54 protein-coding genes and 3 pseudogenes (1 of these 57 only partly in view) are annotated in these 57,671 nt (G+C 36.1%); 51 read left to right on the top strand and 6 right to left on the bottom strand.

The annotated features are described in order from the left end of the window. Nucleotides 1-227 carry the 5' end (the start) of a 30S ribosomal protein S4 gene (gene rpsD, locus JCM1039_RS01800; RefSeq protein ID WP_025014413.1) on the bottom strand. The gene continues 385 nt to the left of window position 1, outside the view, so only the first 227 of its 612 coding nucleotides appear in the window; the start codon lies at nt 225-227; its stop codon lies off the left edge, out of view. Between the two features lie 282 nt (nt 228-509). Between rpsD and ezrA the strand changes: the two genes are divergently transcribed. The 23 genes and pseudogenes from ezrA (at nt 510) to mreD (ending at nt 24,466) form a co-directional block, all read left to right on the top strand. Further along, entirely contained in the window at nt 510-2,219 is a 1,710-nt protein-coding gene (gene ezrA / locus JCM1039_RS01795; protein WP_025014412.1) for a septation ring formation regulator EzrA, read from the top strand. Nucleotides 2,220-2,309: 90 nt separating this feature from the next. Continuing rightward, complete coding sequence (locus JCM1039_RS01790; RefSeq protein WP_025014411.1) at nt 2,310-3,470, top strand: cysteine desulfurase family protein; 1,161 nt, start codon at nt 2,310-2,312, stop codon at nt 3,468-3,470. Continuing rightward, nucleotides 3,470-4,687, top strand: a complete 1,218-nt coding sequence (gene thiI, locus JCM1039_RS01785) for a tRNA uracil 4-sulfurtransferase ThiI (protein ID WP_025014410.1) — start codon at nt 3,470-3,472, stop codon at nt 4,685-4,687. The genes JCM1039_RS01790 and thiI overlap by 1 nt, the downstream gene beginning before the upstream one ends. A gap of 46 nt (nt 4,688-4,733) precedes the next feature. Beyond that, nucleotides 4,734-5,444, top strand: a complete 711-nt coding sequence (locus JCM1039_RS01780; protein ID WP_025014409.1) for a pseudouridine synthase — start codon at nt 4,734-4,736, stop codon at nt 5,442-5,444. Between the two features lie 138 nt (nt 5,445-5,582). Then, the gene (locus tag JCM1039_RS01775; protein WP_025014408.1) at nt 5,583-6,392 is read left to right on the top strand and encodes a helix-turn-helix domain-containing protein; all 810 of its coding nucleotides are present in this window, start codon (nt 5,583-5,585) and stop codon (nt 6,390-6,392) included. Beyond that, the gene (locus JCM1039_RS01770) at nt 6,389-7,138 is read left to right on the top strand and encodes a helix-turn-helix domain-containing protein (protein WP_025014407.1); all 750 of its coding nucleotides are present in this window, start codon (nt 6,389-6,391) and stop codon (nt 7,136-7,138) included. Before JCM1039_RS01775 ends, JCM1039_RS01770 begins: the two co-directional genes overlap by 4 nt. A 188-nt stretch (nt 7,139-7,326) precedes the next feature. Continuing rightward, nucleotides 7,327-8,151, top strand: a complete 825-nt coding sequence (locus tag JCM1039_RS01765) for a helix-turn-helix domain-containing protein (RefSeq protein ID WP_025014406.1) — start codon at nt 7,327-7,329, stop codon at nt 8,149-8,151. 85 nt (nt 8,152-8,236) lie between these two features. Further along, nucleotides 8,237-8,764: a hypothetical protein gene (locus tag JCM1039_RS01760; RefSeq protein WP_025014405.1), complete on the top strand. Its 528-nt coding sequence runs from the start codon at nt 8,237-8,239 to the stop codon at nt 8,762-8,764. 123 nt (nt 8,765-8,887) lie between these two features. Further along, nucleotides 8,888-9,805, top strand: coding sequence for an SLAP domain-containing protein (locus tag JCM1039_RS01755; protein WP_025014404.1), 918 nt, complete (start codon nt 8,888-8,890; stop codon nt 9,803-9,805). A gap of 292 nt (nt 9,806-10,097) precedes the next feature. After that, complete coding sequence (locus tag JCM1039_RS01750; RefSeq protein ID WP_025014403.1) at nt 10,098-11,027, top strand: glycosyltransferase family 2 protein; 930 nt, start codon at nt 10,098-10,100, stop codon at nt 11,025-11,027. Between the two features lies 1 nt (nt 11,028). After that, a complete protein-coding gene (locus tag JCM1039_RS01745) occupies nt 11,029-12,723 on the top strand; it encodes a hypothetical protein (RefSeq protein WP_025014402.1) in 1,695 nt (564 codons plus the stop codon). Between the two features lie 59 nt (nt 12,724-12,782). Beyond that, on the top strand, nt 12,783-13,193 hold the full coding sequence (locus JCM1039_RS01740) for a GtrA family protein (protein ID WP_025014401.1): 411 nt from the start codon (nt 12,783-12,785) through the stop codon (nt 13,191-13,193). Then, nucleotides 13,190-13,996 carry a helix-turn-helix domain-containing protein gene (locus JCM1039_RS01735; RefSeq protein WP_025014400.1) on the top strand — a complete coding sequence of 269 codons (807 nt, stop codon included), beginning with the start codon at nt 13,190-13,192 and terminating at the stop codon, nt 13,994-13,996. Before JCM1039_RS01740 ends, JCM1039_RS01735 begins: the two co-directional genes overlap by 4 nt. Nucleotides 13,997-14,107: 111 nt before the next feature. Then, nucleotides 14,108-14,887, top strand: coding sequence for a helix-turn-helix domain-containing protein (locus tag JCM1039_RS01730; RefSeq protein ID WP_034532878.1), 780 nt, complete (start codon nt 14,108-14,110; stop codon nt 14,885-14,887). Nucleotides 14,888-14,891: 4 nt separating this feature from the next. Beyond that, nucleotides 14,892-15,659, top strand: coding sequence for a helix-turn-helix domain-containing protein (locus tag JCM1039_RS01725; RefSeq protein WP_025014398.1), 768 nt, complete (start codon nt 14,892-14,894; stop codon nt 15,657-15,659). 193 nt (nt 15,660-15,852) lie between these two features. Next, nucleotides 15,853-16,371 carry a hypothetical protein gene (locus JCM1039_RS01720; protein ID WP_025014397.1) on the top strand — a complete coding sequence of 173 codons (519 nt, stop codon included), beginning with the start codon at nt 15,853-15,855 and terminating at the stop codon, nt 16,369-16,371. A gap of 320 nt (nt 16,372-16,691) precedes the next feature. Continuing rightward, complete coding sequence (locus JCM1039_RS01715; RefSeq protein WP_025014396.1) at nt 16,692-19,331, top strand: valine--tRNA ligase; 2,640 nt, start codon at nt 16,692-16,694, stop codon at nt 19,329-19,331. Beyond that, nucleotides 19,332-20,603 carry a bifunctional folylpolyglutamate synthase/dihydrofolate synthase gene (locus JCM1039_RS01710; protein WP_025014395.1) on the top strand — a complete coding sequence of 424 codons (1,272 nt, stop codon included), beginning with the start codon at nt 19,332-19,334 and terminating at the stop codon, nt 20,601-20,603. Next, complete coding sequence (locus tag JCM1039_RS01705) at nt 20,593-21,270, top strand: HAD family hydrolase (RefSeq protein WP_025014394.1); 678 nt, start codon at nt 20,593-20,595, stop codon at nt 21,268-21,270. Before JCM1039_RS01710 ends, JCM1039_RS01705 begins: the two co-directional genes overlap by 11 nt. Before the next feature lie 37 nt (nt 21,271-21,307). Beyond that, nucleotides 21,308-21,931, top strand: a complete 624-nt coding sequence (locus JCM1039_RS01700) for a JAB domain-containing protein (RefSeq protein WP_025014393.1) — start codon at nt 21,308-21,310, stop codon at nt 21,929-21,931. 96 nt (nt 21,932-22,027) lie between these two features. Further along, a pseudogene (locus JCM1039_RS10250) lies at nt 22,028-23,031 on the top strand (rod shape-determining protein). Between the two features lie 44 nt (nt 23,032-23,075). Further along, the gene (mreC, locus tag JCM1039_RS01690; RefSeq protein ID WP_025014392.1) at nt 23,076-23,927 is read left to right on the top strand and encodes a rod shape-determining protein MreC; all 852 of its coding nucleotides are present in this window, start codon (nt 23,076-23,078) and stop codon (nt 23,925-23,927) included. Further along, nucleotides 23,927-24,466: a rod shape-determining protein MreD gene (gene mreD, locus JCM1039_RS01685; RefSeq protein ID WP_025014391.1), complete on the top strand. Its 540-nt coding sequence runs from the start codon at nt 23,927-23,929 to the stop codon at nt 24,464-24,466. The genes mreC and mreD overlap by 1 nt, the downstream gene beginning before the upstream one ends. A gap of 34 nt (nt 24,467-24,500) precedes the next feature. On the opposite strand, the gene JCM1039_RS11835 is transcribed toward mreD, so the two are convergent. Next, nucleotides 24,501-24,635: a DUF4044 domain-containing protein gene (locus tag JCM1039_RS11835; RefSeq protein WP_013437618.1), complete on the bottom strand. Its 135-nt coding sequence runs from the start codon at nt 24,633-24,635 to the stop codon at nt 24,501-24,503. A gap of 92 nt (nt 24,636-24,727) precedes the next feature. On the opposite strand from JCM1039_RS11835, the gene JCM1039_RS01675 reads away from it, so the two are divergent. The 27 genes and pseudogenes from JCM1039_RS01675 (at nt 24,728) to JCM1039_RS01545 (ending at nt 51,667) form a co-directional block, all read left to right on the top strand. Further along, nucleotides 24,728-25,057 carry a DUF3397 domain-containing protein gene (locus JCM1039_RS01675; RefSeq protein ID WP_025014390.1) on the top strand — a complete coding sequence of 110 codons (330 nt, stop codon included), beginning with the start codon at nt 24,728-24,730 and terminating at the stop codon, nt 25,055-25,057. A 172-nt stretch (nt 25,058-25,229) separates the two neighbouring features. Then, entirely contained in the window at nt 25,230-25,661 is a 432-nt protein-coding gene (gene mraZ, locus JCM1039_RS12290; protein ID WP_013437620.1) for a division/cell wall cluster transcriptional repressor MraZ, read from the top strand. 3 nt (nt 25,662-25,664) lie between these two features. After that, complete coding sequence (rsmH, locus tag JCM1039_RS01665) at nt 25,665-26,612, top strand: 16S rRNA (cytosine(1402)-N(4))-methyltransferase RsmH (protein ID WP_025014389.1); 948 nt, start codon at nt 25,665-25,667, stop codon at nt 26,610-26,612. A gap of 13 nt (nt 26,613-26,625) precedes the next feature. Further along, nucleotides 26,626-26,988, top strand: a complete 363-nt coding sequence (gene ftsL / locus JCM1039_RS01660; RefSeq protein WP_025014388.1) for a cell division protein FtsL — start codon at nt 26,626-26,628, stop codon at nt 26,986-26,988. Beyond that, complete coding sequence (locus JCM1039_RS01655; RefSeq protein ID WP_025014387.1) at nt 26,988-29,150, top strand: PASTA domain-containing penicillin-binding protein; 2,163 nt, start codon at nt 26,988-26,990, stop codon at nt 29,148-29,150. Before ftsL ends, JCM1039_RS01655 begins: the two co-directional genes overlap by 1 nt. 6 nt (nt 29,151-29,156) lie before the next feature. Further along, nucleotides 29,157-30,125 (top strand): phospho-N-acetylmuramoyl-pentapeptide-transferase, encoded by a 969-nt coding sequence (gene mraY, locus JCM1039_RS01650; RefSeq protein ID WP_013641725.1) that lies wholly within the window; start codon nt 29,157-29,159, stop codon nt 30,123-30,125. Between the two features lie 3 nt (nt 30,126-30,128). Next, nucleotides 30,129-31,508: a UDP-N-acetylmuramoyl-L-alanine--D-glutamate ligase gene (gene murD, locus JCM1039_RS01645; RefSeq protein WP_025014386.1), complete on the top strand. Its 1,380-nt coding sequence runs from the start codon at nt 30,129-30,131 to the stop codon at nt 31,506-31,508. 2 nt (nt 31,509-31,510) lie between these two features. Further along, nucleotides 31,511-32,617 carry an undecaprenyldiphospho-muramoylpentapeptide beta-N-acetylglucosaminyltransferase gene (murG, locus tag JCM1039_RS01640; protein WP_025014385.1) on the top strand — a complete coding sequence of 369 codons (1,107 nt, stop codon included), beginning with the start codon at nt 31,511-31,513 and terminating at the stop codon, nt 32,615-32,617. A 16-nt stretch (nt 32,618-32,633) separates the two neighbouring features. Beyond that, nucleotides 32,634-33,491 carry a cell division protein FtsQ/DivIB gene (locus JCM1039_RS01635; RefSeq protein ID WP_025014384.1) on the top strand — a complete coding sequence of 286 codons (858 nt, stop codon included), beginning with the start codon at nt 32,634-32,636 and terminating at the stop codon, nt 33,489-33,491. Nucleotides 33,492-33,553: 62 nt separating this feature from the next. Next, nucleotides 33,554-34,909 carry a cell division protein FtsA gene (ftsA, locus tag JCM1039_RS01630; RefSeq protein WP_025014383.1) on the top strand — a complete coding sequence of 452 codons (1,356 nt, stop codon included), beginning with the start codon at nt 33,554-33,556 and terminating at the stop codon, nt 34,907-34,909. A gap of 15 nt (nt 34,910-34,924) precedes the next feature. Continuing rightward, nucleotides 34,925-36,283 carry a cell division protein FtsZ gene (gene ftsZ, locus JCM1039_RS01625; RefSeq protein WP_025014382.1) on the top strand — a complete coding sequence of 453 codons (1,359 nt, stop codon included), beginning with the start codon at nt 34,925-34,927 and terminating at the stop codon, nt 36,281-36,283. Between the two features lie 19 nt (nt 36,284-36,302). After that, nucleotides 36,303-36,740 carry a cell division protein SepF gene (locus JCM1039_RS01620; RefSeq protein WP_025014381.1) on the top strand — a complete coding sequence of 146 codons (438 nt, stop codon included), beginning with the start codon at nt 36,303-36,305 and terminating at the stop codon, nt 36,738-36,740. Beyond that, complete coding sequence (locus tag JCM1039_RS01615) at nt 36,740-37,042, top strand: YggT family protein (protein ID WP_025014380.1); 303 nt, start codon at nt 36,740-36,742, stop codon at nt 37,040-37,042. The genes JCM1039_RS01620 and JCM1039_RS01615 overlap by 1 nt, the downstream gene beginning before the upstream one ends. Further along, nucleotides 37,042-37,842, top strand: coding sequence for a YlmH family RNA-binding protein (locus tag JCM1039_RS01610; protein ID WP_025014379.1), 801 nt, complete (start codon nt 37,042-37,044; stop codon nt 37,840-37,842). The genes JCM1039_RS01615 and JCM1039_RS01610 overlap by 1 nt, the downstream gene beginning before the upstream one ends. Beyond that, nucleotides 37,818-38,654, top strand: a complete 837-nt coding sequence (locus JCM1039_RS01605; RefSeq protein WP_025014378.1) for a DivIVA domain-containing protein — start codon at nt 37,818-37,820, stop codon at nt 38,652-38,654. Before JCM1039_RS01610 ends, JCM1039_RS01605 begins: the two co-directional genes overlap by 25 nt. A 220-nt stretch (nt 38,655-38,874) precedes the next feature. Next, complete coding sequence (gene ileS, locus JCM1039_RS01600; protein ID WP_025014377.1) at nt 38,875-41,658, top strand: isoleucine--tRNA ligase; 2,784 nt, start codon at nt 38,875-38,877, stop codon at nt 41,656-41,658. Further along, nucleotides 41,658-41,861, top strand: a complete 204-nt coding sequence (locus JCM1039_RS01595; RefSeq protein WP_013437635.1) for a cold-shock protein — start codon at nt 41,658-41,660, stop codon at nt 41,859-41,861. The genes ileS and JCM1039_RS01595 overlap by 1 nt, the downstream gene beginning before the upstream one ends. Before the next feature lie 18 nt (nt 41,862-41,879). Then, a pseudogene (locus JCM1039_RS10245) lies at nt 41,880-42,448 on the top strand (NUDIX hydrolase). Between the two features lie 2 nt (nt 42,449-42,450). Continuing rightward, nucleotides 42,451-42,765: a hypothetical protein gene (locus JCM1039_RS01585; RefSeq protein ID WP_025014376.1), complete on the top strand. Its 315-nt coding sequence runs from the start codon at nt 42,451-42,453 to the stop codon at nt 42,763-42,765. A 19-nt stretch (nt 42,766-42,784) separates the two neighbouring features. Then, on the top strand, nt 42,785-43,480 hold the full coding sequence (locus tag JCM1039_RS01580) for a 5'-methylthioadenosine/adenosylhomocysteine nucleosidase (RefSeq protein WP_025014375.1): 696 nt from the start codon (nt 42,785-42,787) through the stop codon (nt 43,478-43,480). Between the two features lie 3 nt (nt 43,481-43,483). Beyond that, nucleotides 43,484-44,641: a cysteine desulfurase family protein gene (locus JCM1039_RS01575; RefSeq protein ID WP_025014374.1), complete on the top strand. Its 1,158-nt coding sequence runs from the start codon at nt 43,484-43,486 to the stop codon at nt 44,639-44,641. A 47-nt stretch (nt 44,642-44,688) separates the two neighbouring features. Further along, a complete protein-coding gene (locus JCM1039_RS01570; protein WP_025014373.1) occupies nt 44,689-45,030 on the top strand; it encodes a DUF1831 domain-containing protein in 342 nt (113 codons plus the stop codon). 7 nt (nt 45,031-45,037) lie between these two features. Then, nucleotides 45,038-46,165, top strand: coding sequence for a tRNA 2-thiouridine(34) synthase MnmA (gene mnmA, locus JCM1039_RS01565; protein WP_025014372.1), 1,128 nt, complete (start codon nt 45,038-45,040; stop codon nt 46,163-46,165). Nucleotides 46,166-46,261: 96 nt separating this feature from the next. Continuing rightward, entirely contained in the window at nt 46,262-46,921 is a 660-nt protein-coding gene (locus JCM1039_RS01560; protein WP_025014371.1) for a histidine phosphatase family protein, read from the top strand. A gap of 2 nt (nt 46,922-46,923) precedes the next feature. Next, nucleotides 46,924-47,568, top strand: a complete 645-nt coding sequence (locus JCM1039_RS01555) for a tetratricopeptide repeat protein (RefSeq protein WP_025014370.1) — start codon at nt 46,924-46,926, stop codon at nt 47,566-47,568. Continuing rightward, complete coding sequence (recD2, locus tag JCM1039_RS01550; protein ID WP_025014369.1) at nt 47,568-49,913, top strand: SF1B family DNA helicase RecD2; 2,346 nt, start codon at nt 47,568-47,570, stop codon at nt 49,911-49,913. The genes JCM1039_RS01555 and recD2 overlap by 1 nt, the downstream gene beginning before the upstream one ends. A 197-nt stretch (nt 49,914-50,110) precedes the next feature. Further along, nucleotides 50,111-51,667 carry a nuclease-related domain-containing protein gene (locus tag JCM1039_RS01545; protein ID WP_034532874.1) on the top strand — a complete coding sequence of 519 codons (1,557 nt, stop codon included), beginning with the start codon at nt 50,111-50,113 and terminating at the stop codon, nt 51,665-51,667. A 24-nt stretch (nt 51,668-51,691) separates the two neighbouring features. On the opposite strand, the pseudogene JCM1039_RS10240 reads toward JCM1039_RS01545, so the two are convergent. The 4 genes and pseudogenes from JCM1039_RS10240 to def form a co-directional block, all read right to left on the bottom strand. Next, a pseudogene (locus tag JCM1039_RS10240) lies at nt 51,692-52,638 on the bottom strand (diacylglycerol/lipid kinase family protein). Nucleotides 52,639-52,690: 52 nt separating this feature from the next. Beyond that, a complete protein-coding gene (rnjA, locus tag JCM1039_RS01535; protein WP_025014367.1) occupies nt 52,691-54,370 on the bottom strand; it encodes a ribonuclease J1 in 1,680 nt (559 codons plus the stop codon). A 6-nt stretch (nt 54,371-54,376) separates the two neighbouring features. After that, nucleotides 54,377-54,598 carry a DNA-dependent RNA polymerase subunit epsilon gene (locus tag JCM1039_RS01530; RefSeq protein WP_025014366.1) on the bottom strand — a complete coding sequence of 74 codons (222 nt, stop codon included), beginning with the start codon at nt 54,596-54,598 and terminating at the stop codon, nt 54,377-54,379. 342 nt (nt 54,599-54,940) lie between these two features. Beyond that, nucleotides 54,941-55,495, bottom strand: a complete 555-nt coding sequence (gene def / locus JCM1039_RS01525) for a peptide deformylase (protein ID WP_025014365.1) — start codon at nt 55,493-55,495, stop codon at nt 54,941-54,943. Nucleotides 55,496-55,747: 252 nt separating this feature from the next. Here def and typA point away from each other — a divergent pair, with 252 nt between their 5' ends. Continuing rightward, nucleotides 55,748-57,592, top strand: coding sequence for a translational GTPase TypA (gene typA, locus JCM1039_RS01520; protein WP_025014364.1), 1,845 nt, complete (start codon nt 55,748-55,750; stop codon nt 57,590-57,592). The last annotated feature ends 79 nt before the right edge of the window (nt 57,593-57,671 follow it).

Raw genomic sequence — 57,671 nt, 5'->3', positions numbered from 1 at the left:
CCAGCGCGGGCAAACAAAGTTCTAAATTGACGTTCGTTTAAGCCGTACATCCAACGTAACTTTTGCTTTTCGTGCAATTGTTGACCGTATTCTGACAAACGACCACGACTGTTAGGACCGTGTTGACCTGGAGCGTAGTTACGACGAGCGATTTCCTTACCAGTACCTGAAAGAGAAATACCTAATCTTCTTGAACGTTTCCAACTTGGACCTGTATATCTTGACATAAAAATCCTCCATAAAATTTATAATGATAATTTTTGGAGTAAAATATTACGAATAAGTTCAACATTCGTGCATCTTGGATTTACATTTTCGCCCAATGCAGCGCGGGTTACTCGTTCACTAAAGCGTTTCAAGATGTTGACGTTCTTGTCACTTATTGCTGCAAATATTTTACACGATTAGTATTATATAGGCTTCAGAATAATAAATCAAGAAATAGGGCAGCTTTTTCACATCTTCAGAGTATGTTTTGTTATAATTATAGTAGTTTTGGAGGATAAACGATGTCATCAATTCAAACTATTATCATAATTGCCGTTGTCATCCTTATTATAGTCGTCATCGCACTCATGCTTTTGGTCAATCGTAGGCAGTTGCGTGCGATTGAAGTAATTGATGCAGCAGTCAATGAAATTGAAAAAATGCATCTTGAAGAAGATATTACGCGACTAGATAAAATGGATTTGGCCGGTGAAAGTCTAACTACATTAAATACTTGGCGCAAAAGCTATACTGAAACTTCAACTAAGAAACTACCTCGCGTGCAGAAACTAGTTGATGAAGCAGCCCAGGAGAATACTACTTATAAGCTATTTAAAGCTAGAAAAAATATCAAAGAAGCTCAAGAAATAATCAAGCCAACTTTAGAAGATGCTCGCAATACTAAAGCTGTTTTTACAGAGCTGCTTGAATCAAATAAAGAAAATCAAATGCAATATGATGCTTTGATTAAGGTTTATCGCGAACTTAGAAAGAGCGTTTTGGCTGGTTCCTTTGAATATGGTGATGCTATTGATCAAATAGAAGATCAACTTGCATCAATGGAAAGTGATTTTGAAGAAGCTAAGAATCTTTCTTCTCAAGGTGATCATGTTGAAGCAAAGCGTGTATTGTCTAAGATCAGAATGGCTTTGGGCGCATTGCAAAAACGTCTGCCTAAGATAAAAGAAGGTAATCATCAACTGGAAGTTGTCTTTCAAGATCAATTGCGTGAATTATCTGATGCTTATAAGAAGATGGTTTCAGAGAAATACTACATTACAGATATAGATGTATTGAAGCGTATTAAAGATATTCATGGTGAAATTGATGATGCCCGCAAATTGCTCGCAGAGACTAAGGTCGATGAATTAGCTAAAGAAAATAAAAAGATTTTTGGTGAAATTGATGAACTTTATACTGCTTTAGCTAAGGAATACAAAGCTCGTCCATTCGTTGAGAAGAACCAAAATAAGATGTTGACTTTGATTGCACATCAGCAAGCTGCTTCAAAGAAGTTAGTTGAAAAACTGCAACATATTGATGAGAGCTATGAATTAACTCATGGCGAACTTGAAAAGAGTAAAGAGCTCGAAAAAGAAGTCAACAATATGAATCGTCAATACACTGTTGATACACAAAATATTGCAGATGGTAAAGGTGTTTATTCTGCAATTCAGGATTCATGGCTTCAAATGCTAGATCGTTTGCGCGAAATCGATCAAGAACAAGCTAAGATGTCAACTGATGTTGATGGTTTGTATGATTCAGAAAATGTTGCTAATGATTCTATTAAACGATTTAAACAAGAAGTGTCATTAGTATACCGTCGTCTTGAAAGACGAAACTTACCAGGTAATCCAGACAGTTTTGTTCAAATGTATACTTTGGTAGTTAATGAAATCGGTCATGTCAGCGATGAATTAAGTCAAGTTAGAATTAATATGGAAAAGATTTCTAACGAATTAATCCAAATTTCCGATGATGTCGAAAGACTTAAGCGTGAAGCTGATGATATTATTAATTCTGCTAACTTGGTTGAATTAACAACGCAATATGCTAATAAGTACGCTGATAAAGATACAATTAAGCAGGCCCAAAAGCTCGCAATGCAGCTGTACAATGAATATAACTACAAAGATGCATTAGATAGCATTGCTACTGCACTTGAAAAAGTAGAACCAGGCAGCTACCAACGTCTTGAAAATGCATATTATTCAGAACAAAGAGAGTAAATAATTGAAGCTTTTAATTATTTGGGCTAAAATTTAGAAGTCATTAAACGGTCAAGCAATTGGCCGTTTTTTAATGAAGGGGTAATATTTGTGATTTATTTTGATAACAGTGCAACAACCAAGATAGATCCTCAAGTATTGGATACCTATGATAAGGTAGCAACCAATATTTGGGGCAATCCTTCCAGTTTGCATAAAATGGGGGACCGTGCTCACCAATTGCTTGAAGCATCTCGCAAGCAAATTGCTGGATTATTAGGTGTAAAACAACATGAAATTTTCTTTACCTCAGGTGGTACAGAATCAAATAATACAGCAATCAAGGGAACTGCTATTCAAAAGCGCGAATTTGGTAAGCATATTATTACTTCTAGTGTTGAACATGCTTCAGTTGCCAACAGCTTCACTGCTTTAGAAAACTTGGGCTGGCGTGTAACTCGACTTCCAGTAGATAAGGAAGGTAGAGTTAACGTTAATGACCTAAGAAATGCAATTGATTCAGATACAACGCTAGTTTCAATCATGGGTGTCAATAACGAGATTGGTACCATTCAACCAATCGATGAAATTAGTGATTTGCTTGAAAATTATCCAACGATTCAATTCCACGTTGATAACGTTCAAGCACTTGGCAAGAATATTTGGGATAAGGTCTTTACACCAAGAGTAGACTTATCTAGCTTATCTGCTCACAAGTTCCATGCACCTCGTGGTATTGGTATTCTTTATAAAAAAGAAGGCAAGATGCTTAGTCCGCTTCATGATGGTGGCGGCCAAGAAAAGGGCCTTCGTTCAGGTACCGAAAACTTACCAGCAATTGCAGGGATGGCAAAAGCAATTCGTCTTTTACTTGAAGATGAACCTGAAAAGGCTGCTAGAGAAGCTGCAATTAAGGCAAAGATTGTTGATTATTTGAGGCAAAAGCCAGGTATTGATATCTTTTCACCAGTTCAAGACAACTTTGCGCCACACATTCTTTGCTTTGCCTTAGAAGGCATTCGTGGAGAAACTTTGGTGCATACGCTTGAAGATCAAGATATTTATACTTCAACTACTTCTGCTTGTGCTTCAAAGACAGCAGATGAAGCAAGCACCTTGGTTTCTATGCATATTGATGATAAGATTGCTACTAGTGCAATTCGTTTAAGTTTTGATGAAACGAATACGCTTGAAGAGGCAGATGAGTTTATCAAGGTCTTTGATAAGATCTATAATCATTTTGCTAAAATTAATCATTTGGGAGAAAATTAATGGAATATACAGAAGTTATGGTCCGTTACGGGGAGCTCTCAACTAAGGGAAAGAACAGAAAGGACTTTATCAATCGTTTGGCAACCAACGTTGAAAGAGTCTTGAAGGATTTCCCTCAAATTGAATTCCACCCACGTCACGATCGCATGCACATCATTTTAAACGGTGCGTCATTTGCTGAAGTTGATAAACGCCTGAAGAAGGTGTTTGGTATTCAAACCTACTCACCAGCAATTAAGATTCCTAAAACCTTGGAAGATATCGAAAAAACTTCTTTGGAATTAATGAATGAAACTTTTAAGCCTGGCATGACTTTTAAGGTAAATACTAAGCGTAGTGATCACAAGTTTGAATACGACACTAATCAACTTAACAATTTAGTTGGTGATTATTTATTTGATCATATTGATCACTTAAAGGCTGAAATGAAGCACCCTGATCTAGTACTTAGAATTGAAGTACGCCAAGACGCTGTTTACATTTCAAATCAATTGCTTCATGGTGTCGGTGGGATGCCTGTAGGTACTGCCGGCAAGGCTGTCATGATGCTTTCAGGTGGTATTGATTCACCAGTTGCTTCATGGCTTGCTTTAAAGCGTGGTGTAGATATTGAAATGGTTCACTTCTTTAGTCCTCCTTACACTACCGAAAAGGCTTTGGCTAAGGCTAAGGAATTGACAGGAATCTTGGCAAATTATGCCGGCAAGATTAACTTTATTGCCGTGCCATTTGCTGAAATTCAGGAAACAATCAAGGAAAAGTTGCCAGAAGGTTACTTGATGACTGTTCAACGTCGTTTTATGTTACAACTTGCAGATCGTATCCGTGCAATGCGCGGCGGTTTGGCAATTTTCAACGGTGAATCAGTAGGTCAAGTTGCTTCACAAACTTTACAATCAATGGTCGCAATTAACGACGTAACTACTACACCGGTTATTAGACCAGTAGCTACAATGGATAAGACTGAAATTATTGCTAAGGCTGAAAAAATTGGTACTTTTGATCTTTCAATTCAACCATTTGAAGATTGTTGTACTATTTTTGCCCCACCACGTCCTAAGACTAAGCCAAAGCTTGAAAAGGCTCGCGAATATGAAGCTCGTCTTGATGTGGAAGGACTTATCCAAAGAGCTTTGGATGGTATTGAAGTAACGCCAATTTATCCAAATGAAAAGTTCTTGGATGATAAGGCTCAAGAAGACGCAGACTTATTGTAAAAATTTAGCTAGAAGTCAAACTTCTAGCTTTTTTTATAGGTGAAATATGAGAATTGATAAATATTTAGCCAATATGAATGTTGGTTCAAGAAAAGAAGTTCATCAATTAATAAAAAAAGGTGTAGTAGCTGTTAATGGTAAAACTGTTAAAACACCAAAAGAAAAGATCAATGAAAATGATGTTGTTACAGTTAACGGCGAAGAAATAGCTTATCAAAAATACCATTACTTTTTACTGAATAAACCCAAGGGCGTCCTTTCTGCTACAGAGGATCGTAGTCAAAAGACAGTTATCTCATTGCTTGATTCGCAAGATCAGTATCAAGGAATTGTGCCGGTAGGCAGGCTTGATAAAGATACTACTGGTCTGCTTTTATTAACAAATGATGGTCAATTAAACCATGAATTGTTAGCACCAAATAAGCATGTTGCCAAAGTTTATCGGGCACAAATTGCTGGTGTAGCAGATGAGGAGACCGCTAAAACTTTCGCGTCTGGCATGACGTTAGGTGATGGAACTAAATTAAAGCCTGCTAAGCTGAAGATTTTAAAGCAAGATAGAGAAAATGCTACTTCTGAGATTGAAATTGAAATCAGTGAAGGTAAGTATCACCAAATTAAGAGGATGTTTGGTGCGGTAGGGATGACAGTTACTGCGCTAGATAGAAGATCAATGGGCAATTTGCATTTACCACCCGATTTGAAGCGCGGAAAATATGTGGAGCTTAGTTTGGATGAAGTTAAGAATATAAAATAATTTGGCATTTAGGCATTAAACTAAATGCTTTTTTGTTACAAAATGTGCAAATAGTTCATAAAATCTTCCATATAGAAGATTCTATGACTTTTTCCTCCCATTTAAATAACATTATCTATGAAAGTGTGGAGGAATAAGATGACAATTGGACAACAGTTAAAAAAGTTTAGATTGTTATTAGGTCTGTCTCAAGCCGATATGGCTGCAGGAATAGTGACAGCGTCTTTTTATTCAAAAGTAGAACGTGATCAAAGTGAAATTGTTATTGATAAATTGGTCGAAATTCTGAATACACATAATATATCTCTTTATGACTTTTTTGAGGCTTTTGATAAAGAAAATTTGCCAAATTTAAATTTAGAGAAAAAGGTTTATTCATATTTTGATAATCGTGATTTGGGTAAATTAATTGCTCTAAAAAAAGAGGTTAAAGATAGGGATACATTAATTTACTTAAAATTGAAATTAATAATTGCGGACCTTGAGGGAAGAGTCCATGAAATGCCTCAAAATTCGCAAGAAGAATTAAGAAAAATTTGCTTGGAAGAAGATACGAATGCACAGAAGGATTTCTGGGATATAGCTATTTCAACTCCACTATACAATTTTGCTGAATTAAAAGGTTTGATTACCTATATTTTTAATAATCAAAACCAATACGACTTAACTAATGATCAGCTGCTAATTTCGTTGATGAATTTATTGATTAGGTACCTTGATCGTTGTTATAAAGAAAACCATTTTGCTGAAGCAGAAGAAGTAGGAAAATTTGTAAATGCGATGCCTAGCAATTTTTCGATTATATTTCACAAATTAGTAGTTAAGTATTATTTAGCTTTGTTTAATAATGACTCTGAATTAGTTAACGAAATAATTGGATTAATAAATCAAAGCGGGTTTCAACATTATGCTAAAACATTGCCACAGATTAAAGGTGAAAAAATATGATGATCGGTGAACATTTTAAACGAGTACGAAACTCTAAAAATCTAACTCAAGAACAAATGGCTGCAGGCATTGTTAATCGATCATTCTATTCTCGTGTTGAAAATGGTAGCAGTTCGATTACTGCTGATAATTTGATGAAAATTCTGTATAAGCATGGGCTAGCAATGACTGAGTTTTTGCGTGACTTTGATACTAGTGAATCAAATATAGAAACTTATCAGGACAAAATTACTGTGGCATATATTAATAAAGATATTCTCGCGCTTGAGGACATCTACCTTCATTTTAAATATGAGGATGTTCGAACAAAAAGACTACTTAAATTTCTTATTGCTGAATTGAATGGTACTGCTACCAGAAAACAGTTTAAGAAATTAAGCTACATCTTCTTTAAACAAAATAAGTGGGATGAAGAAACTCTGTGGCTGATCTTTCATATTATGGATTGGTATGAAATGAGCGATCTGCGGGATCTAATTGATTCAGTGATTAAGAAATTCAATTATAAAAATTCTACAGAACGAATGAAACAATTAATGATTAGGATAGCTATTAGATATTTAGCCATTTGTTTTAAAAGAGATAAGGATGATAGCAAAGCTAAAGATATAATTAATTGTTTAAAATCTCTTCCGAACACTGCTGATATGAGAATGTATAAAATAATTACAGTCTATTATGATAAATTGTTTAGTCATAAATATGATGAGGCAAGTGACATTGCCAATATTTTGAATAATATATAGAAAAATAATTCGTGCAAATATGACAATTTCATTGCAAGTTATGGATTAGACTGCATACTTAATATGGATAGTGGATTATTACTACCATATTTAAATAATTTAATGTACCTAAAAGAGATTTCCTATGTAGGGAATCTTTTTTTATTTAAAATATAGACGGTACAGATATAGTTAAAACAGAGGTAAAAATGACAATTGGTGAAGCTTTAAAGCAATTACGCCTGCATGCAGGACTAACGCAGAATCAAATGGCAGCCGGGCTCATGTCTGAATCTTTTTATTCTAAAGTTGAGCGGGACGTTCATGAGATAGATGCCAATTTATTAATTGAACTCTTAACGGCGCATCATTTTGATGTTGTAAGTTTTTTTGCTAGGGTTAGCAATCAAGATCTTAGAACAGAGCCTAACTTTGACTTGATGAATCAAATTAGCTTTGCTCAAAATAGAAAAGATTTGAAGATTTTAGATAAGATAGCATCAGAAATTAAAGAAGGAAAAGTAAAGTCAGATTTCTGGTTACAATTTAGATTAGAAAATGCATATGCTTGGGTTCTTCATTCTAACAAGATGATCAGTCCAGAACTAAAGAACAAAGTAAAATCTATTATTGTAGATGAGAACTGGAATAGAACAGCATATCACTATTTGAGTCAAGCAGTGATCTTCCTGGATATTGATGAAGCTTATCAATTGGTTGATTCCGCTTTTCGCGCATATGAAAAGAAGCCGGAGACAGATACGTTTACTTTGCAGTTTGTGGCAATGATTGCGGTGAATTTTTTGAATTGCTGTTATCATCAGAGGGATGCAATTCAAAAGAAATATGTTGACCGTGCAGTGAACTTTTTGCATGAACTTCCTAAAGATGGTGCAATCGGTATCAACAGTGTCTTGGGTACATATTATGAAGCGGTATTTTCTGGTGATAAGGATATGGCTGAAATGGTAATCAAGGTTTTGAAGAAGAGTGGATATTTGTTCTTGATTGAGGATACGTTAGAGCAAAAATAATCTGTGCAAATATGACAAAACTATTTATTTAAATTTCATGAGTGTAATAATTTAAATGATAAAGGGTTTTTTAAGGAGTAAGAAAATGAAGAGATCATTTAAATTTAGTTTAATTGCTGCAGCATTGATGGCTGTAACACCAATGGGAGCAAGTGTTGTAAATAAGCCTGCAACTGTTCAAGCCTCGCAAAAGATTTATGGCTTGGGTAGAAAGTATACTGTGCCTAAGAGTATTCGTGGTACTTGGTATACTACTTCAAATGTAAAATATAAGACTGTTAGAATTGGCATTCATAGTTTTAACGGCAAGACTGTATATCATCAAAATAAGAAAGCTATTCCAGATCACATTTTGAATCCAACAACTAAGTCTCAAATGAGAGAACAAAAGCGAGTAATGAATGCAACTAAGAATAAATTAGCTGGTTCATACACTAAACGTGCAGGCGGTGAGTACTTTACCTTTGCACCATGGCTTGGTTTTGAACAATGGGATATGTTTAAGGCTAAGACTATGAGATCTAATGGTAAGACTATTAAGTATCTTGACTATTCAAATGGTTATACGAGTGCAAAATATTTCAAGAGTAGAAGCTTAGCTAGAAAGCATTAGATTATACCCTAAAAAGGTTATGAAAAAGATAATCTGTGCAAATATGAAGATTCCATGCCACGCTGAAATATTGACTGCATAATATGGGTGTAATAAGTTTTGTTTTAGAAAGTGAAAGAAACAATGAAAAAGTCAATTAAATATAGCACGATTGTTGTTGCTGCATTAATGGCAGTTACACCTATTATAAGCATGGGTAATTTTGAAAATAGTCCAGTACAAGCTGCTTCTTCAACTAAAAAGTTAACTCGTAATGCTGCTGTTTATAATATTAATGGTAAGCGTATTGGTAAAAAGACTTTAAAGAAGAATAAGCGAGTTAAAATTCTTGGAACTAAGAATATTAATGGTAAGGCATACTATAAGATTGGTAAAAACAGTTATGTAAGAACTGTTAACTTTAAGAAATCATCTTCAAAATCAGGAAACGATTGGTATGCTGAAGAGATGAAGAAGAGAAGCAATGATCCAACTTTAAATAATTATCGTGACCTAGTTCTTAAGAATAGTACTTCGAAACATAAAGTAACTGTATTATTTAATAAGGATTCTTATAGTTACTATGAAAAGGGTAAAGAACTAAAAGTAGTGGATAAGATGCCAGCTGGAACCGAAATTACTATTGTAGCTCCAAGTGTTGTAAAAATTGGTAATGAGTATTACTTAAGTAATACTGGGGATGATAATACTAACTACTATAAATTATCAGATCTAAGTTTTAATGGCTATGATCCTGATCATGACGCTAAATTAAAGAGCTTGCAGAAACAAGTTGATAAATTATCTGATAAATCAGATGATGGTGATATACTTATGACTCCAAAGAATAGTAGTGTACCTCAGTATGATACAGACGGTGATCAATACTTTGTAAATAAGCCTGTCGGTGTTTTAAGCAAACCAACTACAGTTGCAGGCGTTGAAGTGATAAGACATAATCAAAAGTATTATTATACTTGGGACGATGACAATGGAAATTACGGCGTTAATGTTGATGATGTAACGTTATCCCCCGCTCCAGCAGAAGACGATGAAGATTAATTAGTATTGTTATCGTATTTATATATTTCTAAGTACCTAGTAAAGGGTTTTCCTGTATGGAAAATCCTTTTTTTATGATGAAACTTATTTAGTAAAAATGATAAAGTGATTAAAAACTATAAATAATGTTGCAAATAAGAAGATTCAAAGACTTTATTCATAACAAGTTGCATCCTAAATAGGGTAGTAGTACATGAATTTGCGTCTCCAAATATAAAAAGTTTAACAATGAAAAAGACCAAGAAGTAGCTACTTTTTGGTCTTTTTTCTACGTAAAGGAATTATTAGGTGAATGGATAAATTATCAATTATAGTGCCTTGTTACAACGAAGAAGAATCAATACCACTATTTTATTCCGCCGTATCCAAGGTTTTAACAGAAATACCTAATGTCGTACCTGAATATTGGTTTATTAATGATGGTTCAGATGATGACAGTTTAAAAGAGATAAAAAATCTTAGTGAATCTGATAAGAATGTGCATTATGTTTCTTTTTCACGAAACTTTGGAAAAGAAGCGGCAATTTATGCCGGATTGCAAAATTCTACTGGAAATTATGTGGTAGTTATGGATGTTGATTTACAAGATCCACCAAGTTTCTTGCCTAAAATGTACAAATTGATTAAGTCGGGTAAATACGACGCGGTTGGATGTCGTCGTGTAGATAGAACTGGTGAAAGTAAATTTAAATCATTTTTGAGTGATAAGTTTTATTCGGTAATCAATAAAATCTCAAAAACACAAATAGTTGCTGGTGTACGTGATTATCGAATGATGACCAGGCAGATGGTAAATGCGGTTCTATCAATGAAAGAATATAGTCGTTTTTCAAAAGGAATTTTCTCTTGGGTAGGTTTTAGGACAAATTACCTTGAATATCATAACGTCGAGAGAGTTGCCGGTAAAAGTGATTGGACAACCAGAAAATTGTTTAAATATGCAATGAGTGGGATCGCAGATTTTTCGCAAGCACCTTTAAATATTGCGGTTTGGGTTGGATTCTTCTCCTTTGCTTTATCGTTAATTGGAATTTTTTTCATTATCATTAGAAAAATTATTGTACCTACTTCAAGTGTTTTTGGCTGGGCAAGTATAGTTTCAGTCATTTTATTGATCGGCGGCTTGCAGCTTTTATGTATGGGAATAATTGGACGCTATATTGGAAAAATATATTTACAGGTTAAAGAGCGTCCAATTTATATCATTAAGGAAAAGAAATAGAATGAAAAAGTTTGATTTAAAAAAGGTCTGGGGAGTAATTTGGCCATATTTAGTATTCGCAGCTGCAGCCACTATTATGATTTTCTCTCAATTGAAAGCAGGAGTTGTAACAGTCGGTGGAGATACATTTTTCCACTTTTCACGTTTTTATGATGCTGCTATGCAAATAGAGAATCATAATTTTAGCCCTTTTCAAACAAATTATGGCTTTCAACAATCCGGTCGTGTGATTAATGCATTATACGGCCCTGGTTTTGCATATTTAAATGGTTTAATTTTATTGATGGTAAAAACGTGGTTTAATTATCAGATTTTTACGAATTATCTTATTTGCTTGTTAGGTGCAGGTACTATGATGTATCTCTTAGAGTACGTCAAAATTAATAAACCAATAGCTGTGCTGTTAAGTGTTATCTATATAAATATTGGTATGATTCCAGCTTATATAAATAGCAATACTTTTAATGGATGGGGACAAGCATGGATGCCACTAGTTTTGTTATGTGGCGTAAGAATGATTAGCGATAAGAAAAAAACCATTAATTGGATACAATTAATGGTAATAATGAGCGTAATTATTCAAATTCACATCTTAAGTACACTAATGGCTGTTGTCTTGCTAATTCCGTTTTTTATTATTTGTTTGTATATAAATAAAAATGATAGGAAAATATGGCTTAATTTGTTTAAGGCTATATTGGGGACTATCTGTTTAACTGCAGATGTTTGGGGAGCATATATAACTATATACCTTTCAAATAAGTTAGCAACTCCTGATGCTTATGATTTGAGATTAGGTGGGATTCAGCTAGGCAGTTATAACGGCTACATGGGAATGTTCGGAACAATTGCTGGTCGTATGTTGCCGCTATTTTTATGCTTGATTATTTTGCAAGCAATTTTTGTAGTTATCAATTTTAAGCAAAATCTTGTTAATACTACTGTTACACTTTATGGTATATTCATTCTAGCTATTGCATCAATTTATTTTCCGTGGGGCGCTGTCCAAAGATTCTTTCCGTTTACAGAGTCATTATTTCAATTTCCATATCGATTAATAGTGATAGCTTATCCATTATTAATATTGGGCATGGGATTAACCATACAACTTAACTTTATATCAGTAAAATGGAAGAATTATGTATCTATTGCTTTTGTTGGGTTAGCCTTACTGGAAAGTTTATCTTCATCAATTCGTACTACACATTATTTCAGTAGATATCAGACAGTTGGTACGGAAGTGCAACGCGCAAGCAAAATGGAAGATTTATCTAAGATTTTTGAAACAAAAGTTTATGGTAGTCAGTCCGATTATCTTTCAGTATCTAAAGACTATGTTCCTTCAAAAATGAACTCTTTATATAGAAAGAACGTAATCGAAAAATATGAAAATTATAGACATTTTGTGAATCGCAATTATTTGAGACTTGAGTGGGATGCAAAACACAGAAAAAAGATTATCTTACCATTAGTAATGTATGCTCAAAGTGATTTGATTATGAACGGAAATCACTTTAATGGAAAAAGAAATCAAATAGGATGTCCTGTTGTTTGGCAAAATGAAGGAGCAAATGTTGCTCTTTTAAGTTTTAAGGCACCAATATATTCTTATGTTTTGTTATGGATTGCCATAGCTTCATGGATTGTGCTATTAGTTTCATGGCTATATAAGTTTGGATTAAAATTTCTAAATTAAAGTAGAAGAATGTGTAAAATAGGAAATACCATAAGGACAAAATCAATTGAGTTAAGTATATGAATAAAATAAATAAACTTCATCATTCTGAGAACTTTAGTCAGCTAATAAAGTATGTCTTGATAGGAGTATTAGGACTAGTAGTTGATTTTGGAATTTATATGATTCTGACACATTTTAATGTAAATGTTGAAATTGCAAATATGATCTCTTCAACTTGTGGGATTATCAATAACTTCTTTTGGAATTCATACACTAACTTTAAGGTGCATGATCGATTAGTATTACGTTTTATTTCATATTTTGTAGTTGGTCAAATCACAACTGTTTTTACTACAGTTTCATTATTTATTTTTGCTACAAAATTAGGATTCCCGCATCTAATAGTCAAGATTGTTGCTACTTTCGTTGCAACTCTGATCCAATTTGTGATTAATAAGGTTATTACTTTTAGAAAGAGCAAAAAATGAATATAAGTCAATTACTTAGAGAATATCGATTTCATGTTGGTTTCACACAAAAGGAAATGGCTGCTGACGTGATTTCTGAGTCATTTTATTCACGTGTTGAACGAGGAACACGTGAAATTGACGCTAAGGATTTAGTTAAATTACTAGAAGTACATAAATTTGATGTTGCGACTTTTTTCAGACGTCTGTCTAAATCTGATGAGTCTTATTTTGAAACAGAATCACAAATAGTTTTTGCAATGAATACTAAGAATATTGCAAAGATTCATGAGATTGAAAGAGAATTACGAAAAGAGGGTATTAACCCTCCAAATTGGCTTGAATTTAGATTGAAATTAGCATCAGCGTGGATTACACATTCATCTGAAGAGGTTTCACCTGCTATGCAAGATAAGATTAAGAAGCTAATTATCAATGAAAATTGGGATAGAACTTCATTTTATTTTTTAAGCCAAGCAGTAATTCTAATGAATATTGATGATGCTAGGAAACTTATTGATTCAGCTTATCAGGCTTTTTATAGAAATCCTAGTACTGATGCACCGATACTTGAGACAATTTCAATCATGGCAATTAATTATATGAATTGTTGCTACCATGAAAAAGTTGGCAAAGAATACATAGTTAGTTCAGTTAAGTTCTTGCGCTCGCTACCTATAACCCCAGAGATTGGATTTTTTAGTATTCTGTGTACTTATTATGAAGCGTTGTTTGATCATGATCAGCAATTGCAAGATCGTATTATTGATATTTTACAGAGAAGTCGCTACTTGTCTTTGATTCAAGATACGATTGAAAAATAATTTAACTTTGAAACACCTGCTTAATTAAGCGGGTGTTTTTTATTGCCAATTGGCAGATTATCAGACTTTGCATTCACCTCCCAATATGATGATTTCTGGGTGATAAGATTGATGACAATTGATGAGCAGTTAAAGAAGACACGTAACATGTTGGAATTAACTCAATTACAAATGAGTGCAGGAATAATCACAGGCTCTTTTTACTCTAGAGTTGAACGGGGTCAAAGCAAAATAAATGCAGCAGACCTGATTAAGATTTTGAATAGTCATAAAGTGTCGCTTTATGATTTTTTTGAGCCCTTTGAAAAAGCTAACTTTAACCAAAAGATCATTGATTATAAGATTTATTCTGCATTTGATAGTAAGAATATAGATGAATTAAAAGATATTCAAAAAAAGATTTCAAGTGAAAATAAGGCTTTTTTGCAGATTCAATTAATGATCGCAATTCTTCAAGATCAGGTAGCTGCATTACCTGAGAATTTACGCAAAGAGATGCGGCATAAAATTTTACAAATAGGAAGTTGGAATAAAAAATCCTTGTGGGAATTGTTGTTAACCATGAATTTGTATGAGGCAAGTGAACTGAATGCTTTATTAGACTCAATTTTTGAAAAATATGCAGAAATTGACTTTCAAGATCATGAAGTGTTAATCCCACTTGCTAATATCTTGATTAATTATTTGGCTAGCTGTTACCAACAAAATTATTTGAGTAAATGTCAGGAGATATTAAAGTACCTTGACAAGTTGCCAGCTAATCCGCAAATTGTATTGCCAAAGATCTTGGGTAAGTATTATCAAGCAAAAATTATTGGTGATAATAGCAAAGTTAATACAATCCAGAGGCTACTTATTAAAAGCGGGTACAAATCCTATTTGAGAAAGTAGTGAAATGATGGAAATTGGCGATAGACTAAAGCAATTGCGTTTGCTTCAAGGAAAAACTCAGAAAGAAATGAGTGATGGCTGTTTGGATCGATCATTTTATTCTCGAGTTGAAAATAATAAGAACAGCATTGTGGTTGAAGACTTGATCAGTATTCTGCGTAGCAACAATATATCTATTGTAGATTTCTTTAATAGTTTTGGTGAGACTCAGCCTAAAAATCATATTTATCAAGAAATGATAGAAACCGCTTTTGTGGAAAAAAATATCAATAAATTGCAGGCAATACAAAGGGATGCAACTTTTACCAATCAAATTATTAAATATGTAGCCGAGTTACTAATAGTCAAGCTGGAGAATAGGACGAATGAGTATAAAAAGTTAAGGGAAAAGTTTAAAAAATACATTTACCACTTGGATAAATGGGATGAGGATTCATTGTGGATCTTGGCATATATCATGTTTGTCTATGATTTTGGCGACTTGGAGTGGGTAGTGGACTCGATTTTTAATAAATTTCAGCATGATCGAATAAATGATAGTAAAATCGTCTATTTATTAGCTCAAATTTCAGTCAACTATTTAAAAATTTGTTCTAAGCAAGATAAAGCTAAGGCACAGGTACAGAAGACGCTAGATTTTCTTGATGATTTACCGAATATTAGTGAAATTGCTTTGTATAAAATGTATGGCATTTGTTGTCAATCAACCAATCATAAGAAAGACTACGAGATCATTTTAAAAGAAAGTGGTTATGAGCGATATTTTAAGTAATTCATGATCGTTTAATAGGAGAAAAGCATATGAGAACAATAGATAAAATTAGTTTTATGAAACATTAGATCACTATTAAATTAAGGCATGTATGGTGCAATTATGAAGATTGAAAGATTTAAATAATAACCTATTGTTATATTTGTTATTGATAACATTATTATTTTTAAGGAATTATTGGGAGATATAGAAAGTGAAAAAAAGAATTTTATTATTTGTTGTTACTTTTTTAACGATTTTAGGAATTGCTAGTGTTCATACAACTACAGTTAGTGCTGCAAGTTGGGGTGCTAAGAAAATTTTTACCACACCTAAGGCAACTCGTGGTGTTTGGTATGTAAAAAATGGCGGTTTGATGAGTAAATTTAAAATTACAGCACATACAGATAATGGAGCCAAACTTTATCAGCCATTGTCAAATAAAGAACAAACTAAATGGCTTAAAAAATTAATTGCAATTGATGAAAAGACGAATTATAAGGTGGGAGACAAAATAGAAAAGACTATGTGTCAAGCTAAAATTGTTAAATTTCATGGTAGTACTGGTTTTAGTGATGGCAGCTGGCTCACTGGTACAGTTGGGCAAGAATACTATATTCCCGTTAAAAGAACAGTCAAGGGTAAGAGAGTAAATGCTTTGCATTTAATTGAAGGTGATTTTTTTGATGGCTATGCTTATCATAGTAAAAAATTAGCAAAACAAAGTCTATAGAAAAGTACATATAGAAATAATCATTGAATCCCTTTACTTACTTCAATAATTATCAGACTCATGCTATAATCGTAACCAAAGCAATAACCAAGAGGTATTGACTTCGTTTACAGAGAAAAGCCATCATGCTGAGAGGCCAGAAGTTGATTAGTAGCTTGGTTAGCTGATTAATTGAAATTAAGTAGGTTAATCCGGACACTTCAGCGCCGTTATCGCTTATAAGAGAAGTACATTTTTTGTGCTTAACCATAGGTGGTACCGCGGTTAGTAAATCGTCCTAGACAATATTGTCTAGGACTTTTTTATTGGAGGAATTATTAATGACAGATTTAGCACCTAAATACAACCCTAATGAGGTTGAAAAAGGCAGATATCAAACTTGGCTTGATGAGGATTTGTTCAAGCCATCTGGTGACAAAAAAGCTCACCCATATTCAATTGTTATCCCACCACCAAATGTAACTGGTAAGTTGCACTTAGGTCACGCATGGGATACTGCAATTCAAGATACTTTGATTCGTTTCAAGCGTATGCAAGGTTACGATACTCTTTACCTTCCAGGTATGGACCACGCCGGTATTGCTACGCAAGCTAAGGTTGAAGCTAAGCTTCGTAAGCAAGGTAAAGACCGTCACCAAATGGGCCGTGAAAAGTTCGTTAAGCAAGTTTGGGACTGGAAAGATGAATACGCAGCAATCATCAAGGGCCAATGGGCTAAGATGGGTCTTTCACTTGACTACTCAAGAGAAAGATTTACCTTGGACAAGGGGCTTTCAAAGGCTGTTAAGAAAGTCTTCGTACACCTTTACAACGAAGGCTTAATTTACCGTGGTGAATACATCATCAACTGGGACCCAGCTTTGCAAACTGCTTTGAGTGATATCGAAGTTATTCACAAAGATGATAAGGGTGCCTTCTACCACATTAAATATCCATTTGTAGATGGTTCAGGTTATGTAGAAATTGCTACTACTCGTCCTGAAACCATGTTTGGTGATACTGCTGTTGCTGTTGCACCAGGTGACAAGCGCTACAAGGATCTTGTTGGTAAGGAATTAGTATTGCCACTTGTTGGTCGTCATATTCCAATTATCGAAGACCAACACGTAGACCCAGAATTTGGTACTGGTTTGGTTAAAATTACCCCAGCCCATGATCCTAACGACTTCCAAGTAGGTAACCGTCATAACTTGAAGAGAATCAATGTTATGAACGATGACGGTACGATGAACGAAGAAGCTGGCAAGTATGCTGGTATGGATCGTTTTGACTGTCGTGAAGCTTTAGTCAAGGACCTTAAAGAACAAGGTTACTTGATCAAGATTGAACCAATCGTTCACTCAGTAGGTCACTCAGAACGTTCAGGTGTTCAAGTTGAACCAAGACTTTCTAAACAATGGTTTGTTAAGATGAAGCCACTTGCTGACAAGGTTCTTGAAAATCAAAAGACTGACGGCAAGGTAAACTTCGTTCCAGAACGTTTCGAAGGTACTCTTGATCACTGGATGGAAGACGTTCACGATTGGTGTATTTCACGTCAATTATGGTGGGGTCACAGAATCCCAGCTTGGTACAACAAGAAGACTGGTGAAACTTACGTAGGCGTTGATGCTCCTAAGGATGCTGAAAACTGGGAACAAGATCCAGACGTACTTGATACTTGGTTCTCAAGTGCTCTTTGGCCATTCTCAACTTTAGGCTGGCCTGACACTGATTCAGAAGACTTCAAGCGTTACTTCCCAACCAATGCTTTGGTAACTGGTTACGACATCATCTTCTTCTGGGTATCCAGAATGATGTTCCAAAGTTTGCACTTTACTGGCAAGCGTCCATTCAATGATGTTGTTTTGCACGGTTTGATGCGTGACGAACAAGGCCGCAAGATGAGTAAATCACTTGGTAACGGTGTTGACCCAATGGATGTTGTTGACAAGTACGGTGCCGACGCTCTTCGTTGGTTCTTGCTTAACGGTACTGCTCCTGGTCAAGATACTCGTTATGATCCTAAGAAGTTATCAGCTGCTTGGAACTTCATCAACAAGATTTGGAACGCAAGTCGTTTCGTAATCATGAACTTGCCAGAAGATGCTAAGCCAGCTCACATGCCTGAAGTTTCTAAGTTTGATTTGTCAGACAGATGGATCTTTGATCGTTTGAACCACACAGTTAGCGAAGTAACTAGGCTCTTTGATGAATACAAGTTTGGTGAAGCTGGCCGTGAACTTTACAACTTTATCTGGAACGACTTCTGTGACTGGTACATCGAAATTTCGAAGGTTGCTTTAAACGGTGATGACGAAGAATTAAAGGCTAGAAAGCAAGAAAACCTTATTTGGATTCTTGATCAAATCTTGCGTTTGATGCACCCAATTATGCCATTCGTAACCGAAAAGCTTTGGCTTTCAATGCCACACGAAGGCAAGTCAATCATGGTAGCTAAGTACCCTGAAACTCATAAAGAATTTGAAAATGAGCAAGCAGATAATGATATGGCCTTCTTGATTGAAACTATCAAGGCTGTACGTAACATCCGTATGGAAGTTAACGCACCAATGTCATCTAAGATTGATATCATGATTCAATTGGATGATGCTAAGGATAAGCACATTTTGGATGAAAATGCTGACTACGTAGAAAACTTCTTACACCCTAAGAAGCTTGAAGTAGCTGAAGAAATTGAAGCTCCAAAATTGGCTAAGACTGCAGTTATTCCAGGCGCACAAATCTTTGTTCCATTGACTGAACTTGTTAACGTTGATGACGAATTAGCTAAGATGGAAAAAGAAGAAAAGCGTCTTGAAGACGAAGTTGCTCGTTGTGAAAAGAAGCTTGCTAACAAAGGCTTTGTTGACCACGCTCCAGAAGCAGTTGTTAACAAAGAAAAGGAAAAGAAGGCTGACTACGAAAGTCAATTAAGTGGCGTTCGTGAAAGAATTCAAGACTTGAAGGAGAGTAAATAATTGAAGTTTATTAATGCCCAAGAAGTAATTTCTTGCTTGTATTCTCTGCCACACTTGCATCCAAAAAACGATTTATCTTTTATCAAAAAGATATTGGCAAAATTGGGCAATCCGCAAGATCAAGTAAAAACCATTCATATTACAGGTACGAATGGTAAAGGCTCAACTTCATATTATTTAGCAACTCTGCTTAAAAAGGCTGGTCAGAAGACTGGCCTTTTTGTCTCACCTTATGTTTATCGTTTTAACGAACGAATTCAACTGAACAATCAAGATATTAGCGATCAAGATTTGGTAAAAGCAGCCAATAAGGTGCAAGCAGCTTTTGAAGAAATTCAAAAAGAAGATAATGACTTCTCATTGGTTACCTTTGAATATGAAGTAGCGATAGCTTTTGTCTATTTTGCAGACCAAAAATGCAATTATGCCGTAATTGAAGTAGGCATTGGTGGTGAACATGATAAAACCAATGTGATTACGCCAGAGGCCAGCATTATTACTACTATTGGCTTGGATCATGAGCAAATTATTGGTCCTACGATTCAAGATATTGCCCGTGAAAAAAGTGGCATTATAAAAAGAAATAGACCAGTGGTTTTGGGTAATGTGCCACAAGAAGTTTTGCCTATTTTAAAGCAAAAAGCAGAAAAAGAGCAGGCACCTCTTTTTCAATTAGGTCGCGATTTTGAAGTTAAACTAGATGAACAAATTGCTTATTCAGACAATGAACATGAGCTTGCCTTTAAATTGCGTCCGCAAGTTGAGGGTTTCGATATTGCTATTGCGATTCGAACTTTCTTTTTACTCGATTTGCCTTTAACAAATGAAAAAGTGGAGCAGGCGATTGATCAGACAGTAATACCTGGTCGTTATCAAGTATTGCAGACCAAGCCATTGATTATTTTAGACGGTGCTCATAATATTCAGGCCATGACTAATCTGCTTGAAACGGTTCATCAATTAGTTGAAAAAAGACAGGGTCATCTCCATGCACTAGTAACCATGATGAAGGATAAAGATTTAGAGCAAGTCTTTGCCTTGTTTAAGCAAAATGATGATGTTTTGCTTACAACACTAGATTATCCACGTGTAGCAAAACAAAATGATTTTCCAATTGATGTGCAAAGAAGATATAATTATGAACGGGACTATCAAAGAGGTTTTACCACGTTAAAGAATAAAATGGCGGATAACGATATTTTGTTAGTTACTGGCTCGTTTTATTTGGTAAGCGCAATTTTAAATTGGAAAGGAAAAAATGATGCACGTTAAAGGTATAAATGATGATATTCAAGGCATTGTTTTTGACATGGATGGCCTGCTAGTTAATTCAGAAAAATTGTATTGGGATGCAAACATTGAAGCAGCAGAAGAGGAAAATCTTGGTACGCCGCGCGATGCATATTTGAAATTAACTGGTGCCACAGTTAAGGAAATGCAGGATTTTTATCATAAGTATTTCAAAACCGACGCTGATCGTGATCGCTTCATTAAGCGAACCGACGACCTCGTTTGGCAGTGGACCGATGAAGGAAAATTGAAATTACAGCCTGGCGTGCAAGAAGCACTAGATGAATTTCAAAAGCGTGGAATGCATATGACCATTGCTTCAAGTAATTATGAAGACGTTGTGCAACACGTGCTTTGGGCAACTGGTATTAGAAATTATTTTGATTTCCATATCAGTTACCTAGATGTGCAAAAGGGTCATATTGAACCAAAGCCAGCACCAGATATTTATTTAACAGCTGCTAAGAAGATGCATTTGCCTAAAGAAAATATTCTGGTGTTTGAAGATTCATCTACTGGTGTTCAATCAGCAGCCAGTGCTGGTTTAAAATGCGTGATGGTGCCCGATTTGATTCCTCCAACGGAAAAAGATCGGACTAACGCCGCAATGATTTGTCAAAACTTTTTTGAATTTCTCAAGAGAATTTAGCTCTTTTTTGCGTAATAAGTAATGAGGAGGAATTTTCATGAAAGAAAAAAATTCAAGTCATTGCTTTGTAAGAACAGACCTAGAGTTATTAACCCAATTATTTCGACAATTTGAAGATAAAGAAATAACTGATTTTAAAAAATTGGAAAACTTTTTTATTAAAAATAAACTGGCTAATTTCGATGACTTAATTCAGTTTATTACTGGCCCAGATTGTACAGATGAAATTGCTATTACTGCTGAAGAAGTATTAGATCGCTTGCGTTTAGCTTCTCCTAAACGTAAGGCAGTTTTAACTTCCAGCGTAGAAGTGGGCAATTACTTAGCTGATAAACTCGTAGGTCATAAACAAGAAGAGCTTTGGGCATTATATATTGATAATGCTAGTAATATCATTGCCGAGAAAAAATTATTTCAAGGTACATTAAATAGATCAGTAGCTCATCCGCGAGAGATTTTTCGTTGGGCTGTAATCTATGGCTGTTCAGGGATTTTTATTGCTCATAATCATCCTAGTGGCAAATTGATGCCATCTTCTAGCGATTTTGATTTGACAGAAGATCTATGCCAAGTAGCTAAAATGATGAAAATTGACTTTTTAGACCACTTTATTGTGGGTCAAGGTCATTATCTGAGCATGCGTGAAGAAAAATTAGTTTAAACTTCTTTAAAATTCGCGCGAAAATCACCTATAAAGTTATAGTATGCTATAATTATTCAAGATTTAGAGACCGCAACAATTTAAGGAGAGATTTTTGTGTTTGGATTAGGTACAAAAAATATTGGTATCGATTTAGGTACAGCCAATACACTCGTTTATATGGAAGGTAAAGGAATCGTTTTAAGAGAACCTTCTGTAGTAGCAAAGAATACACAAACAGGTGAAGTTATCGCTGTAGGTTCAGAAGCTAAGGAAATGATTGGTAGAACACCTGGTACTATCGTAGCAATTCGTCCTATGAAAGACGGTGTTATTGCTGACTACGATACTACAGCAGCCATGCTTAAGTACTTTATGGAAAAGACAGTTGGCAATTCTAAGCCTTCAGTAATGGTTTGTGTACCATCAGGTGTTACTGAAGTTGAAAAGCGTGCCGTAATTGATGCTGCTAGAGTAGCTGGTGCACGTGAAGCTTCGTAATCGAAGAGCCATTTGCAGCAGCTATTGGTGCAGGTCTTCCAGTTATGGATCCTACAGGTTCAATGGTTGTTGATATCGGTGGCGGTACTACTGATGTAGCTACTATTTCATTAGGTGGTATCGTTTCCTCAACTTCAATTCGCCAAGCTGGTGACAAGTTCAACAATGCAATTATTAACTACATTCACTCAAACTTTAACTTGTTAATTGGTGAAAGAACTGCTGAAGATATTAAGATTCAAATTGGCTCAGCTTCTGTTGAAAAGGCTAAGGAAATTGAATCAATGAATATTCGTGGTCGTGATTTGGTAACCGGCTTGCCAAAATCTATCGATGTTGAAGCAGTTGACATTGCTAAAGCTATTCAAGATGTTGTTCAAGACATCATCGTAGCAATCAAGGAAACTTTGGAACAAACTTCACCTGAAATTGCCGCTGACGTTATCGATCACGGTATCGTTTTAACTGGTGGTGGTGCACTTCTTAAGAATTTGCCAGAGGTTATTTCTGAAGCAACGAAGGTACCTGTATTTATTGCTCAAGATCCACTTGATTGTGTAGCAATTGGTACTGGTGAATCACTTAAGAATATTGAAGTAATGCGTAGAAGTCGCAAATAATAAAAAGCCGGCTGTTGCCGGTTTTTCTTTGGGATCAATTCTTAATGAAAAAATTTCTGCAAAACAAAAAATTATTATCAGCATTTATTATAGTTATCGTTGTTTTAGTCGTTTTAGGTGGAAGCGTGAGCTTACGCAAAAAACGTAATACACCATTACTAATCCAAAGTTTGGGTAACGATATTGTTGCTTTAGGTACAAGGATTGTTGATGTCCCTGTAGGTTGGATTTCTGGCGGCTTAAACAGTGCTCATGACATTTTAAATACTCAAGAAGAGAATAATCATTTAAAGCGTGAAATTACTAACCTCGGTCAAACCAAGGTACGGAATTCAGCTCTTGAAAAAGAAAACCGTCAATTAAAGTCTGCGTTGAAACTGAAGGATACCTTAAGTGGATATACTTTAGTTAATGCATCAGTAATTTCTAGATCACCTGATACTTGGTCAGATTTATTGACTATTAATAAAGGTAGTTCTGCAGGTATTAGAAAGAACATGGCCGTTATGTGCGGTGGTGGTGTTATTGGACGAATTGTTGAAGCAAATGCTGCTTCATCTAAAGTTGAATTAATTACTACAACAGATGAATCAGCTAACCGTTTCTCTGTTCAAGCAGATGCTGTTAACGGTAAGACTGTGCACGGTATTATTACTGTTACTTCCAACAATAATTTAGCATTTACTCAAGTAGTTGATGGCCGTAAGTTGAAAGCTGGTACTAGAGTTTATACTAGTGGTATGGGTGGTAATTCACCTAAGGGCCTGTTGATCGGTACAGTAACTACAACAACTCGCGATTCATTTGGTTTATCTGATCAAATTAGAATCAAACCAGCAGGCGATATTAATGATCCTTCTGTTGTCACAGTTATTGAAAGACAGGTGGCTAACTAATGTCTATTTTTCGTAAATGGGTTTTAGCTATAGCTATGTTTGTCGCATTAATTGTCGACGGCATTTGTTCGTTTTATTTGCATCAGTTTATGAATTATGACAGTTTCGGTGCAGCTAGTGTAATTTTGCCAATTAGTATGATGCTAATCGGATTGTTTGATGATACAAATGATAACGAAATTTGGTTGGCAATTGGTACTGGTATTGTTGCTGATATTTATTTCTACGGTATTATTGGTATTTATACAGTATTTTTACCGGTTAGCTGCTGGATTTGCCAAAAAGTAGCACGTTTCTTACCTGAAGTTTTTTGGGCAAGATTAATAGTAACACTGCTTGGAACTACAGTCTTTGTTGCTTATGATTGGCTAGTATTTAAAGCAGTAGGCTTGGCTGATGCTTCAGTCTATACTTTATTAATGTCATTATTGGTAAACTTAGGCTGGTCAGCTGTGGTTTTTGTCCTAGTTTATTGGATTTGGGGTAATTTAGCACAAGATTATCCATTCTTAATTGATTTGAATGCTTATCGAGTATAAATGAAAAGACACGAGAAATTTTCCCGTGTCTTTTTTAAAACATTCCTGCACTTGCCATTGCGCCAACAGCTCCAGCAATAACTGCTGCTAAAGTAATAAAAGCCATTAGCCAAGCCATGACAATGGTCAATTTTTGAAAACCTGATTTCTTTTTCTTCTTTCGTGCCATAAAAAGCCCTCCTATTTGAACAATATTTTATGCTTATTAATAGTTTTTTTCAAATCAATTGTAGTTTAGAATAAAGGAATGGAGGAACTTTTATGCTTTATATTTTCCTAATGCCAATTATTGGTTTAGCGCTCGCTTTTGTAATTAACTTAATATTTCCACATGCGAAATTCAGAGGCTATGACGTATTGCCATTCTTTTTTATCGCTGGCTGCAATTTGATTACTGCACATATGAATCAGCCTTCTTTTTTACCATATGGCTTTTTAATTTATTTTATTTTAGTAATTATTGTTTCATTGAACGATGCAATCAAAAATAAAAATATTTCTTTAAGTAAAACATTCCGTAAATTATGGAACTATTTAGCTGCATGTACCAGTTTATGGTATGTGGGATTATTACTAATGATGCTTATATGAGATATAACTTATTTGTATATGCGAAAGGTGCAAAATGATAAGATTTTGCACCTTTTTTAAATTTTATAAAAAGAAAAGTTATAAATAAATTTAAAAACATGTATTTTTTGCCTGAGCAGGTGGTAGAGAGTGGTGAATTGTGGTAAATTATTTAGTGGAAGGGGGCTAGACCATGTTCATGGGTGAATACCACCACAATCTGGACAGCAAGGGTCGTTTAATTATACCAGCGAAACTGCGCGAACAGATTGGTGATAAGATGGTGTTCACGCGAGGAATGGAAGGCTGCATTTTTGGCTATTCAATGGATGAGTGGTCAAAAATTGAAGCTAAATTAGCAAAACTTCCGTTGACTAAGAGGAATGCGCGTAAATTTATGCGTTTATTCTACTCTGGTGCGATGGAATGTGAGTTTGATAAGCAGGGTCGCGTTAATCTGACAGCAACGCTTAAGGACCATGCTAAACTCATAAAAGAATGTGTCATTATAGGTGTTTCTAACCGAATTGAAATTTGGTCCAAGGAGCGTTGGGATAGCTTCGAAGAAGAAGCTAACGAAGACTATGATGATATTGCTGAAAATTTGGACGACATTGAACTATAGAATATGAAATTCAAACACACCAGTGTACTCTTACATGAAACTATCGACAATTTAAAACCAAAAAACGGTGGTCTTTATGTAGATGCAACTTTTGGCGGTGGTGGGCATGCAAGATATTTGCTCAGCAAAATTGACACCGGTACGTTGATAGGTTTTGACCAAGATGAATACGCAATAAAATCGGCAAAGTTGAACTTTGCTAATTTATTGGAACCGGATAGTGAACCTAAGTTGAAGCTCGTACATGACAATTTTACGAATCTGCAGCGGGATCTGGTTGAGCTAGGTTATTCAGATGGCATAGATGGCATATACTATGATTTAGGTGTCTCATCCCCTCAGTTCGATCAAGCTGATCGTGGTTTTTCATACCGCTATAATGCTCGACTCGATATGAGGATGGATCAAAGTCAAAGCTTAGATGCTTATCAGTTAGTTAATACTTTAAGTCAAAAAGAACTAGCGGATATTTTGTACAAATATGGAGATGAAAAATTCTCCCGTCAAATAGCTCACAAAATCGTGGAAAGACGTAAGGATAAGCCGATTGTGACAACTTTTGAATTAGTTGACATAATCAAAGAGGCAATTCCTGCTTATGCACGAAGGACAGGAGGACACCCAGCAAAGAAGAGTTTTCAAGCTTTGCGGGTGGCTGTTAATCATGAATTAGATGTATTACAAGCTTCTCTAGAAGAAGCAATTAAGGTCTTGCGGCCTGGCGGTCGAATCAGCGTGATTACATTCCAGTCTCATGAAGACAAAATCGTTAAGAAGATTTTTAAGAAGTATTCAGAAGTGGAGGTGCCAAGAGGAATGCCTTTTGTACCGGACGATATGAAACCAACGCTGCGTCTGGTCAATCGCAAACCAATTATCGCCTCGGCTTCAGAGTTAGAAAAAAACAACCGCTCACACAGTGCAAAACTACGGGTTGCAGAGAAGTTATAAAGAGGAAAATGCTATGGCTGACAGTTCAGCAAGAAGAATAGAATACGAACCAAGTAAGCAAAATGGTTCTAAGAAACATCAACGAATTATCCTTGATCCGCGTAAAGTTCCTTATAGTTTAGTAGAGAAAACTTTAATAATTGTTGGAAGCGTGATTACGCTTGGGATGATGATTTTTTTAGTTTCTTCTAGTATTTCTGCAACTTCGGCTCAACATGAGTTGACAAAAACACAACAGTCAGTTACTAAGGAACAGAACAGGGTTACCGATTTACGTCAAGAAATTGGTGAGTTGACCTCCACTACGCGTTTGAACAAGATTGCGCGTCAAAAGGGCTTAACTCTTATTAATAAAAACATTAGGACAATTCGCTAATGAAAAAAAACAGTAATTTAAAATTACAAAAATCCAAAGCCCACAGCTACCGCTTTACAGTGGGGAGATTTCTCCAAGTAGCTGTCGCTTTGGTTTTTCTTGTATTTACGGCTAGATTTTTATATATAGGTATATCCAAAACAGTTAATGGGCAGAACTTATCCGCACGTACCAAGCAGCTTTATAAGCGTAATCAAGTTATTAAAGCAACACGTGGTACGATATATGATCGGAATGGATTAGCAATTGCGGAAGACACACATTTATATACTATTTACGCGATTTTGGATAAGTCATCGATCAACTACAAGAATAAGCCAGAATATGTTGTGAATAAGTCTGAAACAGCTGAAAAGTTGGCTACAGTTTTGCCGATGTCGGCAGATAAAATTTATCGCTATTTGAATCCCAAGCAGAAGGCTTTCCAGGTTCAATTTGGTACAGCAGGTAGTGGATTAACGAGTAAGCAGAAGAAAAAGATTGAAGCTATGAAATTGCCAGGAATCAAATTCTTAGCTACGCCATCAAGACTTTATCCTAATGGTAATTTTGCTTCTCACATTGTTGGTTTAGCTCAGCCTGTATATGATAAAAAGACCAATGCACAAAATTTGGTTGGTACTATGGGAATTGAGGCTTACTTCAACAAGACTTTAACCGGTACTGATGGTTACAGAATTTCCTCAGTTGATGCTTCAGAATATCAAATGCCTAATGGCAATCAAGTATATAAGCCAGTTAAAAATGGTAATAACTTATATTTGACGCTTGATTCACAACTGCAAAGTTATCTTGAATTACATATGACTGATGTACAAAAAGCATATGATCCTACTTCGATAACTGCAGTTGTTGAAGATATGAAGACTGGTAAAATTTTAGCAGCTTCACAGCGTCCAACATTTAATCCTCAGACTAAGAAAGGTTTAACCAAGGCATATCGTAATATCTTGGTTCAAGATACTTATGAACCAGGTTCTGTATTTAAAGTTCTTTCCTTTGCGGCAGTAGTTAATAGTGGCAATTATAATCCGAATGAATATTACCGTTCAGGATCAGTAAATGTCGGTGGTTCAACTATCCACGACTGGTTGACTTCTGGTTGGGGTACGATTCCATTTTCACAAGCATTTGAGCGTTCAAGTAACACTGGTTTTGTTAAGCTGGAACAAAAGATGGGTGCAAAGACTTGGAATAAGTACTTAAAGAAGTTCCACATTGGTCAAAAGACTGGAATTACACTTCCGGGAGAACAACCTGGCTTCATTTCATTCAAGACGCCAGTTGATCAAGCCGTTACTGCATTTGGTCAGGGTGTAAATGTTAATGTAATGCAAATGATGCAGGCATACAGTTCATTGGCTAATAATGGTCAAATGGTAAAGCCGCAATTAGTTGATAAGATTACTGATTCTAACGGTAAAACCCTTAAGGGCTATGAGATCAAAAAAGTTGGTTCAAAGATTTACAGCAACAAGACTAAAAAAGTTGTTTTGGCCAATATGAAGCGAGTGCTTAATAAGCAATCTGGTACTGGTAATGCCTACAAGATGGGCAATGCAGATATTGCTGTTAAGACCGGTACTGCTCAAATAGCTAATCCAAAAGGTGGTGGCTATTTGAAAGGTGATAGCAACTACATCTTCTCAGTAGTCGGTGTTTACCCAGGCAGCAATCCACGTTATTGCATTTACTTGACACTTAAGCAGCCTCATTTAGGTGGCGGTGCTACTGCTGAAAAGATCTTGGCATCTATCTTTAAACCAATGATGAGCAGAATCATCTCGATGTCTAAAAACGATAATTCTTCAACCACTGTTGAAGTACCTAGCTTTAAAGGCATGACATATAAGCAGGCTGCAATTAAAGCAAATCAAGTTGGTTTGAATATAGTTAAAGTTGGTAGTGGCAAGCGTGTTACTGATCAAGGCATCAAGAAGGGCGAAAGATTAGAGTCAGGCGATAAGATATTTGTATCTACGTCAGGTAAAGTGACTTGCCCAGACATGCGTGGCTGGAGCATTAACGATTTGCATGAGTTCTCGAACCTCACAGACGTTAAATTTAGTATAAAGGGAACCGGAACTGTTGCTAGTCAAGATGTGGCTAAAGGAACAGAAATAAAAGCCGGACAGAAAATAAAAGTTAAGTTAAAGGAGTAGCATAGAATGAATATTATGCTGGCAAGCTGTATTGCCTTAGTTAGTTCACTGATTTTGACAGTGATTTTTGTACCGATGTTGATCAAATTCATGCGTTCACACCATGAAGGTCAAGAGATTCGTGATGAGGGTCCTAAATGGCACCAGAAGAAGTCTGGTACGCCAACTATGGGAGGAACAGTTTTTGTTATTGCTGCTGTTGTTTCCGTTATTTGGGTTGCTGCATGGCAACATAGTTTAAATAAAGTAGTCTGGATTCTGATTATCAGTTTATTGGGCTACGGTATTATTGGTTTTCTTGATGATGGAATCAAGCTTTACTTCAAACGTAATTTAGGTTTGAGAGCATGGCAAAAGTTAGCTCTTCAAATTATTATTGCGATTGTAATTGTGTGGATTGCTTCAAGTGATCACTTCCAATTTGGTTTGTACATTCCATTTGCTGGAGTTGTACATAGTGTTGTTTTATTCACTATCTTCATTATTTTCTGGCTTGTTGGTTTCTCAAACGCAGTTAACTTGTCAGATGGACTAGATGGTTTAGCAACTGGCTTATCGGTTGTTGCATATGGTACATACGCTTATATTGCATTTAAACAAAAGAATTTTGCTGTTTTGGCCTTTTGTATGAGTGTAATTGGTGGTTTGATTGGATTCTTTATTTTCAACCATAAGCCAGCTAAGATCTTTATGGGGGATGCTGGTTCACTTGCCTTAGGTGGCGGTTTGGCTACTGTAAGTATCATGCTTAACAGACCATGGTCACTTTTGCTTGTCGGAATTGTCTTTGTTTGCGAAACTGCTAGTGTAATTTTGCAAGTTATCTCATTCCAAACAACTGGTAAGAGAATCTTTAAGATGACTCCTATTCACCACCACTTCGAAATGCTCGGCTGGTCTGAATGGAAAGTTGATACTGTATTTTGGATTGTTGGTTTAATTGGTAGTATTTTGTATTTAGCAATTTGGGGATAAAAAATGAAGGATATTAAAACTTATACTGATAAGAATATTTTAGTTTTAGGTTTAGGAAAAAGTGGTTTTGCAGTTAGTGAATTACTTTTAAAGCTAGGCGCAAAATTGACTTTAAATGATAAAGCTGATCTTGATAAAAATGAGAAGGCACAAGAATTAAAGGCTAGAGGCGTTTGCGTAATTGGCGGGCATCACCCAGTTGATCTTCTTGAAAAAGAACACTTTGATTATTTAGTTAAAAACCCAGGTATCCCTTATGAAAACCCAATGGTGCAAAAGGCTGAGGAATTAAATATTCCAATTATTACTGAACCAGAAATTGCTCTAAGCTGCAGTGAAGCACCTTATGTTTGTGTAACTGGTTCAAATGGTAAGACAACTACAGTAATGCTTACCCAAAGAATTTTGGATCACCATTTGCAAAAGTCAGGTCACCACGCTTATGCCGTTGGTAACATCGGTGTGCCAATTTCAGAAGTTGTACCTAAGGCTACTAAAGATGATATTTTGGTAGTTGAAATTTCAAGTTTCCAACTTTTAGGTGTTACTGATATTGATCCTAAGGTTGCAGCAATCGTTGACATTTATAACAATGTTCACTTGGACTACCACAAGACTTTTGAAAACTACGTTAATGCTAAGTTAAACGTGACTAGAACCCAAACTAGTGATGATTACTTTATTGCTAACTATGATCAAAAAGATATTTTAGCTAAAGAAAAGAAGGTTTCTCCAGCTAAGATGCAAACATTCTCAGAAACTGATCATAATGCAGATTACTTTATTGGTGATGAGTATCTTGAGAGTCAAAACGAAAAAATCATGAAAATTGCCGACATCAAGTTGCCAGGTATTCATAACTTACAAAACAGTTTAGTAGCTATCTCCATTTCTAAGATTATGGGTGCAAACAATGATGATATCGTAGCAGTTTTAAGTACTTTTGCTGGTGCTAAGCATCGTTTACAATATGTAACGACACTTGATAGTCGTAAGGTTTATAATGATTCTAAGTCAACTAATATTGAAGCTGCCACAGTAGCCATTCCTGCTTTTAAAGAACCTGAAGTATTAATTGCTGGTGGTTTGGACAGAGGTTTTCTTTTTGATGATTTGGTACCATTATTTAAGAAACATGTTAAGGCAATTGTTCTTTATGGTGAAACCAAGTATCTTTTGGCTGATGCAGCTAGAAAAGCTGGCATTAAGGATATTGTGATCGTTAATACTCTTCAAGAAGCTGTTCCAAGAGCATATGAATTGACTGAACCTGGCGACGTATTATTGTTCTCACCAGCTTGTGCTTCATGGGATCAATTCAGAACCTTCGAAGAACGTGGCGATTACTTTGTTAGATTTGTTAAGGAATTAAAGACTAAATAAAAATGAGAGTTATATTTACAGGCGGCGGCACTGGTGGCCACATTTATCCAATTATGGCAATTATTGAACGTTTGAAAGAACGTGGAATTAGTACGAACGATGAAATCTTGTTTGTAGGTACGCAAAAAGGCCTAGAATCAAGAATTGTTCCTGCAGCTGGAGTTAATTTTAAAACTATTAAGATTCAAGGCTTCAATCGTAAACATCCACTAAAGAACTTTGAAACGATAAAGTTGTTCTTGCAAGCTACTAAGAGTGCGCGTAAGATTTTGCAAGAATTTAAGCCAGACGTTGTTTTAGGTACTGGTGGCTACGTAAGTGGTGCGATGGTTTACGAAGCAGCTAAAATGCATATTCCAACCATGATTCATGAATCAAACTCTGTAGTTGGTTTGGCTAACAAGTTTTTAGGCCACTACGTTGATAAGATTTGTTACACCTTTGACGATGCTGCCAAAGAATTTTCTGAAAAGAAAAAGTTGGTTAAGACTGGTAATCCTCGTTCACAACAAGTTTTAGGCTTGCATGAAGAAAAGATTGACTTGAAGAAAGAATGGGGTCTTAACCCACAAATGCCAACAGTTTTGGTCTTTGGTGGTTCACGTGGTGCGTTGGCAATCAACCGTATTATGCTTAAGTCATTAGTGACTCTTAAGCAGAAGCCATACCAAATTATCTGGGCTACAGGTACTTATTACTTTGACTCTGTACAAAAGAAGTTAAAAGGCGTTGATATTGGTACTAACATTAAGATTTTGCCATATATTAAAAATATGCCTGGACTTTTGCCACAAATGACTTGTGTTGTTTCTAGATCGGGTGCCACAAGTATTGCAGAATTTACTGCATTGGGTGTACCAGTAATTTTAATTCCAAGTCCAAATGTAACTCATAATCACCAAATGAAGAATGCACTTGATTTGGAAAAAGCTGGCGCTGCATTAGTTATTCCTGAAGATGATTTAAATCCAAATAATTTTGTTTCTTCAATTGATCATATTTTGCTTGATGAAAAATATGCTAATGAAATGAGCAAAGCTTCCAAGGCATTGGGTGTTCCAGATGCCTCTGATCAAGTAATTAAGGTAATGCAAGAAATTTCTCGTTAGAAAGTAGGTGAGGCAGATGGCGAAAAAACCGGTAACGAAAATTGATCCAAGAAAAGAATTGTCTCCTTACTTGAATCATGAATTTAATCAGCAGAAAAATAGTCGCAAGGGACAAGCCAAAATCTCTGCCTCGCTTTCTAGTCTGCAGGCTGAAAGACGTCGCTCATTAAGACGCAGGCTAGGTTTAATAATGACTGTTTCAATTTTGGCAGTTGTAGGGTTAGGCTATTATATTTCGCCCTTGGCAAATATTAGTACAGTTAAAGTAGTAGGTGCTGATGATTTGCCGATTAAGGAGATTGTCAAAGTCTCCAAGATTAAAGCAAGCGATAAAGTTTTTGATTATTTATTTCAACAAAAAGATTTAAGTCAAAAATTAGCAAAGAAGTATCCTGAAATTCAAAGTGCTCAAGCTCATCTAGGTCATGTTAATCAGTTAATATTACAGGTCAATGAGCGATCAACTATGGGCTATTTGAAAGACGGTGATACTTACCGCAAGATTTTGGATAACGGCAAAATTGGTACAAAATCTTTGACATGGTCAAAGGTAAATCAAGACAAGCCTATTTTTGTTGGTTACAATAAATATGGTTCCTTAAAAGAAGATTTAAAGTTGTTTAATAGTTTACCTAAATCATTTAGAAATCAGGTAAAATTATTAAGTGGGAACACTAGACGTAATTCACAAATAATTTTTGTCATGAAAGATGGCAATGTAGTTGTGGGCAATGTTGTTACTATCAAAGATAAGATTAAATACTATGATGAAATTAGAATCAAAGCTGGTAAAAATAGTTTAATCGATTTGGAAGTAGGCGCATTTAGTAGACCTTTAACTTCGAGTGAGAAAAAGGCTTACGGCATATCGTAACTGCTATAAATGTTTATCTATGTTAAAATTTTTTCAGGGCAAATATTAATGGGGGCTTAATTTTGGAGAATTCAAATCTTTTAGTGGGGCTTGATATAGGAACCACAAGCATTAAAGCCGTTGTCGCAGATTCAGGCAAAGTGATTGGTGCAGTTACCACGCCTAATTCTGGTATGAGACATGGTCAAATTGTTGATATTGATCAGACTGCTGCGGCAATTAGTAGAGCACTTAAGAGCGTAGCTGAAAAGACTAACGCTAAGATTTACAGTGTTGTTGCTGGGATTCCAGTAGGAATGCTGCAATTAGAGACGGCTACTGGTTTTAGTAACGTAGGCGAACAAGGTCAAGAAGTAAATAATGACGATGTTAAGCGTGCGATTAAATCTGCTATTCATTCAGCAGCTAAGGACAATCGTGAAGCTATTACTTTTTTGCCAAGTCGCTTTTTAATCGATGGTAAGACCGAAGTTGACGATCCAAGAAAAATGATCGCTCGCTCATTAGGTGTTAGCGGAATTTTACTTACTGCACCAACAGGTCCATTGCATAACATTAAAAAGGCAATTGAACGAGCAGGATATCACAATAACTTCTTCGTACCAACTCCATTGGCAATTTCAAGTGTTGCGCTAAATGAGAGTGAGCGTACTTTTGGTTCAGTCATCATTGATTTAGGTGGTGGAGTAAGTACTGCTACTGTTATTAAAGATGGTCAAATTAAGTACGCTAATATTGACTTAGAAGGCGGCAGCGATATCACTAATGATATTTCAACTGTTTTGAGTATTTCTAAGAGTGATGCGGAACAAATTAAATTAGATTATGGTTATGCAGATCCTAATTTTGCCTCAAAGAATGATAAGTTTGCCATTAACAGCGTAGGTGCTAATGGACAACAAATGATTGATGAAGTTTACCTTAGCGAAATCATCAATGCTCGTTTGGAGCAAATTTTAACTCGATTAGGTAAGGGCCTTGCTAAGCACCATGCTTTAAAGCAACCAGGCGGTATTGTAATTACTGGTGGTACTAGCTTGCTAGAAGGAATTGATAGCCTGACAGCTAACGGTTTAAATGTAAAGGCACGTATTTATCAACCTGATCAAATTGGGATGCGCAATCCAATTTATACTGCTGCTTACGGTATCGTAAATTATTCATACAAGATGTCAGAAATTGATTATTTGGTTAATGGAGTAATTTACGGCTTTGGCGAGAGTGTAGCTGAAGAACCTGTTCAAACAAAAAATTCCAAGATTTCGAAAAGTACAGCTTCTAATAGTGAAAGTCAAGCCAAAGAAGCTTATAATAGAAACAAAATACCCGATGAAGACACATCTTCAAGGGATGAAAAAGATAATAATCAAGAAAAAACTAATGGCTTAAAGAGTTTCTTTAAGAAATTCTTTGATTAAAGGTGGTTAAATTTAATGGATTTTACATTCGATTCAGACGACAATAAAAATGCTGTCATCAAAGTTATTGGTGTTGGCGGTGCCGGAGGCAATGCTGTTAACCGAATGATTGACGATGGTGTACAAGGAGTTTCATTTATTGCTGCAAACACTGATGTGCAAGCATTGAACAGCAATAAAGCTGAAAACAAGATTCAATTGGGGCCTAAATTAACACGTGGTTTAGGTGCTGGTTCACATCCAGAAGTTGGACAAAAAGCTGCTGAAGAAAGTGAACAAACAATTGAAGATGCACTTAAAGGTGCAGATATGATCTTCATTACCGCTGGTATGGGTGGTGGTACCGGTACCGGTGCGGCTCCTGTAGTTGCTAAAATTGCACGTGAAACTGGTGCTTTAACTGTTGGGGTAGTTACACGTCCATTTAGTTTTGAAGGCCCTAAGCGTTCTAAAAACGCCGCAGAAGGCATTACTCAACTTAAGCAATACGTTGATACTTTGGTTATCATTGCTAACAACCGTTTGCTTGAAATGGTGGACAAGAAGACCCCTATGATGGATGCCTTCAAGGAAGCTGATAATGTCTTGAAGCAAGGTGTTCAAGGTATCTCAGATTTGATTACTTCAACTGACTACGTTAACTTGGACTTTGCCGATGTTAAGACTGTTATGGAAAACCAAGGTGCAGCCTTAATGGGTATCGGTCGTGCTAGTGGTGAAAACAGAACTGTTGAAGCAACTAAACTTGCTATTTCTTCACCACTTCTTGAAGTTTCAATTGATGGTGCTAAGCAAGTTCTTCTTAACATTACTGGTGGACCTGACCTTACTTTGTTTGAAGCTCAAGATGCTTCAGAAATTGTTTCTAAGGCTGCTGGTGATGACGTTAACATCATCTTTGGTACTTCAATTAATCCAAACTTAGGTGATGAAGTTGTTGTAACTGTTATTGCTACAGGTATTGATTCTGAAGCTGAAGAAGCAGCTTCAAAGCAATTACCAGGACGTAGTCACCAAATTAAGGCTCAACCTAAGAAGGCTGCTGAGCCAGAAGCAAATAAGACAGTTCAACCAGAAACTGAAGCTCAACCAGTTGATCGTCCACAAACTGTTCACCCAGCTTCTGAGACAGAAGAAAAACACGAAACTCCAAAGCAAACTATGGTAGATCCTACTAGTGTTTGGGGATTAAATGATAATCAAGACAATCAAAGAAGAAATGCCAAGCCTGCTGAACCAAAGAAGGATCAAGAAAGCTTTGATGCCTTTAACAGCGAAGGCCAAGACAGTATTTCTCAAATTGAAACTAGTGCTCAAGATGACGATGATGACAATAGTGATATTCCATTCTTCAAGCATCGTGGTGAAAACTAGTAGTCGGAGGTAGATAACGATGGCTTTTGATAAATTAGGCAGATTCTTTGGAATTTCAAATGACGATGAATTGGCAAATGATGAAGAATATGCTGCTCAAAGTAACGAAAACAATGAAGACGTACCTCTAAATTCTGTAAACCGTGATAATGTAGTATCAATTAAATCCGGTTTAAATTCATCTAAGAGCAAAATCGTATTATATGAGCCTAGAGTTTATTCAGATGCTAAAGATGTTGCACAAAATTTGCTTAACAATAAAGCAGTTGTGATCAATTTTAGTAGAATGGAAGACGACTCAGCTCGTAGAATTGTTGATTTCATTACAGGAACAGTTTATGCCCTAAATGGTGAGATTCAACGTATTGGTGACAGAATTTTCTTGGCTACGCCACCTAAGTTTGTTACTGATGGAAAAATTAGCGATTTAGTGGATAAGAAAGATAACTTAAGTTAATGTTCAACGTATTGCATACAATTTATTTAATTCTTACTTGGATATTATGGCTCTACAGTCTTTTTATCGTAATAGACGCGATTATGAGCTGGTTGCCAATGCTACGCAATTCGGTTGTGGGACGCTTTTTAGATAAAGTTGTTAATCCATATCTAAACTTATTTAGAAGAGGCCCACTTGCTAAATTAGCTTATTCAACGGGAATCGATGTTTCTCCAATAATTGCGCTATTTATTTTGTATTTCATACAAAATTATGTCTTGATTTGGATTTTTAATCTTTTATTGAGGTTAGTAGGTTAATGAAACGTAGACAAGCAAGTAAGTTTTACCCACATTTTAATCAAGAAGAAAGACCAGTAATTGACTATTTTACTGGTCTTTTTAATCAATTGATTTTTAAACATGAATCGATTTTAACGGATTTTCTAGATCCAGCTAAAAGAGATATTTTAAGAACGATTGTCGGTAGCGACGCTTTCATTCAAGAATATGGTGGTTACCCAGATGCAGAAAAAAAGCGAGTATTTTTAAGCGAAGAATGGGTTAATCTTCGTCCGGAAGACTATCAAATTCAACCTTATGAAATTGACTACCCGCAAAAATTTATTCAAATTAACCATAGTGCCGTATTAGGTACTTTGGCTAATTCAGGCATTGATACTGATACTTTTGGTGATATTATTACTGATGGAAATGGTAAGTGGCAATTCTTTGCTAAAAAAGAATTGGCCGATTTCTTTGAGGAACAGATCGATCGAATAGGAAGAGCACAAGTAAAGCTCAAACCCATTACTTTTAAAGAGGTTTTGGTGCCAGAAGATGATTCTGTTGAAAAGACTGAGATAGTAGCTTCTATGCGAATCGATGCTGTTTTATCTGGAATCAGTAAACAAAGTCGTGGACAAATTCAAAAGATGATTAGTAGCCAATTAGTTAAATTAAATTGGCATGACGTAACAGATTCTAATATAATGGTAAAAGAAAATGATGTCTTAAGCCTAAGACATTTTGGTCGAATTTTAATTGAGGATATTTCGGCTACAAGAAAAGGTAAGTATAAGGTGGTGCTCAAACTTTGGCAGACAAAAAAACGCAATTAACTCCAATGGACATTCATAATAAGGAGTTTAAATCTAGGGGGCGTAACGGTTATGATCGCTACGAAGTAGACAGCTTCTTAGATGAAATTGTTGATAATTATGGTGATGCGCTTGACCAAATCGTTGATTTAAAAAATGAGGTTGTGTCTTTAAATTCTAAGATGAAGGATTTACAAGCTCAAGTTGATGAATACAACGATAAGAAAAAATCAATTAATAAATCTCTTATTTCTGCACAACAAAATGCAGATGAGATGAAAGAAAGAGCAGAAGCAGAAGCTAAACGCATTGTTGAAGATGCTAAAAAGCAAGCTGAGACTGATACAAATTATCAAAAGCAACAACAAGAAGTTATTTCAAGTGATTTCAAGCGCTTGAAAGAACAAATTGGTGAATTCCGCAACCGGATGCAATCAATGTTGCAAGCTGAAATTGATAATTTAAGTGATGAACGTTGGCAACACGCTTTGGATGAATATTTCCACACCCAACGTTTCTATCCAGGTGGTGGTGCAGAACCTGTTCCTGCTGGTCCAGAATCTCAAGAAGAAGAGTTTGCTCGTGAAGCTGCGTTAGATGACGACGAAGATATTGACAACTACGATGAAAATGACGTAAACTCTTCTCAAGACCCTGATGATTTGAGTTTAGAAATGCCAGATGATCCTGACGACGAAGAAGATGATGATTCAGCTCCTAAGCCAATGACAGGGGATAGTCCGAGTCATGAAACGGTTAATATTAAACCTGATGACGCTGCTAGCAAATTAGGTTCAACGATTGTATTTCCGGACGATTATAAAAATAGATAATTAGATTGACAGTAAAACTTGATGGCAAATCAGCGAGTTAGTGATGGTGCGAGACTAACATAAGAGCCGGATGGTTGATCAGCTGCCTATTGATCTAAACGTATTTTGCACGTTACGCAAGATTAAGTGGAACTCTTTTAGAGTTCAATTTAGGTGGTACCACGGTTAACCTCGTCCTAATTTGGGACGAGGTTTTCTTTTTTAGAAAGGATTAATGTTAATGAGAATTAAGGATACGCTTAATTTAGGTAAAACTAAATTTAAAATGCGTGGTAATTTGCCAGTTCGTGAAGCTCAATGGCAAAAAGAATGGGAAGAAAATGATTTATATGAACAAAGATTAAAGTTAAACGAAGGTCACCCTCGTTTTGATTTACATGATGGCCCTCCATTTGCTAACGGTAACATTCACATGGGTCACGCTTTGAACAAGATTTCAAAGGATATCATTGTTCGTTACAAGAACATGAATGGCTACTATGCACCTTACGTTCCAGGTTGGGATACTCATGGTCTTCCAGTTGAACAACAATTGGCTAAAAAAGGTGTAGATCGTAAGACAATGGATCGTGCTAAATATCGTGAACTTTGTCGTCAATATGCTGAAGAACAAATTCAAAAGCAAATGACTGACTTTAAGCGTTTGGGAGTGATGGCAGATTGGGATCACCCATACATTACTTTGCAGCACGATTTCGAAGCACAAGAAATTCGTGTCTTCGGTGAAATGTACAAGAAGGGTTACATTTACAAGGGTAAGAAGCCAGTTTACTGGTCATGGTCAAGTGAATCAACTTTGGCAGAAGCGGAAGTTGAATACAAGGACGTTGAAGCAAACTCAATTTTTGTTGCTTTCCCAGTTACTGACGGTAAGGGTATTATCGACCCTAAGGATACCTACTTCGTAATTTGGACTACTACTCCTTGGACTATTCCAGCTAACGAAGCTATTTGTGTTAACCCTAAATTTGATTACTCAGTTGTTCAAGTAGGTGACAAGAGATACGTTGTAGCTAGTGGCTTGCTTGACAAGGTTGCTGAAGAAATCGGTTGGGATGACTACAAGGTCGTTCAAACTGTTAAGGGTGCTGACATGGAATACATGAAGGCTAAGCACCCAATTTACGATAAGGAAAGTCTTGTAATCGAAGGCTTCCACGTAACTTTGGATGATGGTACTGGTTTAGTTCATACTGCACCTGGTTTTGGTGAAGATGACTTTAACGTAGGTCAAAAGTATAACCTGCCTATCTTTAGTCCAGTAGATGCACATGGTTGCTACACTGATGAAGTACCTGAACTTAAGGGTATGTTCTACCAAGACGTAGATAAATTAATGATCCAAAAGCTTAAGGATGCTGGTGCACTTCTTAAACTTAAAGTCTTTACTCACTCATACCCACATGATTGGCGTACTAAGAAGCCAGTTATCTTTAGAGCAACAACACAATGGTTTGCTTCAATTGCTCCATTTAGAGATCAAATCCTTGATCAAATTGATAAGGCTAAGTTTATTCCATCATGGGGTAAGACACGTCTTTACAACATGATTAAAGACCGTGGCGACTGGGTAATTTCACGTCAACGTGCTTGGGGTGTTCCACTTCCAATCTTCTACGCTGAAGATGGTACTCCAATCGTTACTCCAGAAACAATTGAACACATTTCTAAGATCTTTGAAAAAGAAGGTTCTAACGCTTGGTACACTCACACTGCTAAGGAATTATTACCAGACGGCTTTACCTCAGAACACTCACCAAACGGTGAATTTACTAAGGAAAAGGATATTCTTGATGTTTGGTTCGACTCTGGTTCATCTTGGTCAGGCGTAATGGAAAAACGCGATGGTTTACATTACCCAGCTGATCTTTACCTTGAAGGTAGTGACCAATACCGTGGTTGGTTCAACTCAAGTTTGATCACCTCAGTTGCTGTAACTGGTAAGGCTCCTTACAAGGAAGTATTGTCACAAGGTTTCGTATTGGATGACAAGGGTCACAAGATGTCCAAGTCACTTGGCAATGTCATTTCACCAAACGACGTAATTAAACGTATGGGTGCCGAAATCATCAGACTTTGGGTTGCTCAAGCTGACACTACTTCTGACGTTGCAGTTTCAATGGGTATTTTGCAACAATCAGCAGAAAGCTACAGAAAGATCAGAAACACTTTCCGTTACATGCTTGCTAACACAAGTGATTTTGATCCAAAGGAGAACCGTGTTGCTTATGATAATCTTCGTTCAGTTGACCAATACATGGAAGTTAAATTGAATGACTTAGTAAAGGGCTGCTTGACAGCATATGACAAGTTTGACTTTACTACAGTATTCAAGAAGGTCTTCAACTTCATTTCAAACGACCTTTCAGCATTCTACCTTGATTTTGCCAAGGATGTTCTTTATATCGATGGTCAAGACAGTCATGCACGTCGTTCAATGCAAACTGTTATCTACGATGCAGCAGTTAAGTTGGATAAGGTTTTAACCCCAATTTTGCCACACACTATGGAAGAAATTTGGGGCTTCTTGAAGGAACCAGAAGACTACGTACAACTTGCTAATATGCCTAAAATTGAAAACTACGCAAATCATGATGAACTCCTTGAAAACTGGGGCAAATTCATGAAACTTCGTGATGATGTATTGAAGGCTTTGGAAGATGCTAGAAACAAGAAGTTGATTGGTAAGTCATTCGAAGCTGCAGCAACTATTTATCCTGATAAAGAAACCAAGGCTATGCTTGATGACTTAGATGCTGACTTTAGACAAATTTTAATCGTATCTAAGTTGACTATTGCTGACGGCGAAGCACCTGAAAATGCTGAAAAATTGAATAATGCAAGCATTGTAGTTGAACATGCTGAAGGCGAAGTTTGTCCTCGTTGTAGAATGATCAGAACTGATATCGGCGAAGATCCTAAGTTGCCAAAAATTTGTGGTCGTTGTGCTAAGATTGTAGAAGCTGATTATCCAGAAGCTGTTCAAGAAGGATTAGAAGACTAATGCGTTTAGGTACTGTTAAACAATTCGATGATGGCAGCAGCTATGGCTTTATTGAAGATGACAAGAATCATAAATCATACTTTGTCTTTTATAAGGCCATTAAAGAAGAAGGCTATAAAACTTTAAAAGTAGGCGATAGAGTTAAGTATCAATTAGCTCAAGGAAAAAATGGCCTACAATGTGTTAACGTTTATTTAGCCTAAAAGGAGACACGAGACTTAGTGGATTTAAAAGAAACAGAAATCTCATCGCAGCAGATTTTTCAAGGACGAATCTTAGATTTGTCAGTTCGTACAATCAAACTTCCTAACGGTGAAACTGCAACAAGAGAAATAATTAAACACCGTCCAGCCTCTGGCGTAATTGCTATTAACGATGAACAAAAGATGTTATTAGTAAAACAATGGCGTGAAGCAATTAAGCAGTTAACATTGGAAATTCCAGCTGGTTTAATTGATCCTACAGATGCGAGCCTCTTGATGCAATGAAACGTGAATTAAATGAAGAAGGCGGCTATAAGGCAGATTATTGGGAGAAAGTGAGTGAATTTTACTCAAGCCCAGGCTTCTGTGATGAAAAGATGTATCTTTTCTACTGTGATACTTTAACTAAGCTTACTGATAAGCGTTCATTAGATGAAGATGAATTTTTAACTGCTGATTGGTACAGCCTAGATGAATTGAAGAATTTACTATCTGAAGGAAAAATTGTTGATGCCAAGACTATTTACGCAATTACAGTTTGGGAAAATATGTTGTTGCGTAATGCTCAAAGCGAGAATAAAGAATAACAATGACAGAAAAACGTTCTGATTATCGTAAAAGGCAGAAAAAAGGTTTAATAGACAAAGTAAAATCCGCTTTTTCGAATAATGATTCAGAAGAAGTTGATGTTAATCCCGATTTTACCAGAGATAAAAACGAAGTCGAAAATCGACGTCGTCCCTTGGCTGGGGATGGACAAGAGTTTTATCAACGCGATGAAACTATAAATAAAGAAACAGTCCGTGAAGATAAAGCCTTAAAACTGAAAAAAAGGTTGAATCGTGCTATTCTATTAGTGATCGTGTTGATAGTTTTAGTGCTACTTGCACTATTTCATTTATAATTTGGAAATGAGGAATAAAGTGAAGATTGCGATTATCGTTCCAATGGCTGAAGAAGCTGAATTTTATCGTAATCATTTCCATGCAGAAAAGAAAGAAATGTTCGGATCTACTGAATTCGAACATTTTTCTGTTAATGGCAATGATGTATATTTAGGTTTAAGTGGTATTGGCAAAGTCCAAGCAGCTATGAATCTTTCCAGTTTGTTAACTAGCGTTGATATCGATGTAATATTTATGACTGGTTCAGCTGGTGCCCTTAAAGAAGATGTTCATCAAGAAGATCTTGTTTTACCTAATGCATTTGCATACTATGATGCACACAATACTGCAGCAGGTGACTATGTAGAAGGTCAAATTCCTCAACAACCTGCTCAATTTGTACTTGATTCACCAGAACGCACAGCTTTTGCCGATTACTTAAAGAAGCAAAATGTTGCCTTTCGTGAAGGTTTAGTTGTTACCGGTGACTCATTTATTGCATCAAGCAAGCAAAAAGAGGCAATTAAGAAGAACTTCCCAGATGCTCTATGCGTTGAAATGGAAGGTGCAGCTTTTGCCCAAGTCGCTCATGCATTTAACAAGCCATTAGTTGCTATGCGTGCAATGTCCGATAATGGTGACGGATCAGCTAATGAAGATTTTGATGCTTTCGTAAAGAAAGTGGGAGCTAAGGCCGCTAAGTTAATTAGTGATTATGTAGAAAAGATGAATTAGGATATGCGTGAAATTTATTTAGATAATGCTGCGACAACGCCTATGTCTCCTAAAGTGATTGATGTAATTACAGATGAAATGAAAAATGATTTTGGTAATGCATCAAGTACCTATGAATTAGGACGTAAGGCAAGAAACGTGATTGATCGAGCACGTCATCAAATTGCGAAAAGCATTAATGCTAAAGACGGTGAGATTATTTTTACTTCAGGTGGTTCCGAAAGCAATAATACTGTAATTTTTGGTACTGCTTATAGTCGTAATAATATTAGCAAAAAAATCATTACTACTAAAATTGAACATCCTTCAGTTTTGAATCCAATGAAACGTCTTGAACATGAAGGTTACAACGTTGTCTATTTAGATGTTGATAAAACAGGGCATATTTCTTTAGATCAACTAAAGCATGAGTTGACTCCTGAAACAATTTTGGTTTCAATTATGGCGGTAAATAATGAAGTAGGTACTATTATGCCATTAAAGAAAATTGGTGAAATGGTTAAGAATAGTAATGCTTACTTCCATGTTGATAATGTACAAGGTATGGGAACAATTGATATTGACGTCAAGGCTATGAATATCGATTTCCTTTCAGTATCAGCTCATAAGATTAACGGACCAAAGTTCTTAGGATTCTTGTATGAAAATTCAGATATTAATATCCCTAATCTAGTTTTAGGCGGCGAGCAAGAAACCAAACGACGTGCTGGGACAGAAAATGTGCCTGGTATTGCCGGTTTTGGTGAAGCCGTTAAAGAATTATCTGAAATTGGTCATGATAGTCTGCAAAAAAAGTATGCTCATTTCCAAAATATTATCTTAAAGGCTTTGAATGATAATCACGTTGACTATGAAATCAACGGCGGCTATGGACCTGGCTATTCGCATCATGTATTGAACTTATGGATTAAAGGAGTTTCTACCACTTCTATGCAAACTAATCTTGATTTGAATGGCTATGCCGTTTCTGGAGGATCCGCATGTACCGCAGGTTCACTGGAACCATCACATGTATTAATTGCGTGCTTTGGTGCAGATTCTCCACGCATAAATGAGTCGATTAGAATCTCATTTGGGCGTTATAATACAGAGGAAGAAGTTAAATCTTTTGCGCAAGAGCTAGTAAAAATTGCTAAAAGAATTCAATCTAAAAATAAATAGTTGCTTTTAAAAAGAAAGTAACTTATTATAAATAAGTGAGGAAAATTATGGCAAATACAGTTGTGATTAATGGTGATAAACGTAAGTTTACTTTAAATTCTGATTTAAAATTATATGCTTTAATTGATGCCGGTTTTGTAAAAACTGCTAAGGGGAATTTCAATTATGAGCATCCTCTGTATAATGACTCTCCTTATAATGCACCAACTAAGTTAAAGATAACAATCAATAAAAATTTAGAGCACTGGACTATGGTTGTTACCGATCGCAGTGGTTTGCAGAAGGTTAATATTTTTAAAAACAAGCAATTAGCGCCAACAGTTGAACTTTTGAATTATATCTTAAAGGATCTGGAAGAGCGCAAGATAATTGCTCTAGTAAAGGATTGATTGGATAATGGTTGACAATAGTAAGATTAGAGTAGTTGTTGGTATGAGTGGCGGTGTTGATTCATCTGTTTCAGCACTTTTACTCAAACAACAAGGCTATGACGTTGTCGGCGTCTTCATGAAAAACTGGGATGATACCGATGACTCAGGTGTTTGTACCGCTACAGAAGATTACGAAGATGTAAAAAAAGTTGCCGATAAAATTGGTATTCCATATTATTCAATTAATTTTGAAAAGGAATATTGGCACCGCGTTTTCGAGTACTTCTTAAGTGAGTACAAGAAGGGAAGAACCCCTAACCCAGATGTAATGTGCAACAGTCAAATTAAGTTTAAGGCTTTCTTGGACTTTGCTATGGATTTGGATGCAGATTATATTGCAATGGGTCACTACGCTAAGACTGTTAAGGATGCAAATGGTGTAACTCACATGATGCGTCCTAAGGATGGTAATAAGGACCAAACTTACTTTTTGAGTCAATTGAATCAAGATCAAATCAAGAAGGTTATCTTCCCATTAGCTAACTTGACTAAGCCTCAAGTAAGGAAAATTGCTTTGGCAAATGGTTTGGCTACTGCTAAGAAGAAGGATTCTACTGGTATCTGCTTTATCGGAGAAAGAAACTTTAGAAAGTTTTTGAGTGAATTCTTGCCAGCTAAGTCAGGTAAGATGGTTACTCCAGACGGTAAGGTTGTTGGCGAACACGCAGGCCTTTTGTACTACACTATTGGTCAAAGACAAGGTTTGGGCTTAGGTTCAACTAAGGAATCAACTGATCCATGGTTTGTAGTTGGTAAGGACTTGAAGAAGAATGAATTGATCGTTGAGCAAGGTTACGACAGTCCACTTCTTTACGCTAGTCGTTTAAAGGCTAGTGATATGTCATTCTTTACTGGTAAGCCAGATCACGATTTCGAAATGCACTGCAGTGCTAAGTTCCGTTACCGTCAATGTGATATTGGTGTTACTGTTAAGTACCATGCTGCTGATAATACTGCAGATGTTTACTTTGACGAGCCAGCTCGTGCCGTAACTCCTGGTCAAGCTCTTGTTTTATACAACGGCGAGGAATGCTTAGGTGGCGGTAATATCGATGCAGCTTACCAAGAAGATAAGCAACTTCAATTAGTTTAAAATAAACTTTAAAAAGGATGTTCGTGTTTTCGAACATCCTTTTGTTTTGTGCTAAACTATTTATATTGACTACAGATTTTCGGGGGAATTTAAAATATGCAAATTTATTTTGTGCGTCATGGTAAAACTGAGTGGAATTTAGCCAGTCGTTTTCAAGGTGGACATGGTGATTCGCCTTTACTTCCACAAAGTAAAAAAGATATTCAAAAGTTAGGTAAATATTTACGCGGAACAAAGTTTAGAGGCATTTTTGCAAGTCCACTTGATCGTGCTTTTAATACAGCACAAGGAATTGATGATGCAATGAATGCTAACTTGCCAGTTACAATTGATGAACGCTTACGTGAATTCAATTTAGGTGACATGGAAGGTATGAAGTTTGCAGATGCGGAAAAGAAATATCCTAAGCAAATGGATAGTTTCTGGCATCACCCAAATCAATATGATCCAACTGAATTACATGGTGAAGATTATCCTCATGTAATTGCACGTGGTAAATCGTTTGCGGAAGAAATGGCTAAAAGATTTCCTAATGATGATGATAAGATTTTGGCTGTTAGTCACGGTGCCGCATTATCAGCTATCATGGGTGGACTTTTAGGCTATCCTTTGAAAGATATTCGTAAAAATGGTGGCTTAAGTAATACTAGTTTAACAATTTTGGAAACCAAGGATGGCGGAAAGACCTTTAAACCTGTCGTATGGAACGAAACTAGCTATTTAGGCAGAAAATTATCTAAGACTGATTCTTTATAATAATGAACAATAAAATTGAAAAACTTTACAATGAGGGCAAAGTAGATCAAGCGATTCATTTGCTCATTAAAAAAATAGATGATAAGCCACAAAATGTAGAGAACTATTTGCAGCTTTCAACTTATTTAATTGAGCAAGGTAGTGCAGATCAAGCTCAAAAATTGTTGGAGCAAGCACAACATTTGGTTAAAAAGCCACGTGAATTAAGTTATAACTTGGCTGTTTGCTACTACATGCAGGGTGATTTTGATGAGGCTTTGAATTTACTGGATCAAATTCCTAATGATGATTTAACTCTTTATCAAAAAGCCTTAACTTATTTGAAACTTGGACAAAGTCAAAAGGCCTTGGCTTATGCTTTAACTATTAAAAAGATAGATGGGCGTGTTCAAGAATTATTAGGTGATATTTGGCTAAGCATGGGTGAATCCAAACAAGCTGAGCAAATGTATTTGTCAATTCCAAAGGCTAAAAGAACGGCAAAAGTCTATTTTTTGCTAGGTGTAACGGCATTAGAAAAAGATCGTGATCAAGCACAAGAATATTTTGATCAAGCTAAAAGTATGGATAAAAAGTATTATCACCATGCCATGGATCAATATGCCTCAATTATGAAAATGCTGAATGATAAGGAAAAGAAAAAATAATGGTCGAATTTACCGGTAAGGTTAACGGGATCGTTTTCGAGAACGACAAGGATTTATATAAAATTTTAGATGTTGAAATTATTGGCTCACTGGAAAACTATTCACGCGATGAAATAAAAGTGACCGGTAATTTTGGTGATATACAAATTTCAGCTAGCTATCGTTTTGATGGCAAGCTTGTAATGCACGAAAAATTTGGTCTGCAATTTAGAGCCACTAGCTATAAACAAGTTCTGCCTCATGAAGAAGGATCATTAACTAAGTATTTAAGTTCTGATAAGTTTCCTGGCATTGGTAAAAAAGCTGCTAATACCATTATCGATGAACTAGGTTTAAACGCTTTAGATATTTTAAAAGAAAAGCCGTCTAAGATTGATACTTTATCACTATCTAGAAAACAGAAAGATAGTTTGCTTTCTGGACTAAACTCAATGGATTCTTATTCAGAAATTGTTTTAAAGTTAGCCCAATATGGTATTAATAGACGAATTGCAGCCAATATTTATCAAATGTATCATGGCGATAGTTTAAAGAAACTGCAAACAGATCCTTATGCCGTGATTAACGATGTAACTGGTTTCGGTTTTAAATCAGCAGATATGCTTGGAAAGCAATTAGAGATCAAAGATGATGATCCTCGCCGAATAAATGGTGCTATTTATCAGGTATTGATTGATGCTTTAAGCGGACAGGGTGATACGTATGTGCCGCTAAAGGAGTTGCTAACTGAAGCAAGCAAATTACTACAGATTGAAAATTTTGATCCGATTGCTAATTGTGTTCTTGTTTTGCAACAAGATGGCAAAATCATAGTTAATGATGATGTAGCAGCTTTACAGAACATTTATCAAACAGAAGTCGATATTGCTAATTCGATGAAGTATTTGGTTGAAGCTCGACAAGATCAAGAAGATGAGCAATATAGCGATAAAGAGATGGATTCAGCCATTAAGAATGCAGAAAAAGAACTGAAAATTAAATACGATGAAACTCAAAAGTTGGCAATCAAAAATGCGTTAAATCATCCAATTTCAATTTTGACTGGTGGTCCTGGTACTGGTAAAACTACAATCATCAATGGTATCTTACTTGCTTTAAGAAAACTGGCTGAGATTCCAGCTTCTGCTTTGTATAGCGAAGACCCGCCGTTTCTTTTAGCTGCACCCACAGGACGTGCTGCTAAAAGAATGAGCGAAATTACTGGTATTGGTGCTAGGACGATTCACCGGATGCTTGGACTGGGTATTGGGGATGCCAGTGCTGGTGAACTCAATGAATTAAATGGGGAAATATTAATTATTGACGAAATGTCCATGGTTGATATGTTCCTATTCAAACAGCTTTTGTCCAGCATTAATCAAGTACGTCATATCGTCTTTGTCGGGGATAAAGATCAGCTTCCATCAGTTGGCGCAGGAAATGTTTTTAGTGATTTGATCAAGTCGCAAGCATTTCCAACTACAATTTTGAAAGAAATTCATAGACAGGGTGATGATTCAACTATTATTTCGTTAGCCCATGCTGTTAACGAAGGCGTAGATAAGGATGCTTTGTTTAGAAAAACGAAGAATTATTCTTTTATCAGCTGTCGACCAGATTTGGTTGGGGATGCAGTAGGTCAGATCGTTGAACTAGCCTTAAAACGTGGCTTTGCTAAAGATGACATTCAAGTATTAGGCGCAATGTATCATGGCAATGGTGGTGTAAATAATTTAAATGATATTATTCAAGAGATCATGAATCCACCTAAGCCTAAAAGTAAGTCACTTGAAGCCCATAATGAGACTTTCCGGATTGGTGATCGGATTCTGCAATTGCAAAATAATCCTGAAAAGGATATTTATAATGGCCAAATTGGTAAAATTAGCAGTATCGATGAAGAAAATTCTAAGGAATGCATGGTCGCAAAGTTTGATGACCGTGAGGTTACTTTTGGCCGTAAAGATTTAAATGATTTAACGAGAGCCTATGCAATCACGATTCACAAATCTCAAGGTTCGGAATTTCCATTAGTAGTGCTAAATTTAACGATGCAGAACTATGTAATGCTTAAGCGCAATCTTTTGTATACTGCGATCACTCGTGCAGAAAAAAATCTTGTATTAGTAGGTGATCCTAGAGCGTTTGAGGCTGCCTTTAACACTCCTGGCAATGATCGTAAAACAGGTTTAGCTGCAAAATTACGTAAACAATTAGGCGTTACAGATAAACAAAAACCAGTTAAAAATGAAAATCCAAAAGAAGAAACTCAACCAAAGAAACCAGAAGATTATATCTTAACTCCTGAAAAGATTTATTCAGGTGAAATTGATCCAATGATCGGCATGGAAGATATTCATTTATAAAATAAAAAAGGCCTTATGATCTAGATGTCATAAGGCTTTTTGAATATACAAAAGCATGATATAATTAATATGCTTAAACGCATGTTCTAAGGATAGATAAATGAATTAATATGGATATAACAATTATTACGTTTACAGTAGGTCTTATCACCTATTGTTTTTTTCGATCAATTAAAGCTAAAAGTAGAGTGAAAAAAGTGGAACTCAGTGATACAGACAAAGAAGAACTTAATAAATTAGAAAAAATAGCGGGAAAGCAACTGCCATATCGTTTTCCTAACAAACGCGGATTAACTTTTCAAATTATTGAATTTGTGCGACCCGGATATATTAAACGAAGAATATTTGATCGTAATGGACATTGTTTGTTTTTAATTAAATATAATTTAGATCGAACAATTGCGGAATTTATCGAATTTGGTGTTACAGATGGTCACTATTTTAGAAAGACTATTTGGAATGAAAAAGATGAAAAAAACGAATTTTATCAAAACAATAAGCAGCAAATTGCGGATTTTTCACAGATAAAGAATGAATTGCAATATTATCGCTCTATGGTGCAAGAAAAAAGAGCAGAGGTATTACCAGTTGAAAATGATATGAAGCAATATGCCAATGAACTTGAGAACCATGCCTATTATCAAAAAGAGTGGGTAAAACGCGATAAAATTACAGATACAGAAGCTATTCATTCACTAGAAAAAGTAGAAAAACTTGATTTTGACAAAAAACGAGATCTAAGAAGAGGATTGCAAGCACGAAATGCTTTGCGGATTGGCGCGATTAATTCAGGCTTTAAGACGTATAACAAGAAAGTTGAGAACTTTCAAAAAAGAATGTCTGATTTGCACTTAGGGAAGATCAAATATCTACATACTATGGACGTCTTGTCTGATCATGATTTGCGTCATGCTAGCAATCTTTTAGCTGGAGCCGCTGCAGAAGAGTTAGTAAATAAAAGAATTAAGGAAGTCCAATTTGGTAAAGTTCTGATCCATAATTTAATTTTGCCATATCCTTATGAAAAGCAAACTAAGCTTAGTAACAATCAGATCGATCATTTAGTAATCGCATCTAGTGGTATTTTCTGTTTTGAAACTAAGGCTCGAATAAGTAAAAACAATTCTTATGACATGCTCAAGGATTATGGTGAAATAGCTGATCAAGTTGCCAAGCATAAAGAGAGTATTAAGTATGTTTTAGAAAAGAGCAATAATCCATTAATCATTAATTTGCTAAAACGAATTCCTAGTATAGATCAATTGATTTGCAATGTGGTCGTAGTGGTTAGCCGTAGTGAAGAGAAATTTTCTCTTGAAAAAACCGAAAGATACCAAAGAGTAGGAATAGAAGTTTGTCAACTGGATGATATTCAATCTTTATTAGTTAAAGCACCTGAAGGTATTGGCTTGCATCCAGAAGAAATTTCTGCAATTGGAGAAGAAATGACAAATAATAAGGCGCTAGAAGAAGAAAAAACTTTTAGTGAAAATATTTTATTATTTGAAGATGAAATGAATCTAGATGAAAAAGCGGTAGATGAACAGCTATATCATGCTAATCAAGTAATTAAACGTATTGATCATATCGATAATCTGTTAGCTGATTATTTATCTGGTGCGCGTGAGTGGCGTAAATTGTATCAACAATATCATTATTGGAAAAAGTTTTATGATCAAGTTAACAATTTTGCCAATGCAGAAAGTTATTATGAGCAACATCAAATAGATAAAAACATTTTAGACAGAATATAAAAGCCAAAGGATTTTTCCTTTGGCTTATTTTAGTAAATTGAAATGATCTATTTTAAATTTAACTTTAAATCCTTGAGCAGCTACGTCTTCACCGTCGATTTGCGCGAATTCAGGTTTCTTAGTTTCAACTTGAATTTCTTTAGCTTCAACATAATGGAATTGAGGTGCATTTACATGCGATCCATCTTTTAATAATTTGCTGAATAAAAAGATGAATTTGCTTAAGCTGGGCTTTTCGACAATAACAGTATCCAAGTGATGACTATAAACATCAGCTTTAGGCAAAATGGCAAAGCCACCACCAAAATATGGGTGATTAGTTGTAGTAACAAAATAGGCATCGCCGTAACGTAAAGTTTTATCTTTAGTTTTACAGTTACAGTGAATGTATTTTGTTGAGCCAATGCCTTAACGACGTTAAGACCATAAATAAGATTACCTAAATTGAGGCGATTGAGCTTATCTTTTAATTTTTCATGATTGCTTTGATAAACGATAAAGGAATCAAAACCAATACCAAAATTATTAACGAAATAACCAGTATTTTCATCAGGAATATTAGCGGTGAAATAGCCGCAATCTACCTGTTCTGGTTCAGGATCATTGAGCAAATTATGGATTAACTGTCGAGGATCATCTGTTAGTCCTGCACCGCGAGCAAAGTCGTTACCAGTACCAGCTGGCAGATAAGTAATAGGAGTATCAGGATAGTCTGAAGTTTTAATACCATTCAATACTTCGTTAAATGAACCATCTCCACCAACTACAATTAAAATGTCGTTTTTATTTGGTTTAGTATTGGCATAATTTTTGGCCAAAGTAGTCAATTCACGAGGGAAGCGACTTTTTTGACACGTAAAAGGTGTATTTAATTCGTTTAATACTTGCTGCAATGCTATGTTAGCTTTTTTAGCATTGCCATTTCCAGCTGTTTCATTGACTAATAAATGTACTCTTATTTTTTTGCTCATAATTTAAATTCTATAGTTCTAAAATAAAAGGCTCCCGAAGGAGCCTTATTAGCTATTTCTTTTCGATGATGATTGGTAAAATCATTGGCCGTCTTTCAGTCTTAGAATAAAGGAAGTCAGATAAGTTTTCGGTAATTGCCTTTTTAATTTCGCTTTCCTTAGGTTTATCTGATTTTGCCATTTCATTTCTAAGAACATGGTAGACATGTTTTTGAGCTTGACTGATTAATTCAGTTGATTCTCTCATATAAACGAAACCACGACTTAAAATATCAGGTCCGGCAAGAACACGTTTATACTTGTAGTCAACTGTAGCTACAGCTACTACCAAACCTTCTTCTGAAAGAATTTGACGGTCGTGAACTACGACATTGCCAACATCTGCTGTACCGGATGTATCAACATAAACATCACCGGCAGGGATGCGTCCAGCAATTCTTGCCCCGTTTGGACCAAAGCAGACAACTTCCCCGTTAGACAAAACGAAGGTGTTTTCTGCAGGAACGCCAGCTTCTTGAGCAAGTTGCGTATGAATAACCTGCATTCTGTATTCACCGTGAACAGGAATCATATACTTAGGCTTAGTTAAACGAACCATCATCTTAAGTTCTTCTTGACCACCGTGTCCAGAAGTGTGGACGTTGTTTACACGTCCGTGAATTACATTGGCTCCGCCTTCCATTAATTTGTTAATTAAGTGGTTAACGCTCAATGTGTTACCTGGAATTGGGTTAGAAGAGAAGATTACTGTATCACCAGGTTGCAAAGTGATTTGTCTATGTGTACCGTTAGCAATTCTAGATAAAGCCGCTAGTGGTTCACCTTGTGAACCGGTACATAAGATCATTACTTTATCAGGTGGTAGTTTGTTAATTTCGTCAGCGTCGACGATTAGATCCTTAGGTACATGCAAGTAACCTAAGTCAATACCATTGTCGACACCGTTTTCCATGCTTCGTCCGAAGATAGCTACTTTTCTGCCAGTATCAATGGCTGCTTGAATCGCAGTAGATACACGGTAAAGGTTAGATGCAAAAGTGGCAAAGATGATTCGACCATGAATACCAGTAATGATATTATGAAGCGATTGCGCAACGAACCGCTCAGATTTGGTGAATTGCGTTACTTCAGCGTTAGTTGAGTCTGAAAGAAGGGCAAGCACACCTTCGTTTCCTAATTGAGCCATCTTTTGGAAATCTGGAGCTGGTTGGTTCATTACTGGAGTTAAGTCAAACTTAAAGTCACCAGTAAAGACTACAGCACCAAGTGGGGTATGAACAGCAATTCCCAATGTATCAGGGATTGAGTGAGTAGTTCTAAAGAAGGAAACAGAAAGTTTCTTAAACTTTAAAACAGTGTCTTCATGTTCTTCATGTAGTTCAGTTGTCTTTAAAATTCCGTGTTCTTCCAATTTGCCTTTAATTAAAGATAAAGCGAATGGAGTTGCATAAACTGGAATTTCAGGGATCTTTTCTAGTAAGAATGGAATACCACCAATGTGATCTTCGTGTCCGTGACTAACTACAAGAGCCCTGATTTTCTTACGGTTTTTGACTAGGTAAGAGTAATCGGAAATTACGTAGTTGATACCTAATAAATCATCTTCGGGGAATTTAATACCACAGTCCATGATGATAATTTCATCCTGGTACTGCACACAATACATATTCTTGCCAATTTCATGCAAACCCCCGATTGCATAAACGGCTACGTCATTATTTTTAATTCGCACTCTTTATTACTTCTTGTCGAACGTCGTTAACTTAAAGTCAGCGTGTTCTTTTTCGTAAGCTAAAGAATTACCTGTTAATTCTTGGATGAGTTCAATGTTATAGGGGGTGTTGTCCTCAACCATGCTTCTTGCTTCGACCATGTTGTCAGCCTCCATGTAAAGAGTCTGAGTAGTTTCTCTACGAGGATTGACAATCTTGTCTTTTTGATACAAAACTTTGTAAATCATAAATGATTCTCCTTATTAATGTATAAACGTTCAATTTTGAGTAAAAATTACTCAATAGCTACTAAAAATTCTATCATATTTATAAAAGTAAGTATATAAATATGTTTGAATCGATTAAGTGTTATAAATTTTTGATGATTTTTTAGTAATTTTATTGACGTAAAATAACGTAGGTTGTACCATGAACGTGTAGTAAATGATTGATAAACTCATTTGCTCGCTATAAGAAGTCTCTTCAATCTTCTTAATTCCCAATGTATGAGCCACTGGTTTAGTCGCCCAGTGGTTTTTTTATAACAAAAAAAGCCTGCAAATGCAGGCCTTTTTTAATATAAATAACAATTAAGAGATCACTACTGTATCTTCTTTAAGATCGTATGGGTTTTGTCTATTGATTCTGTCGTAGAACAAGTGACCGTTCAAGTGATCAATTTCGTGAGAAGATACGATAGCTGGGTAATCCTTTAAGCGAATAGTCTTTTCTTCACCATCAACAGTGTAGTAGTGGATGGTTAACTTGTCTGGACGAGGAACGTAACCATTGATTACTTCGTCAACACTTAAGCAACCTTCGCCTTCACTCAAGCAAGCTTGACGGACGGATTCAGAAATGATTTCAGGGTTAACGTAGACTTCTTTAAAAATAATCTTGCCTTCGTCATCAGGAACCAAAAGGGCTGCCATTTGAACACTTTCGCCAACCTGTGGGGCTGCTAAACCAACACCTGCTCTAAGTTGGTGTTTTTCAGCAATCTTTGGATCTTGTGAGTTGACTAAATATTCCATCATATCGTCTGCTAATTTTTTGTAGTGATCGCTAAGTGGAAAGGTAAGAGGCTTAGCGACTTTGCGCAAGACCGGATCACCGTCGCGCACAATGTCTTTCATTAAAATCAAAACAATTACTCCTTTTAAAAATAAGATCTAACTATATTTTTACCATAATTTAGAGGATTTTGCTTGGTTTAAGATAAAATAAATGAAAAGTTAAATGAGTGTTAAGCGTTGACCCGCGTGTAGTTAGGTGGTAAAATTCACTAACGTAACTATACAGATCAAAAAAAGAAGCACTTCGATAAAGCGCAGAAGCGTTACCGAAACTGTGGCCTAGTCACAGTTTTTTTATTGAAGAGTGGGGAGGAAATACTTTTGTCAGAAAAAAGAAGAGACGATCTTAGAAATATCGCTATTATTGCCCACGTTGACCACGGTAAAACCACTTTGGTTAACCAATTATTGAAGCAATCCGATACTTTGCCAGAACACATGAATCTGGAAGATCGTGCTATGGACTCAAACGCCATTGAACGTGAACGTGGTATTACTATTTTGTCAAAGAACACTGCTGTTCGTTACAAGGATACTACTATCAATATCTTGGATACACCAGGACACGCTGACTTCGGTGGTGAAGTAGAACGTGTTATGCATATGGTAGACGGAGCATTGCTTTTGGTTGATGCTTACGAAGGTCCAATGCCACAAACTCGTTTCGTATTGAAGAAGGCTTTGGAAGCTGGTGTAAAGCCAATTGTTGTTTTGAACAAGATTGATCGTCCAGGCGCTCGTCCTAAGAAAGTTTTGGATGACGTACTTGAACTCTTCATTGAATTAGGTGCTAACGATGAACAACTTGACTTCCCAGTTGTTTACGCATCAGCTTTGAATGGTACTTCATCATATGATCCAGATCCAAGTACTCAAAAGGAAACTATGGATCCTATCTTTGATACCATTATTAAGTACATTCCTGCTCCAATCGACAACTCAGATGAACCACTTCAATTCCAAATCACTATGCTTGATTGGGACGACTACGTAGGTCGTATTGGTGTAGGTAGAATTTACCGTGGTAAGGTTAAGGTTGGCGACAACATCACTGTTATGAAGCGTGATGGATCAACTCAAAACTTCCGCGTTACTAAGTTGTTTGGTTACTTCGGTTTGAAGCGTAACGAAATTAAAGAAGCTAAGGCCGGCGACATTGTTGCTATCAGTGGTATCAACGATATCTACGTTGGTGAAACTATTGCTTCAGCAGATCACCCAGAAGCTTTGCCACTTCTTAAGATCGATCCACCAACACTTCAAATGGACTTTGTTGCTAACGACTCACCATTTGCTGGTCGTGAAGGTGACCAAGTAACTCCTAAGAAACTTGAAGACCGTTTGATTCGTCAAACTCGTACTGATGTTTCTTTGAAGGTTGAACCTACTGATCAATTGAACGCTTGGACTGTTTCAGGTCGTGGTGAACTTCACCTTTCAATTTTGGTTGAAGAACTTCGTCGTGAAGGTTTCGAATTACAACTTTCACGTCCTAAGGTTATTTACCGTGAAATTGATGGTACTATGTGCGAACCATTTGAATCTGTTCAAGTTGATACTCCAGATGAATACGTTGGTTCAGTTATTGACTCCCTTTCACAAAGAAAAGGTGAAATGCAAAACATGGAATCAACTGGTAACGGCCAAACCCGTCTTGAATTCTTAGTTCCATCACGTGGTTTGATTGGTTACAACAATGAATTCATGTCACAAACTGGTGGTTACGGTATCATGAACCACACCTTTGCAGCTTACAAGCCAGTTGTTAAGAACTGGAACCCAGGTCGTCGTAACGGTGCTTTGGTATCAATTAACCAAGGCCAATCAACTACTTACTCACTTCAATCAGTTGAACAACGTGGTGAATTATTCATCGGTGCCGGTGTTGAAGTTTACGAAGGTATGATCGTTGGTCAATCAAGTCGTGAACGTGATATTGCCGTTAACGTAACTAAGGGTAAGAACTTAACTAACACCCGTGCTGCTGGTAAGGACCACGCTGCCGCAATCAAGACTCCAAAGACTTTGACTCTTGAAGAAGCTATTGAATTCTTGAACGATGACGAATACTGTGAAGTAACTCCAAAGTCAATTCGTTTACGTAAGAAGATCCTAAACACTTCTGAACGTCAAAAGGCTGACAAGAAGCGTAACCGTAATAAATAATTATTTTTAATAATTGCTAAAAAAGTCATTGCTTAATAGAAGCAATGGCTTTTTTGTTTTATAATGGAAAAAGTATTAT

This window comes from Lactobacillus kitasatonis DSM 16761 = JCM 1039, assembly GCF_000615285.1.
In the GTDB taxonomy this organism is placed as follows: domain Bacteria; phylum Bacillota; class Bacilli; order Lactobacillales; family Lactobacillaceae; genus Lactobacillus; species Lactobacillus kitasatonis.
Note: the sequence above shows the minus strand (reverse complement) of the source record. Positions and strands in the feature narration are given on the sequence as shown.

Excerpts from the sequence above, each read along its gene's own strand:
- JCM1039_RS01595 (WP_013437635.1), top strand. The coding sequence starts at position 41,658 with ATGCGTTTAGGTACTGTTAAACAATTCGATGATGGCAGCAGCTATGGC.
- thiI (WP_025014410.1), top strand. The coding sequence starts at position 3,470 with ATGGAATATACAGAAGTTATGGTCCGTTACGGGGAGCTCTCAACTAAG.
- rsmH (WP_025014389.1), top strand. The coding sequence starts at position 25,665 with ATGAAATTCAAACACACCAGTGTACTCTTACATGAAACTATCGACAAT.
- JCM1039_RS01745 (WP_025014402.1), top strand. The coding sequence starts at position 11,029 with ATGAAAAAGTTTGATTTAAAAAAGGTCTGGGGAGTAATTTGGCCATAT.
- mraY (WP_013641725.1), top strand. The coding sequence starts at position 29,157 with ATGAATATTATGCTGGCAAGCTGTATTGCCTTAGTTAGTTCACTGATT.
- ftsZ (WP_025014382.1), top strand. The coding sequence starts at position 34,925 with ATGGATTTTACATTCGATTCAGACGACAATAAAAATGCTGTCATCAAA.
- mreD (WP_025014391.1), top strand. The coding sequence starts at position 23,927 with ATGTCTATTTTTCGTAAATGGGTTTTAGCTATAGCTATGTTTGTCGCA.
- ileS (WP_025014377.1), top strand. The coding sequence starts at position 38,875 with ATGAGAATTAAGGATACGCTTAATTTAGGTAAAACTAAATTTAAAATG.
- JCM1039_RS01620 (WP_025014381.1), top strand. The coding sequence starts at position 36,303 with ATGGCTTTTGATAAATTAGGCAGATTCTTTGGAATTTCAAATGACGAT.
- JCM1039_RS01715 (WP_025014396.1), top strand. The coding sequence starts at position 16,692 with ATGACAGATTTAGCACCTAAATACAACCCTAATGAGGTTGAAAAAGGC.
- ftsL (WP_025014388.1), top strand. The coding sequence starts at position 26,626 with ATGGCTGACAGTTCAGCAAGAAGAATAGAATACGAACCAAGTAAGCAA.
- JCM1039_RS11835 (WP_013437618.1), bottom strand. The coding sequence starts at position 24,635 with ATGGCACGAAAGAAGAAAAAGAAATCAGGTTTTCAAAAATTGACCATT.
- JCM1039_RS01705 (WP_025014394.1), top strand. The coding sequence starts at position 20,593 with ATGCACGTTAAAGGTATAAATGATGATATTCAAGGCATTGTTTTTGAC.
- JCM1039_RS01755 (WP_025014404.1), top strand. The coding sequence starts at position 8,888 with ATGAAAAAGTCAATTAAATATAGCACGATTGTTGTTGCTGCATTAATG.
- JCM1039_RS01700 (WP_025014393.1), top strand. The coding sequence starts at position 21,308 with ATGAAAGAAAAAAATTCAAGTCATTGCTTTGTAAGAACAGACCTAGAG.
- JCM1039_RS01585 (WP_025014376.1), top strand. The coding sequence starts at position 42,451 with ATGACAGAAAAACGTTCTGATTATCGTAAAAGGCAGAAAAAAGGTTTA.
- JCM1039_RS01750 (WP_025014403.1), top strand. The coding sequence starts at position 10,098 with ATGGATAAATTATCAATTATAGTGCCTTGTTACAACGAAGAAGAATCA.
- JCM1039_RS01780 (WP_025014409.1), top strand. The coding sequence starts at position 4,734 with ATGAGAATTGATAAATATTTAGCCAATATGAATGTTGGTTCAAGAAAA.
- JCM1039_RS01530 (WP_025014366.1), bottom strand. The coding sequence starts at position 54,598 with ATGATTTACAAAGTTTTGTATCAAAAAGACAAGATTGTCAATCCTCGT.
- JCM1039_RS01730 (WP_034532878.1), top strand. The coding sequence starts at position 14,108 with ATGACAATTGATGAGCAGTTAAAGAAGACACGTAACATGTTGGAATTA.
- JCM1039_RS01655 (WP_025014387.1), top strand. The coding sequence starts at position 26,988 with ATGAAAAAAAACAGTAATTTAAAATTACAAAAATCCAAAGCCCACAGC.
- JCM1039_RS01555 (WP_025014370.1), top strand. The coding sequence starts at position 46,924 with ATGAACAATAAAATTGAAAAACTTTACAATGAGGGCAAAGTAGATCAA.
- JCM1039_RS01765 (WP_025014406.1), top strand. The coding sequence starts at position 7,327 with ATGACAATTGGTGAAGCTTTAAAGCAATTACGCCTGCATGCAGGACTA.
- ezrA (WP_025014412.1), top strand. The coding sequence starts at position 510 with ATGTCATCAATTCAAACTATTATCATAATTGCCGTTGTCATCCTTATT.
- JCM1039_RS01725 (WP_025014398.1), top strand. The coding sequence starts at position 14,892 with ATGATGGAAATTGGCGATAGACTAAAGCAATTGCGTTTGCTTCAAGGA.
- JCM1039_RS01610 (WP_025014379.1), top strand. The coding sequence starts at position 37,042 with ATGAAACGTAGACAAGCAAGTAAGTTTTACCCACATTTTAATCAAGAA.
- JCM1039_RS01760 (WP_025014405.1), top strand. The coding sequence starts at position 8,237 with ATGAAGAGATCATTTAAATTTAGTTTAATTGCTGCAGCATTGATGGCT.
- JCM1039_RS01740 (WP_025014401.1), top strand. The coding sequence starts at position 12,783 with ATGAATAAAATAAATAAACTTCATCATTCTGAGAACTTTAGTCAGCTA.
- JCM1039_RS01575 (WP_025014374.1), top strand. The coding sequence starts at position 43,484 with ATGCGTGAAATTTATTTAGATAATGCTGCGACAACGCCTATGTCTCCT.
- JCM1039_RS01635 (WP_025014384.1), top strand. The coding sequence starts at position 32,634 with ATGGCGAAAAAACCGGTAACGAAAATTGATCCAAGAAAAGAATTGTCT.
- murG (WP_025014385.1), top strand. The coding sequence starts at position 31,511 with ATGAGAGTTATATTTACAGGCGGCGGCACTGGTGGCCACATTTATCCA.
- mreC (WP_025014392.1), top strand. The coding sequence starts at position 23,076 with ATGAAAAAATTTCTGCAAAACAAAAAATTATTATCAGCATTTATTATA.
- JCM1039_RS01735 (WP_025014400.1), top strand. The coding sequence starts at position 13,190 with ATGAATATAAGTCAATTACTTAGAGAATATCGATTTCATGTTGGTTTC.
- JCM1039_RS01770 (WP_025014407.1), top strand. The coding sequence starts at position 6,389 with ATGATGATCGGTGAACATTTTAAACGAGTACGAAACTCTAAAAATCTA.
- JCM1039_RS01675 (WP_025014390.1), top strand. The coding sequence starts at position 24,728 with ATGCTTTATATTTTCCTAATGCCAATTATTGGTTTAGCGCTCGCTTTT.
- recD2 (WP_025014369.1), top strand. The coding sequence starts at position 47,568 with ATGGTCGAATTTACCGGTAAGGTTAACGGGATCGTTTTCGAGAACGAC.
- JCM1039_RS01615 (WP_025014380.1), top strand. The coding sequence starts at position 36,740 with ATGTTCAACGTATTGCATACAATTTATTTAATTCTTACTTGGATATTA.
- JCM1039_RS01560 (WP_025014371.1), top strand. The coding sequence starts at position 46,262 with ATGCAAATTTATTTTGTGCGTCATGGTAAAACTGAGTGGAATTTAGCC.
- murD (WP_025014386.1), top strand. The coding sequence starts at position 30,129 with ATGAAGGATATTAAAACTTATACTGATAAGAATATTTTAGTTTTAGGT.
- mraZ (WP_013437620.1), top strand. The coding sequence starts at position 25,230 with ATGTTCATGGGTGAATACCACCACAATCTGGACAGCAAGGGTCGTTTA.
- JCM1039_RS01570 (WP_025014373.1), top strand. The coding sequence starts at position 44,689 with ATGGCAAATACAGTTGTGATTAATGGTGATAAACGTAAGTTTACTTTA.
- mnmA (WP_025014372.1), top strand. The coding sequence starts at position 45,038 with ATGGTTGACAATAGTAAGATTAGAGTAGTTGTTGGTATGAGTGGCGGT.
- JCM1039_RS01775 (WP_025014408.1), top strand. The coding sequence starts at position 5,583 with ATGACAATTGGACAACAGTTAAAAAAGTTTAGATTGTTATTAGGTCTG.